A 53,426-nucleotide genomic window follows, 5' to 3' on the forward strand; every position below is an offset into this window, starting at 1 on the left:
GTGGCCGAGGAGCAGTTGGAGGCGCGGCGCCGGCAGTTCGTGCCGGGCCGGTCGCTCGGTGCCTTCGACGGCGACCGGTGCGTGGCGACCTTCCGGTCCTTCGACCAGGAGATCACCGCCGTCGGCGGCGCCGCCGTCCGGGCCGACGCGGTCTCCAACGTCACCGTCACCGCGACCCACCGCCGCCGGGGCCTGCTCACCCGGATGATGGCGCAGGACCTGGCCGCGGCGAAGGAACGCGGCGACGTGGTCGCGACGCTGATCGCGGCGGAGTACCGGATCTACGGCCGGTACGGCTTCGGGCCCGCCACCACCCTGACCGAGTGGACGGTCGACGTGCCGCGCGCCGGTCTCGACCCGCGCTGGGCGGCCGACGGTGGCCGGATCGACCTCGTGGACGGCGAGGACGTCCGCAAGCTCGGCCCCGAGCTGCACGAGCGGCTGCGCCGGGCCCAGCCGGGCGCGGTCAGCCGGACCGAGCTGTGGTGGCAGGCCCGCACCGGCGTCGTCGACATGAACGGCACGCCCTGGGTCGAGCCGTACTTCGTCCTGTACCGCTCGGCGGAGGGCGAGGTCGAGGGGCTGGCCGCCTACCGGACCGACGACCGCTGGGGCGACGCCAAGCAGCCGCTGAACACGGCGACCGTCGACTGGCTGCTGGCCGTGACCCCGGCCGCCGAGCGCGCGCTGTGGCACTACCTGTGCTCGATCGACTGGATCACCACGGTGAAGAGCGGCTGGCGGTCCCCCGACGACCTGCTCCCGCACCTCCTGCCGGACCCGCGCGCGGCCCGCATCACCACGCAGGCCGACTGGCTGTGGGTGCGGATCCTGGACGTCGCCCGGGCTCTCACGGCGCGGACGTACGAGGGGCGGGGGTCGGTGGTGCTCGACGTGGTGGACCGGGGAGGGCTGACCGGCGGACGGTGGCGGCTGGAGGCGGGGCCGGACGGGGCGTCCTGCGCGGCGACCACCGAGAGCGCCGATCTGGTGCTCGACGTCGGCGAGCTGGGTGCGCTGTGGCTGGGTGACGCGTCGGCGGTACGGCTGGCGGCGCTCGGCCGGGTGCGGGAAGAACGAGCGGGCGCCGCCCGTGTGGTCGACGCCCTGCTGCGTATGTCCAGGCGGCCTTGGTGCCCGGACATGTTCTGAGGTGACTCCTTCCGCCGGTGCCGGTGGGCCTGCGCATCCGTAGCGCGTGCTCTTCAGTTGTGGTTGTGGTTGTTGTGCGTGGTGCCTACCGACCGGCCGGGCTCCCGGCTCCCCTCCGGAACGGGGCCCGGCCGTCAGCACGTCGGTTCAGCCGGACTGGGCGAGCAGCATCACGAGGATCACCGCACCCACACCGCCGATCATGGTGTTCTTCGCCTTGATGCCGATGGACAGCGCGACGAACGCGATGATGCCCATAGGCCCGTACTTCCATTGCACGAGCTGCTCGAACCCGATGGCCAGAGCCGCGACGACGATGGCGATGAGCGGCATGGTGGACCCCCTGTCACCGTGGTGGCCAACCCCGGTAAGGCTCGACCACGTTGCTCAAGTTGGCTGCCAACTTCACTGTAGTTATCTCCGCTTGGAAGCGTCTCATAACCACCTTTCCGCGAACTGCCCAAAGATGGCGAGAAGTTGTAGGGTTTGGTCGTGGAGCCGGAACGCGCCCCCGTCAACGGGCGGAAGAGACCGCAGCGGCCACAGACAACACACCGAGAGGTGGCCGACGAGCTGCGCGCCCGGATCAGGTCCGGTCGGCTGCGGCCGGGCCAGCGCATGCCCACACAGGCCCAGTTGGCCGACGAGTTCGGCGTGGAGCGCGGCACCGTCCGCCAGGCCCTGCGCATCCTGCATTCGGAACGTCTGCTCACCAACGTGTCCAAGGGGAGCCCAGCGACCGTCGCGGACGACCCGCGCGGCCCCCAGGCCGGTCCGCAGGCGCAGCCGATGCCCACCACCGTGGCCCTCGCCTCCCGGATCGCGGCGGCCTTCACCGCCGAGCACGTCGAGATCGACGCGCTGTGCCTGACCTCCGTCTCCCTCACCCTCGCCCTCGGCGAACCGCTGAGCCAGATCCACGCGGGGCGACTGAAACCGGCCAAGGTCGACGTCCGGGTCCTGCTGCCGAGCAGCGACATCGACCTCGCCTTCCCGGCGGCGGTCTCGGGCGGCGCGGCGGGCGGCCCGGTGCACCGGCGGTGGCTGGCGATGCGCAACGCCCAGGGCCAGGTGCTGCGGCACAACCTGCTGAGCCTGCGCGCCACGCACGGCATCGACGTGCGCGTCTCCTTCCGCGCGCTGCCCTTCACGCCGCCGATGAAGCTGTACGTGCTCAACGGCGGCGAGGCCCTCTTCGCGTACTACACCCTCAGCCGGCGCGAGCAGGAGATCGACCACGAGCAACTGGAGATGTACGACGCGGAGGGCATCCGCTCGACGCTGTTCGCCTTCGAGCAGGGCGGTGGCCTGCGCGACGGCGTCTTCGTGAAGCAGTCCCGGCTGTGGTTCGACGCGCTGTGGGGGACGATCAGTTCGGAGCTGCGGCTCACGACCTGACCGCCCCCGTCACAGTGCGGGACCCGCGACCAGGAGGGCCAGCAGCACCGCTCCGGCGGAGCTGACGGAGGGGCTCTTGGCCTTGATGCCTATGGTGAGCAGGAGCAGCCCGACGATGCCGGTGGCACCGTACTTCCACTGGACGATCTGCTCGAAGGCGATGACGAAGACCGTGGAGACCAGGGCGAGGACGGGCATGGTCTTCCCCCCTTCGGGAAGTTCGGGAGGTTCGGGAGGTGCTGCGTCGGTGGAGGCGAACTTCCACCAACCTGGTGAAGTTGGCAACCAACTCTCTCTATGTTGTCCCCACTTGGCTACTACCTATAAACAAGTTTCAAACAACTCCCTATAGGTAGGTCGAAGTTGTAGCGTTTGGTCGTGACTCAGGAGAACGTGTCCGTGAACGGTGGCAGAAGGCTCTCGTCCCAGGAGATCGCCGAGGCCCTGCGGGAGCGGATCCGCGGGGGAGACCTCAAGGCGGGCGACCGCCTGCCCACCCAGGCCGAGCTGGCCGAGGAGTTCGGCGTGGAGCGCGGCACCGTCCGCCAGGCCCTGCGCGCGCTCCAGGAGGACGGCCTGCTCACCAACGTCAGCAAGGGCAGCCCGCCCCGCATCGCCGAGCCCGCCACACCGCGGGCCGAGCCGCAGCCGACGATGGTGGCCCTGGGGCCGCGCCTGGCGCAGGCGTTCGCGGCACCGCGGGTGCGGATCGACGTCGTGTGCCACACCTCGGAGACGCTGATGCTTGCCCTCAGCGAGCCGCTGCGCCTGATCCACGAGGGCCGCATCCGCCCGGAGTCGATCGACTTCCGCGTGCTGATGCCCTCCCGCGACATCGCACTCGCCTTCCCCGTCCTGGTCGAGGACGAGGAGGACGACCCGGTCCACCAGCGCTGGCTTCAGATGCGCAACGCCCAGGCCCGGGTCCTGAGGCACAACCTGCACGCCGTGCGCTCCACCCACCGCATCGACGTGCGCATCGCCTTCCGCGCCCTGCCGTTCACCCCGACGAGCAAGCTCTACCTGCTCAACGGCGAGGAAGCCCTCTTCGGCTACTACATGGTGACCCGGCGCGAGGAGGAGTACGAGAGCCGGACGCTGGAGATGTACGACGCGCTCGGCTCCCAGTCGCTGCTGTTCTCGTTCCTGAAGCGGAGCGGTCACCGGGAGTCGATGTTCGTGGAGGAATCACAGAAGTGGTTCGACGCCCTCTGGGAAACCATCACCACGGACATGACACTCTCCTAGTGACTTCCGATACGGATCAGACGGAACCGGTGAACGGGCGGGCCGGGTGGGCCGGGCAGTGGGAGGGTCTGCGGGACCTGGTCGTGGGTGCCCGCGTCGTCCTTTGGGACTTCGACGGCCCCATCTGCAGACTGTTCGCGGGCTACACGGCCGACCGGGTGGCGGGCGAACTGGTGGACTGGCTGGAGCGGCTGGGCCTCAAGGAGCTGCTCACCCAGGAGGAGCAGGTCCACCCGGACCCGCACGTCCTGCTGGCCGCGGTCAACCGCAGACACCGGCAGAGCGACCTGGTCGCCGAGTTCGAGGAACGGCTGACCCGGGAGGAGCTGCGCGCCGTGCCCACCGCGTGGCCGACCCCGTACGCGGACGCCCTGATCCGCACCTGGTCCGCCCTCGGCGTCGGGCTCGCGGTCACGACCAACAACTCGCCCCGCGCGGTGAGCGAGTACCTGGCGACCCGGGACCTGCTGGGCTGCTTCGCCCCGCACATCTACGGCCGCACCCGGGACCCGCAGCTGCTCAAACCCGACCCGTACTGCCTCAACCGCGCCCTCAGCGCGATGGGTGTCGCCCCCGCGCGGGCCCTGATGGTCGGCGACTCCGCCTCCGACGTGACCGCCGCCCGAGAGGCCGGCGTGCCCTTCCTGGGCTACGGCCACAACGAGCGCAAGACCAAGATCCTCAAGCAGGCGGGCGCGGACACGGTCGTGGACTCCCTGGAGCCGGTCCTCAGGCTGCTGTGGGAGGAGGGGACCCCCGCGCCCGCCTGAGCTCGGGAACACCTTCGTCACGCGGCCCTGGGTAACGGGCCGGAGGCGCTACTCTCCGGCCATGCACCGTCTGCCACACCGAGCGCGCAAGGCGCTCGTGCACCACCTCGTGGAGTCACGGAGACTCCGCGGGAGGGGTGAGGTGCTCACCGGGCACCACAACGTCAACTACGTCCGGCGCTCGGGCCTGGTGCTGGCGCTGCTGCTGGGCGCCGTGCCCTTCACCCGGTTCAAGTACCGGGTCCCGCTGCGGGCTGTGGAGGTGGTGCCCCGCATCTGGCCGAGGGAGGCGGAGGTGCTCGGTGTGGTCTGCCGCTATCTGCGCGAGGTGCCGCCCTGCCTGGCCGACCTCGGCGGCGGCTCCGTACACGGCTACCGGACCGGCCGGGTGCTCAGCGACAGCGGTCCCACGGGGCGGGTGGGCGAGGAACTCATGCGGTCGTTCGCGGCGTTCTTCGTCCGGACCGCGAGCGTGCCCGTGGCGGAACTGCCGGCCCGCCCCGAAGGGTGGCCGCGGGACGGGGACACCCAGGGCTTCCTGGACTGGCTGGTCCGCTTCACGGAGCAGCGGGTGCACCGGCCGAACCGGGACCGCTTCGGCACGCTCCTCGACGCCGTCGGCGTCCCGGAGGACGCGATGGCGCGGTTCGCCGCCCGGTACCGCTGCCGCACGGCGCGCCCCTTCCGGCTCCTGCACACGGACGTCCACCGGGCCAACGTCGTCGTGCGGGGCAAGCGCCTCGCGGTGATCGACTGGGAACTGGCCATATTCGGCGATCCGCTGCACGACCTCGCGACCCACCTCGTACGCATGGCGTACGGGAAGGAGGAACAGGGGCACATGGTGGAACTGTGGGCCGGGGCCATGGCGGACGCCGGGCTCGGCGACCTCACCGCCGGCCTGCACGAGGACCTTCCCGTCTACGTCGCCTACGAATACGCGCAGTCGGTGTTCCCCGACATCATGCGCGCGGCGATCGACCTGCCCGAGGACGCGCGCACCGAGCACTTCCAGGCCGCCGCGGACCGGGTGGAGCGGGCCGTACGGCGGGCGCGTGAGCCACTGCGGCTGGTCGACGTACCCGGCCGGGAGCAGGTCGTGGAGGCTCTGCGGGTCTGGCACGCCACGGCACGCTGAGCGGTCACCGCACTCTTCCTGGCCGCCCCGGAAGCGGTCACCATGATCTGGCGGCGCAGCGCGCCGTAACCCGTGGGCCAGCGGGGGGACTTGGCGGCTGAGTGCGGATCTTCGCCGAGCGGCAGAACGGCGGCACTGTGGGGCCGCGCCGAGACGACGCTGACCAAGGGACTGCGCCTGGCGGTCTTCTTCGCAGGACCTGAGGACCACGCGCGGCAGGATGCTGTACAAGGACCAGGGCACGCTGTCGGTCGAGTTCCGGGCGGTGCACATGTCGCCCTTCCTCAAGCTGGACGTCGTCGGCGACGAGGTGGTGTACGAGGGGAGCCACGACACGCTCGAGGTGCGGCCCGACGCGTACGGCACCTCCGCCCCCCCCTCCCGCAAGGGCCGGCACCCGACGAGGGGCAGTTGCTCGACCTCATCGGCCGCGGATCGCTGCTGACCCGCTGGAGCCGCTACGACGGTGAACCGGCAGGGGGCCTCGTCGACCGCCGGTGCGGCTTCTTCGGCACCCTCCGGGACGCGGCGCGGCGCCTGGAACCGGAGCCCGCCCCGGGTGGAGGCGGTGCGTAGGCTCGCCCCATGAACGCCCCCGGTCTGCGTGAGCGCAAGAAGCAGCGGATGTTCCGGACCCTGTCGGACGTCGCCGTCGGACTCTTTCTGGAGAAGGGCTTCGACGCGGTGTCCGTCGCGGAGGTGGCGGCGGCGGCCGAGGTCTCCAAGCCGACGCTCTTCCGGTACTTCCCGGCCAAGGAGGACCTGGTCCTGTACCGCATCGCCGACCACGAGGACGAGGCCGCCCGGGTGGCGGGGCAGGGACCCGCGCCGGTCGACGCGCTGCGGCGGCACTTCCTGGCGGGTCTTGAGCGGTGCGACCCGGTGACCGGGCTCAACGACCACCCCGCCGTACTCGCCTTCCACCGGCTGCTCTACGGCACCCCCGCCCTGGTGGCCCGGATGCACACGCAGCTGGAGCGGTCCGAGGCCGCGCTCGCCGGGGCGCTCGGCGGCGACCTGGAGGCCAGGCTGGCGGCGGGGCAGATCATCGCCGTACAGCGGATCCTCGCGCTGGACAACTGGCGGCGGATCTCCGTCGGGGAACGGGTGGAGGACGTGCGCGGCGACGCGGTGGCGGCGGCGGAACGCGCGTTCGCCGGGCTGGCGGCGGGGCTGCCGAGATTCGCAACGGAGTAAAAAATGTAACTTGGTAACGCCATTCCTCTATGCTTGCCGGAATGACGTCGACCGACACCGCCCTCCAGCGCGCCCTCGACCGCGAGCGCGCCCACCACGACCGCTGCCGCACCGTCCTCGCCGCGATGGTGGAAGGCGCCCAGGAACACGTCGTCACCGGAGAGGACGTCTCCGCCTCCGGTGCCGACGCCGAGGTCCTCGGGTACCGGCTGCGCAGCCGGGCCAAGGAGATGCGCGAACTGCCCGCGGGCCCGCTGTTCTTCGGGCGGCTCGACTTCGCGGAGGGGGAGGAGGGCGAGCGGGCGCTGCACATCGGGCGACTGCGCATCACCGAGCACCCGGCCGCCCCGCCCCTCGTCGTCGACTGGCGCGCCCCCGTCTCCCGCGCCTTCTACCAGGCCACCGCCGGCGACCCCCGCGGCGTGGCCGTCCGCCGCCGCTTCGGATGGGCGCCCGGCAGCCGCGGCGAGCGCGCCGACCTCACCGGTATGGAGGACGAGCACCTGGCCCGGGGAGAGTCCCGGGCCGGCGCCATCGTCGCGCGGGAGATCGAACGCCCCCGCGTCGGACCCATGCGGGACATCGCCGCCACCATCCAGCCCGAGCAGGACGACCTGGTCCGCGCCGGTCTCGGCACCACCGTCTGCGTCCAGGGCGCCCCGGGCACCGGCAAGACCGCCGTCGGCCTGCACCGGGCCGCCTACCTGCTCTACACCCACCCGCAGCGCGTCCAGCGGGGCGGGCTGCTGATCCTCGGCCCCAACCCGACCTTCCTCTCCTACATCGCCGAGGTGCTTCCCGCCCTCGGCGAGAGCGGCGTACGGCAGTCCACGCTGGCCCGGGAGATCGCCCGGCACCCGGTCACCCGCACCGACGACGCCCGCGCCGCCGCCCTCAAGCACGACGCCCGGGCGGCCGAGGTGCTGCGCCGCGCCCTCTACGCACGCGTGGACCCCGGCGCCGCGGGCGACCTCACCGTGCCGGACGGCTCCTACCGCTGGCGCGTCCCGGCCGAGGCGCTGGCCCGCATCGTCGCGGACGTACGCCGGGAGCAGCCGCCGTACACCGTCGGGCGCGAGCGGGTCCGGGCCCGGATCGTGCGGTACGTCCAGGAGCGGGCCGAGCGGCGCGCCGGGCCGCGGACCAGTGCCTGGCTGCGCCGCGTCGAACGGGCCCGGCCGGTCGGCGCGGCCCTGGACGCCGTATGGCCCCGGGTGTGCCCGGAGGAGGTGCTCGCGCCGCTGCTCGGCGACCCGGACGAGCTGGCGGGGGCGGCCGACGGCGTGCTGGACGACGACGAGCAGCGGGCCCTGCTGTGGACGGGGCGGGCCCCGCGGTCCTGGAAGTCGGCCCGCTGGTCCGCCGCCGACCTGGTCCTGCTCGACGAGCTCGCCGGCCTCCTCGAACACCCCGAGGGCTACGGCCACATCGTCGTCGACGAGGCCCAGGACCTCTCCCCGATGGAGTGCCGGGCCATCGCCCGCAGGTCCGCCTTCGGTTCGCTCACCGTCCTCGGCGACCTCGCCCAGGGGACCACGCCGTGGGCCGCGCGGTCCTGGCGGACCGTCCTCGCCCACCTGGGCCGCCCGGACGCGGCCGTGGTGCCGCTGACCACCGGGTTCCGGGTGCCGAAGAAGGTCGTGGGCCTCACCAACCGGCTGCTGGAGCGGCTCGACGTGGACGTGCCCGCGGCCCGTTCGCTGCGCGGCGACGGCGAGCTGACGCTGCGCGGGTGCGCGCCCGGCGCCGTGCCGGAGACGGTCGTGGACGCCGTACGGCACGCACTCGCCCGGGAGGGCTCGGTGGGCGTCGTCGCCGCCGACCCGGACGTGCCCGGGCTGCGGGCGGCCCTCGACGCGGCCGGCATCGCGGCGGCGGGGCCCGAGGCGCTGGGCGCCCGGGTGGCCGTCGTACCGGCGAGCGTGGTCAAGGGCCTGGAGTACGACCACGTCGTCGCCGTCGAACCGGCGGCGATCGCGGCGGCGGAGGGACCCGGCGGGCGGGGCCTCAACCGGCTGTACGTGGTGCTCACCCGCGCGGTGTCCCGGCTGGACGTGGTGCACGGGCGGCCGCTGCCGTTCTGAGGGCCGGTGGGCGCCCCGCACTCCGCCCGCGGGGGGACACGGCCGCGGTCAGTCCGCCAGGCGGGTGCCGCGGCGCCAGACGGCGCGCGTGTTGAGGGTGTCGCCGATGTCGGTCGTCGGGTCCCCGTCGACCAGCAGCAGGTCGGCGCGCAGTCCCTCGGCGACGCGGCCCCGGTCGCCGAGGCGGAAGCGCCGGGCCGTGGTCGCGGTGGCCGCGCGCAGGGCCCGCGAGGGCGTGAGGCCGGCGGCCACGAGGTACTGCAGCTCGTGGTGCAGGCTCGCCCCGTGGGCCAGGCCCCCGAAGAACGTCTCGGGCATGGAGGCGTCGGTCCCGGCCAGCACGTCGACGCCGGCGGCGTCCAGGGCGCGGACGGTGGCGTGGACGTCCTCCAGCCTGCCCTGCGGGTAGCGGTCGTAGCTGGACCGCAGGGTCCGGTCCCACCGTTCGTCGAGGCGGGCGGCGACCCGGGGGTCGTCGGCGAGTTCGCCGCCGGTGATGCCCATCATCGAGGCGTTGAGGGTGATGCAGGGGATGACGAACATGCCCGCGTCCCTGATGACGTCGATGATCTCGGCGGTGTGCGGCTGGTCCATGAACACGTGGGTGACGCCGTCGACGCCCGCCTCCGCGGCCATCCTGGTGGCCTCCAGGGTCAGCGCGTGGGCCACGGTGAGGGCGCCGTACTTCCTGGCCTCGGCCACGCCGGCGTTCAGGGTGGCCCGGTCGAGCGACGGCAGCCCGGGATGTCCCTCCACGGTGCCGTCGTCGATCATGAACTTGATGAAGTCCGAACCCCGGGCGAGGAGTTGCGGCACGAAGGCGGCGGCCTCCTCCGGGGTCGTGGAGAACGGCATCAGCGGCATCACCGGCGGGAGGTCCCACTTCGGCCGGAAGCCCTCGGGCATCAGCTCGCTGGGGTGGCCGCCGGGCGGGGTGATGGCGAAGCCGGAGGAGCGCACGTCGGCCAGGGTGTCGTCGTCGGTGACGGCCCCGCGGTTCTCCCGGGTGTTCATCCCCTGCATCTCCAGTTCGGTCGTCACCCCGAACCGCAGGGCGAGCGCCAGGGAGCCCGGGGCGGAGTGCACGTGTGCGTCGATGAGTCCCGGCAGCAGGGTGGCGCCGCTGCCGTCGACGACCTCGCTGCCCCGGGGGACCTCGCCGCCGACGCGGGCGATCCTCGTGCCGTCGATGACCACGGTCCGTACGCCTACGGACTTCTCTCCGTCGAATACCTGCGCGTCGGTGATCGCGGTGAGTGCCATGGCAGTCCGCCTCGTTTCCTGGCTCGGTCGCATTTGCATACCTGATGCTATGCAGTTGTCGAGAGGTATGCAAATGTGCGGAGGCGGCCTAGACTCGGGCACATGAGCAGTGCGTCTTCCTCCGAGCGGTCCGCCGACGACCTGGCGCTGGACCAGATCGGCCCGGCGTTGTCGCGCCTGCGGCGGCGTACACCCGCTTCGAGCAAGGACCTCTCCCGCAACCTGGTCCTCAACGTGATCGCCGACGCGCCGGACGAGACCACCGTCGGCGGCCTCGCGGCCGAGATGGGCGTCGCGCAGCCGGTGGCCAGCCGGACCGTCGCCGCCTGCATAGAGGACGGGTTGCTGCGCCGGGCGGCGTCCCAGTCCGACGGGCGCCGTACCGTCCTCGAACTCACCGAGCACGGCGAGGCCGAACGCCACCGGTTCGCCGCCGAACAGCGCGCGGCGTTCCAGGAGATCACCGCCGCCTGGTCACCGCAGGAGCGCGTCCAGTTCGCCCGCCTCCTGGTCAGGTACGGCGCCGACGCCGCCGCGTGGTCCAGGAGACGGGCCACGGGCGGCGGCTGAGCGGGCGGGGCCGGCGACGGCGAGTCCACCGGCCAAGGCGGTCGTTCCTGTCAGCGGCTCTTCGCGGACGCCCCGTCCGTGGCGGTGACCGCACCTGGATCAGTGGAAGGCCGCGGCACCGCGGAGCCGTCCGCGGGCTCGGACCCCGTCAGCCACAGGCCGGTGAACACGGCGGTGGCCGCGGTGACGGCGCCGGCCACGAGGAAGGCGCTGTCGAGACCGGTCTCGAAGGAGGCGCCGCCGGACTGCCGGGAGCGGACGACGGCGCCGAGCACCGCGACGCCCAGCACCGCGCCGATCTGCCGGGTGGTACTGCTGATGCCCGAGGCGAGGCCGCCTTCCCGCGGGCCGACCGCCTGGACGGCGGCGCCCGTCAGCGGGGACATGGCCAGGGCGAAGCCGACGCCGGCGAGCCCCAGCCGCCACCACACGTTCCCGTAGCCGGTGTCGGCGTGCACCGTGCCGAGCGCCAGCAGTCCGAGGCCGGCCAGGGCCAGGCCGGTGGTGACCACGACGCGGAAGCCGTACCGGGCGGCGAGCCGGCCCGCGTACGGGCTGACGATCACCATGGCGACGGACACCGGCAGGGTCTGCAGGCCGGCGCGCAGGACTGAGCTGCCCTGGACGTACACGAAGAACTGGGAGAAGAAGAACGACGAGCCCATGAGCGCGAACCCCACCACGACCATGGCGGTGTTGGACACGGTGAACAGCCGCTGCCGCAACAGCCGCAGCGGCAGCATCGGAGCGGAGCGACGGGCTTCGACGGCGACGAAGGCGGCGAGGAGGACCGCCGCGGCGGCGAAGCTGCCCAGGATCACCGGTGAGGTCCAGCCGCGGGCGCCTCCCTCGATCAGCCCGTAGGTCAGTACGCCCACGGCCAGGACGGACAGCGCCGTGCCCGGGACGTCGATCGCGGGGGCGGCGGGGTTGCGGGACTCGCCGAGGTGGCGCAGGCCGGCCAGCACCAGGGCCACGCCGATGGGCAGATTGACGAGGAAGATGGCGGGCCAGCCGAAGGCGTCCGTCAGCACGCCCCCGGCCACGGGTCCCGCGGCCAGACCGATTCCGCTGATGCCGGCCCACAGCCCGATCGCCCTGACCCGTTCCCGCGGCTCGGGACAAGCGGCGGCGAGCAGGGCCAGCGAGGCCGGGCTCAGCGCCGCGGCCCCGATGCCCTGCAGTACCCGGCCGGCGACCAGCCAGCCCAGCGAGGGCGCGAGGCTGCACACCAGCGATGCGGCGGTGAACACGGCCACCCCCGTCAGGTACACCCGCTTGCGGCCGAATCGGTCGGCGAAGACCCCGCCGGACAGGAGCAGCATGGCCACCAGCAGTACGTACGCGTCGACGATCCATTGCAGACCTGTCAGCTGAGTGTGCAGGCGGTGCTGCATGTCGGGCAGCGCGGCCCCGACGATCGTGTTGTCGAGCAGCACCATGAACTGCCCCAGGCAGGTCACCGTGAGCAGCACGGCCCGGTTCGGCCGACTGTCTGCGGTCGCATGCGATGCGGTGATGAGGATCCCCTCTCGATCGGCAGGTGCGCCCGGCCGCGGCCGGTGCGGGTGTCGACGCACCCGAGCGCACTAAACGCAGCCTGCGGCTGCGTTTGGAGACTATAAGGAGGGCCGCTCCGTAAACGCAAGTGGTGACTGCGTTAATGTGGGCGCATGGACGAAGGACAGCGAGCCCGGCGGCCCGGCGGGCGCAGTGCCCGCGTCGGCGCGCAGGTGCACCGGGCCGTCACCGATCTGATCGGCGAGCGCGGCTACGGCAAGTTCACCGTCGGCGACGTCGCGGTCCGCGCGGGCGTGGCCGACAGCAGCATCTATCGCCGGTGGGGCGACCTGGAAACCCTGCTCACCGACGTGGCGCTCACCCGCCTCGACGCCCGGTCGCCGATGCCCGACACCGGGAGCCTCGCCGGTGACCTGCGCACCTACGCGGCCCAGGTGGCCCGCGAGATCACCGGACCCGACGGCCTGTTGCTGGTGCGCCTGGCCGTGGCCCTGCCGAGCATCGGTGAGCAGGGTGTGCGGGCCCGTGACGACCTCCGCGACGAACGCACCAGGCAACTGCAGTCCATGCTCGATCGCGCCCGTGACCGCGGCGAGCCCGCACCCGACGCGCTCGACGTGCTGGACCACGTCCTGGCCCCGATGTACATCCGCGTCCTGTTCGGCATGGACACGCTCACCCCGGACTACATCGACGGGCTGGTCGACCGGTTGCTGTGACCCGGCCCGACCCGCTCACGCGCCCTCGGGTGCGGCAGTCCGGTGCGGAGCCGCGGGTGCACTCTTGCAAGCAGGGTGCTTGCAATAGTTAGCAAGCTGCTGCATGGTGGAGGCATGGCATCGCTCAACGTCGGCAATCTCGGTGAGTACCTGCGCGAGCAGCGGCGCAACGCGCAGCTGTCGTTGCGGCAGCTCGCCGATGCCGCGGGGGTGTCCAACCCGTACCTGAGCCAGATCGAGCGCGGGCTGCGCAAGCCGAGCGCGGAGGTGCTCCAGCAGGTCGCCAAGGCGCTGCGGATCTCCGCCGAGACGCTGTACGTCCGCGCGGGGATCCTCGACGCGGAGCGGGACCGGGACGACGTGGAGACGCGTGCGGTCATCCTTGCCGACCCCTCGCTGAACGAGCGGCAGAAGCAGGTGCTGCTCCAGGTCTACGAGTCCTTCCGCAAGGAGAACGGGTTCGGGGCCGACGCGGACGCCGCCGCGGACGCGGGTGTGCATGCCGACGCCGACGCCGGTGCCGCTGTCGACGGGGCTGAACCGACCAAAAACCCTCATTCATAGGCAATTCCGGAGGACCATCACCATGGCCATCACCGACGACCTGCGCAAGACCTTCAGCGACCCCACCCCGCTCTACTTCGCCGCGGGCACCGCCGACCTCGCCTTCCAGCAGGCCAAGAAGGTGCCGGTGCTGGTGGAGCAGCTGCGCGCGGAGGCCCCGGCGCGGATCGACGCCGTTCGCAACACCGACCCGAAGGCCGTCCAGGAGAAGGCGACGGCCCGCGTCAAGGAGACCCAGGGGAGCCTCCAGGCCAAGGCCAACGAGCTCTTCGGCTCCCTCGACGCCGACTTCAAGAAGCTCGGGGAGACCGCCCAGGACCTCGCGCTGCGCTCCGTCGGCGTCGCCGCCGAGTACGCCGTCAAGGCCCGGGAGACCTACGAGAAGGTCGCCGAGCGCGGCGAGCAGGCGGTCCGCACCTGGCGCGGCCAGGCCGCCGACGGCATCGAGGACCTCGCCGAGGACGTGGAGGACCTCGCCGTGGCCGTCGAGCCGGCCAAGCCCGCCCCGGCCAAGCCCGCGACGCCCAAGTCCGAGCCGGTCCGGGTCACCGAGGACAAGACCGCCGCGGCGAAGAAGACCCCCGCCCCGCGCAAGGCCCCCGCCAAGAAGAGCACCACCGCCAAGAAGACGACGCCGCCCGCCAAGTAGGGCAGGGCACTACGAGCGGGGAGCGGGCCGGGCACCCTTGGGGTGTCCGGCCCGTTCTGCGGGTACGGTGACCGCGTAATGACGATCCGATTCTGGTGGTGGACGTTGTGCTGATGCAGGGGTTCGCAGGCTTCATGTGGCTGCTGAGCATCGCCCTGATCCTTTTCAGCGGCTTCGCTTTGATCGACGCCGCCACGCGCCGCGAGGACGCCTACCGCGCGGCCGACAAGAAGACCAAGCCCTTCTGGCTGATCATCCTCGGGATCGCCTTCGTGGTGAACCTGATCTTCAACATCCTGTCGTTCCTGCCGATCATCGGTCTCATCGCGACGATCGTGTACATGGTCGACGTACGGCCCGCGCTGCGCGGCCTGTCCGGCGGCGGCCGCAGCAGCCGCCGCGGCTCCAGCAGCGACGGCCCCTACGGCCCGTACAACGGCGGACGCTGACGGGAGTCCCCACGCGGGGGCACCGGGACCGGGCGGCTCAGGCCGTCCGGTCCAGCAGCACCACGGCCAGGTCGTCCGCCAGCTCGCCGCCGTTGAGTTCGCGGACCTCGTTGACGGTCGCCCGCAGCAGATCCTCGCCGGCCAGGCCCTCGGCGAGCTGGCGGCGGACCATCTCCACCATGCCGTCCTGGCCGAGCCGCTCCCGGCCCCCGCCGACGTGGCCCTCGATCAGGCCGTCGGTGTACAGCATCAGGCTCCACTCGGCGCCCAGCTCCACCTGCATCCGCGGCCAGCGGGCGCCCGGCAGCAGCCCCAGCGCCGGGCCGTTGTTGTCGTAGGGCAGCAGACGTGCGGGCATGCCCGGGCGGCTGAGCAGCGGGGACGGGTGCCCGGCCAGGCACAGGCCCGCGCGGCGGCCGTCCGGGGAGATGTCCACGGCACACAGGGTCGCGAAGATCTCGTCGTCCGAACGCTCGTGCTCCAGCACCTGCTGGAGCGTGCCCAGCAGCTCGTCGCCGCAGAGCCCGGCCAGGGTCAGCGCCCGCCAGGCGATCCGCAGCTCCACACCGAGCGCCGCCTCGTCCGGGCCGTGCCCGCAGACGTCGCCGATCATGGCGTGCACGGTGCCGTCCGGGGTGCGGACGACGTCGTAGAAGTCGCCGCCCAGCAGCGCGCGCGAGCGGCCCGGACGGTAGCGGGCGGCGAAGCGCAGCGGGGAGCCGGCCAGCAGCGGGGTCGGCAGCAGGCCGCGCTCCAGGCGGCGGTTCTCCTGCGCGCGCAGCTTGCCCTCGGCCAGCCGCCGCTCCGCCGAGTCGGACCGCTTGCGCTCGACGGCGTAGCGGATCGCGCGGCTCAGCAGGCGGCCGTCCAGCTCGTCGCGGAACAGGTAGTCCTGCGCGCCGACCGCCACCGCCTCGGCGCCGCGCTCGGCGTCGCTGGAGGAGGTGAGGGCGAGCACGGCGTGCCGGGGCGCCAGCTCCAGGACGTGCCGGAGCACCGCCAGCTCGTCGTCGCCCGCCGCGGCGCCCGTGCCGCTGCCACCGCCGTCCGCGCCGGTGCGGGCCGGGGCGGGGGCGGACAGGGCGAGGTCCAGCAGGATGCAGTGGACGTCGTCGGTCAGCAGCCGCCCGGCCTCGGTGAGGTTGCGGGCAGTGCGGACGCGGATCGGCTTGCCGGCCTGGTCGAGCAGGTCGGGCACGATCGGCGAACCGGCCGGATCGTCCTCGATCAGCAGCACGGTCAGGTTCGTGGGAGCCGCGGTCTCCGCCCGGGCGGTCTCGGCCCGGCCGCTGTGCGTGCGGTCGGTGCCTGCGTCCGTGCCGGTGCCGGCGCCGGGGCCGGTGCTGGTTTCGGGGCTGGTGTCCGTGGGCTTCTCGCGCTTCTCCGTGGGGTTCTCCCGCCGGTCGGCGGGGTTCTCGGCCGGACGTGTCCCGGGCGGGGCCTGTTCCGTGGAAGGGCCGCTGTCCGGGGACGCGGCGGGCGCCTGACCACACTCCACGGCCGGGATCGCCCTCTGCCGCGGTACGGGTACGGGCATCGTCTTGGTTTCCTTCCCTCCCCCCGAGGGCATGGCGGGGCGAGGGACCTCGACCCACCGACGGGGACCATAGCGGGTGACAGCGCCGCTGCGGAATGGTCCAGAACACGTCGGGCGGCCATCGGCCACCGTCATATGCCGCGTTTTCCCCCGCAGTTGGACACCCCGCCCGGGGACCTGGGATGACGAACGTCACGCGGGGCGGGCGCCGGGCGTGGACTGGGTCACGTGGCCCGCCTCACGTGCCCGGCGCGGGGCGCGTGGCCCGCGTCACCCCTTGGGGGAGGGTGCCTGCGCCGGGGCCGTGTCCGGCCGGACCACGCCGAGGATCGGCATCGAGCCCGCGCCGGCGAGGGTGATCGAGCGCCCCGGGCGCGGGGCGTGCACGACGGAGCCGTCACCCACGTACATGCCGACGTGGCTGGCGTCGTCGAAGTAGATGATCAGGTCGCCGGGGCGCATGTCCTCGACGGCGACGTGCCTGAGCTGCTTCCACTGCTGCTGCGAGGTGCGGGGGATCGCCTTCCCGGCCGCCACCCATGCCTGTGAGGTCAGGCCGGAGCAGTCGTAGGACTTCGGGCCCTCGGCACCCCACTGGTACGGCTTGCCGATCTGGGCGGTGGCGTACTCGACCGCCTTGCGGCCCCGCCCGGTCGCCTCGGCGTCGAGGTCCTTCACGATGCCGGAGTCGAGCCAGGCGGTCTGGGCCTTGGCCTGCGCCTCCCGCTCCAGCCGGGCGAGGCGCTCCTTCTCCTCCTGCTCCAGCTCGGACTCCAGCTTCTCGGCCGCCGCGATCTGCTTCTCGATCTTCTTCTGGGCGGTGGCCTTGGCCTTGCGGTTCGCCTCCAGTTCCTTGAAGCGGGCGGAGGCGTCCGCCGCGTAGGTCTTCAGGTCCTCCTGGGCGCGGGTCAGCTCGCCGAGCAGGCCCTTGGTGGCCCGCTGGCCCTGGATCACCCGGCCGGTGCCGTCGAGGAAGTCCTCGGGGTCGTCGCTCAGGACGAGCTTCGCCCCGTCGGGCAGGCCGCCGGTGCGGTACTGGGCGCGGGCCGCGGCCGCCGCGCGGTCCTTCAGCCCGTCCAGCTTCTCCTGGCCCTTCACGATCTTCTTGGCCAGCTCGACGATCTCGGCGTTCTGCTTGTCGGCCTTCTCCTCGGCGGCGTTGTACTCCTCCGTGGCCGAGGCCGCCGCGCGGTAGAGCCTGTCGAGCTTCTTGCGCACGGCTTCGAGGTCCTTGCCGGGCGTGGCGCCCGGGGCGGCGGAGGCACCGGGGCCGCCCGGTGACGTCGACGGTGACGGTGAGGCCGAGGGACCCGGGTCCGCGAACGCCGTGCCCGGTGCCGCCAGCACGGTGATCGCGCAGACCACGGTCACGGCAGCGGTCGTCAAGCCACGCTTCCCCGTACGCATACCTCGCCCCCAAAAACTGATTAACCGTCAGTAACATAGGTCGCTCGGGGGATCGTGCCACGCCGGCGCGGAAAGCGACAGAGGCCGTGCTGTCCTCCTGCTTCCCCTCGATTGCGTCCCTCGGTGTGTGACGAACGCCGCACGGAGATCGTTCCCGGCCAGCGGCCAGCGGCCAGCGGCCAGCGGCCAGCGGCCAGCGGCCAGCGGCCAGCGGCCGGGGGCGTGCCGTCGCCGCCGGTTCACGTGCGGGGCGCCAACGCCTCCCACCGCACCGTCACTTCGCCCTGCCGCCACCGCACCGGCCCGTCCGTCACCGGCCAGTCGGCCGTCAGGTCCCGCACGGCCCGCATCCAGCGCTGCCGGGCGCCGTAGGAGGCGTAGGGCGCGGCGGCGGCCCAGGCGCGGTCGAAGTCGCGCAGGAAGGCGTGCACGGGCTCGCCGGGGACATTGCGGTGGATGAGCGCCTTCGGCAGCCGTTCGGCCAGGTCGGAGGGGTGGTCCAGGGAGCCGAGCCGGGTCGCGAAGGTGACCGTGCGCGGCCCCTCGGGCCCGAGCGCCACCCACACGTGCCGGCGCCCGATCTCGTCGCACGTCCCCTCGACCAGGAGCCCCCCGTGCGAGTGCTCCGACACGGGCGCGAGCCGCGCGCACAGCCGCCGCCAGACGGCGGCCACCTCGTCCTCGTCGTACTGGCGCAGCACGTTCGCCGCGCGGATCAGCAGCGGCGGCCGGGAGACGGGGACCTCGAAGCCGCCGTGCCGGAAATCCAGCCCCGCGCGCGCGTACGGCCGGGCCGCCGCCACCCGGGCCGGGTCGATCTCGACGCCCACCACGCGCGCGTGCGGCGCGACCGTGCGCAGGCGGTGCAGCAGTTCCACGGCGGTCCAGGGGGCGGCGCCGTAGCCGAGGTCGACGGCGACGGGCTCGGCGGCGCGGCGCAGTTCGGCACCGTGCACGGCCGCGATCCAGCGGTCCATGCGGCGCAGCCGGTTGGGATTGGTCGTCCCGCGCGTGACCGTGCCCACGGGGCGGGGGGCGGTGGCGCGGGGTGGCATGACTACGAGGGTATGCGGCCGGCCGTCCGGCATTCGTCCACGGGATGGTGGTACCCGCACACCAGGGCAGGGGTCCCGGCGCCACCGACCCGAGTGGGGGACCCGAAGGCCCCTCGAACGGTTGAGCGATCGGCGGTAATGATTCGGCAAAGGTCGGAAAACCGGAATGGAGCACCGCCCGTCCGGTGTTCCCACCCCTTGGAGGGCATCCCAGGCCCTCCGACCGGCATGCCCGCAGCGAGGAGGAACGGCTCGTGAGCCAGTACGTCAGCAGGCTCGGGCGTCGCTCACCGACGGTCTCCCCGCGGCTCCGGCTGCCGCGCAGGCCCCGCCGCGTCGCCATGCTCTCCGTGCACACCTCACCGCTCCACCAGCCCGGCACCGGCGACGCCGGAGGCATGAACGTCTACATAGTGGAGCTGGCCCAGCGCCTCGCCGCGATCAACATCGAGGTCGAGATCTTCACGCGGGCCACCACCGCCGCCCTTCCGCCCGCCGTCGAACTGGCCCCCGGCGTCCTCGTCCGGCACGTCGACGCGGGCCCGTACGAGGGCCTGGCCAAGGAGGACCTGCCCGCCCAGCTCTGCGCCTTCACCCACGGCGTGATGCAGGCCTGGGCCGGTCACCGCCCCGGCCACTACGACCTCGTGCACTCCCACTACTGGCTCTCCGGCCACGTCGGCTGGCTCGCCGCCCAGCGCTGGGGCGCGCCCCTGGTGCACGCCATGCACACCATGGCCAAGGTCAAGAACGCCAACCTGGCCGAGGGCGACACCCCCGAACCGGCCGCCCGCGTCATCGGCGAGACCCAGATCGTCGCCGCCTCCGACCGGCTGATCGCCAACACGGCCGAGGAGGCCGACGAACTCGTCCGCCACTACGCCGCCGACCGCGGCAAGGTCGCCGTCGTCCACCCCGGCGTGAACCTCGAACGGTTCCGCCCCTTTCCCAAGGGCTCCGTACCCGGCCCGGGACAGCACGGCAACGCCCGCGCCGCCGCCCGGGCCCGCCTCGGCCTGCCCCAGGACGCGCTGATCCCGCTCTTCGCGGGCCGCATACAGCCCCTGAAGGCGCCGGACGTCCTGCTGCGCGCCGTCGCCGTACTCCTCGACGAACGCCCGGATCTGCGCTCCCGCATCGTCGTCCCCGTCGTCGGCGGCCCCAGCGGCAGCGGCCTCGCCAAGCCGGAGGGCCTGCAGAAACTCGCCGCGCGGCTCGGCATCGCCGACGTCGTGCGCTTCCGCCCGCCCGTCGGCCAGGAACAGCTCGCCGACTGGTTCCGGGCCGCGTCCGTGCTGGTCATGCCGTCCTACAGCGAGTCCTTCGGCCTGGTCGCCATAGAGGCCCAGGCGGCCGGTACGCCGGTGCTCGCCGCCGCGGTGGGCGGGCTGCCGGTCGCGGTGCGCGACGGACACACCGGCCGCCTCGTCCACGGCCACGATCCCGCCGCCTACGCGCGCGTACTGCGCGATTTCGCCGACAACCCCGAGCTGACACCCCGCATGGGCGACGCCGCGGCCCGGCACGCCCAGTCCTTCGGCTGGGACAGCGCCGCCGCCGCCACCGCCGACGTCTACACGGCCGCGATCCAGTCGCACCGCCGTCGCGTACGCTCGCACCATGGCTGAGGCACCGGACAAGGCAGCACAGGTCGTCGAGGGGGCGCTGAAGGACGCCGACCTGGAATGGGAGAGCCCCGAGCCCGGCAACTACGTCGTCAAGCTCCCCGGCACCCGCAAGCTGTCGACGACCGTCTCCCTCCTGCTCGGCCGGCACTCCCTCTCCCTCAACGCCTTCGTCATCCGCCACCCCGACGAGAACGAACCGGCCGTCCACCGCTGGCTGCTGGAACGCAACCTCAAGCTCTACGGCATCGGCTACGCCGTCGACCGCCTCGGCGACATCTACGTCACCGCGAAACTCCCCCTGGCCGCCGTCACCCCCGACGAGATCGACCGCCTCCTCGGCCAGGTCCTGGAGGCAGCCGACGGCGCCTTCAACACCCTGCTGGAGCTGGGCTTTGCCTCCGCCATCCGCAAGGAGTACGAGTGGCGGACCTCGCGCGGCGAGTCGACGCGGAACCTGGAGGCGTTCCAGCACCTGATCGAGCGCCCCCGCTCCGGCGACTGATCCCGCCCCGGGCCGGCTCAGCCGCGGGCGCCGCTCGTCCGGTACCGCCCCGGCGTGACCCCCACCAACCGCTTGAAGTGCCGGGTCAGATGGGCCTGGTCGTAGAAGCCGGTGGCTCCGGCCACGTCCGCCGGGGACCGTCCGGCGAGCAGCAGCCGCCGGGCCCGGTCGACCCGGCGGGACATCAGGTACTGGTGCGGCGCGATGCCGTACGCGCCGCTGAACGCCCGTACCAGATGCGCCGGGTGGGCGGGCAGGAGTGCGGCCGCCTCCTCCAGACCGATCCCCGCGACGACCCGCTCGTCGAGCAGCTCCCGCAGCCGCCGGGCGAGTACGGGGTCCCGGCGCGCGGGGTCCCTGTCGCCCCTGGGGCGCAGATGGGTGTGCAGCCGCTCGCCGATCAGCGTCAGCCGGCTCTCCGCCTCCAGCTCGTCACCGGGCAGCGCGAGCGCGGCGTGCAGCTGCCCGACCCGCCGCCGCAGCACCGGGTCACGCAGGTCGGGCGCGTCCACCGCCGGTCCGATCAGCTCGTCGCCCAGCCGGGAGGCGTCCAGGTACAGGACGCGCTTGCGGAAGCCGTCCGGGGTCGCCGGGGAGCCGTTGTGCGGCACGTGCGGCGGCAGCAGGGACACCGTGTCGTGCGGGGTGCCGTGCTCGTGCCGGTCCAGGTCGTACCGTACGGCGCCGTCGTCGACGATGAGCAGCGTCCAGGCGTCGTGGACGTGCATCGGATAGGCGTACTCGGTGTAGTGGGCGTGGAAGACCTCGACGACGCCCGGGACACGGGGGCGCCAGGCGGAGACGTTCCGCCGGTCCTTCCGGTCCCCGTTGCCCTGGTCGTTGTGCTGGCGGGCCATGCAAAAAACGTACAAGACCGGGCGGGGTGCGGGTCGGCAGTCTCACGGTATGAGCACGCACGACGCAGAGCCCGACGCCCCCGTCCGCTTCGACACCAAGATCGCCGTACTGCTGCGCGAGGACCTGGAGACCTGGCAGCGCCTCAACGTCACGGCGTTCCTGGTCAGCGGCCTGGGCAGCCAGTTCCCCGAGGTGATCGGGGAGCCCTACGAGGACGCGGACGCGGTCGGCTACCTGCCGATGCTCCGCCAGCCGGTGCTGGTCTTCGAGGGCACGAAGGAGATCCTTACCACCGCCCACGCGCGTGCGCTGTCGCGCGCCCTGCCCCGCGCCCTCTTCACGTCCGACCTCTTCACCACGGGCAACGACCGCGACAACCGGGCGGCGGTACGGGCCGTGGCGACGACCGACCTGGACCTGGTGGGCCTCGCGGTGTACGGCCCGAAGAACGCGGTGGACAAGGTGCTGAAGGGGGCGAGGATGCATCCGTGAGCGCGGAGGGGGATCAGACGGCGCTGGTGTCGACCCGGGGCGCGGGGGCGGCGGACGCCTCCTGGGCCACCGGTGTCTCGTCGCGGTCGTCCGGCAGGCTCCGCATGAGCCACCAGTACCCGGCCGCCGCCACCGTGCCGACGACGGCGCAGATGCCCCACAGCCACTCGGCGCCCCAGCGGTCGATGACGAACCCGGACATCAGCGGGGCGACGAGGGCGGCGACCGACCAGGACATGGTGTACATGCCCTGGTAGCGCCCGCGTCCGTGCACCGGGGAGAGGCGGACGACGAGCCCGGTCTGGGTCGGCGCGTTGACGATCTCGGCCAGCGTCCACACGCACACGGTGAGGGCGAAGACGCCGACCGACCCGGCGAAGGCGGTGAGCCCGAAGCCGTACCCGGCCAGCAGCGACGATGCCACCAGCAGCAGCCGCGGGTCCCGGTGCTCGATGAACCGCGTGACGGGAATCTGAAGGACGACGATCAGGACGCCGTTGACGGCGATGGCAAGCCCGAAGTCCGCGGGCGTGAACCCGGCCTCGCCCATCGCGACGGGCAGTCCCAGATACCCCTGCTGGAAGATCACGGCGACGAGGAAGGACAGCCCCACGACGCTCATGTACCGCCCGTCGCGCAGCACGGTGAACAGGGAGACGGCCGGTTCCTTGCCGCCCGGGACGTCGGCGGTCTTCTCCTCCTGGGGCCGCGACTCGGGCAGCTTCACGAAGACCAGGACGGCGCAGACGAGCGTCATCCCGGCCTCGATCAGGAACCCGGCGAGATAGCTGACCTCGGCGATGAACCCGGCCGCCATGGAGGAGATCGCGAAGCCGAGGTTGATCGCCCAGTAGTTGAGCGAGAACGCCCGGATACGGTCCTCGGGCCGCACGATGTCCGCCATCATCGCCTGCACCGCCGGCCGGGAGGCGTTGCTCGCCATGCCGACCAGGAAGGCGACGGCGGCGATGGCCACCGGGTCCCGCATGAAGCCGAGCAGCGCGACGGACACGGCCGTGGAGGCCTGCGCGACGAGCAGTGTCGGCCGCCGCCCGAGCCGGTCGGTCATCACCCCGGCGCCCAGCGAGGAGATGACCCCGCCGAGCCCGTGCAGGGCGGCGACCAGACCGGCGTAGGAGGCGGAGTAGCCGCGGTCGATGGTGAGGTACAGCGCCATGAAGGTGGCGACGAAGGCACCGAGCCGGTTGACCAGGGTGCTGGTCCACAGCCACCAGAACTCGCGGGGGAGCCCGGAGACGGTTTCGCGTGCGGCACGTCTGAGTCCGGTGAGTCCGGCGACTGACATGGGTCCCCCGAGATGGCTGAGACGGCTGTAAGCGGCTGATGCGGTAAGCACAACTTACGAACGGCCCCTCCCGGAAGCCATTCAATTAACACTTCCCGTCAACCGTCCGCCCACCGGGCGCGACGAGCACGGCGTCCGGGGGTTCGATTACGCTCGGACCCATGGCCGACGCACCGTACAAGCTGATCCTCCTCCGCCACGGCGAGAGCGAGTGGAACGAGAAGAACCTGTTCACCGGCTGGGTGGACGTCAACCTCACCCCGAAGGGCGAGAAGGAGGCGACGCGCGGCGGCGAGCTGCTCAAGGACGCCGGCCTGCTGCCCGACGTGGTCCACACGTCCGTCCAGAAGCGCGCGATCCGCACGGCCCAGCTCGCGCTGGAGGCCGCCGACCGCCACTGGATCCCGGTCCACCGCCACTGGCGCCTGAACGAGCGCCACTACGGCGCCCTCCAGGGCAAGGACAAGGCGCAGACCCTCGCGGAGTTCGGCGAGGAGCAGTTCATGCTGTGGCGCCGCTCCTACGACACCCCGCCGCCGCCGCTGGACCGCGACGCCGAGTACTCCCAGTTCTCCGACGCCCGCTACGCGATGCTCCCGCCGGAGCTGCGCCCGCAGACGGAGTGCCTGAAGGACGTCGTCGGCCGCATGCTGCCGTACTGGTTCGACGCGATCGTCCCCGACCTCCTCACCGGCCGCACGGTCCTGGTCGCCGCCCACGGCAACTCGCTGCGCGCCCTGGTCAAGCACCTCGACGGCATCTCCGACGCCGACATCGCGGGCCTGAACATCCCGACGGGCATCCCGCTGTCCTACGAACTGGACGCCGAGTTCAAGCCCCTGAACCCGGGCGGCACGTACCTGGACCCGGACGCGGCTGCGGCGGCGATCGAGGCGGTCAAGAACCAGGGCAAGAAGAAGTAGGTCCACGTCAGTAGGCCCTCATCCCTGCGGCTGCATCGCGGGGGCGAGGGCTTTCTGGTGCGCCCGTCCGTCGTATCAGGAAGACGGCGGCCAGGCCTCGGCCATCGTGAAGGCGACCACCGTTCCGCCCAAGCGGCTGGGACCGGAGTGCCACGAGTCGGCGACGGAGTCGACCAGCAGCAACCCGCGCCCGTGAGCGTCGTCGGCGTCCGGACACCTCAGCCGCACACTCTCCGGGAGCCCCGGATTGTGCACCTCGACTCGGAGTGAGGTTCCCAGGCGGAACCACTCCACCCGGACGAGCCAGGGCGCGTCCGACTTGCCGTGGACGACGGCGTTGGTCACCAGTTCCGATAGCAGCAGGACACAGTCGTCGACCGAACAGATCGGCTGGTAGGGAGTGAGGAACTTCCGGAACCAGCGCCGGGCCCGGGGCACGGACTCGACGACGGGGTGCAGCGTCATCGCGCCGAGGCGCGGCGACTCCTCACACGGATAACGGTCGATCGCGTATGACACCCGTACTCACTCCCCGCTGCTGCTGAGCCCGCAAGGAGGGTGACAGCGCTTCCCTCTGTCCGTGCTGATGGGCTTTCGAAGTGGCGCCTTCTCCTTCTCCGCTGACTCCACGGCAGCCGAAGGCCTGATCCCGTACGACGGCATACAGCACCCCTCATTCAGGCAGTCATCGTGACATATCTAGACAGGTACTGTGGCCAACATCTCTAGAGACGTCAAGTCTCGGTTGCCACGCTGCCCTTGGAGTCCCGTGCACTACTCGCATCGAGCGATGCCCCAACCTGTGGCCTAAGGTGTCTAGAGAAGGAGAGGAGGCTCACGGGATGGCCAACGCCGGAGACGACCGACGGCCCAAGTACCAGCGGATCGCGGACACGCTGCGCGAAGCGATCCGGTCGGGCGAATACGGTCCCGGTGATCGACTCCCGGGGGAGAACGACCTGATGGCCGCGCATGGCGTGGCCCGCATGACGGCCCGCCAGGCCTTGAGCGTCCTCAGGGACGAAGGCGTCGCCGAGGCGCGCAAGGGCGCCGGCGTGTTCGTCCGGGAGTTCCGCCCGCTCCGTCGTCGGGGCATTCAACGTCTGGCCCAGCAGCAGTGGGGCAACGGCCGGTCCATCTGGTCGACCGACATCGAGAACCGCTCACTCGACGTGGACCAGGTCGCGGTGTCCGAGGAAGCCGCGCCCGACAACGTCGCCGCGGTCCTGGACCTGGCCGAGGAGGAGATGGTGTGCGTGCGGCGCCGACGCTTCGTCCTGGACGGCAAGCCGGTCCTGCTCGCGACGAGTTACCTGCCCACGTCACTGGTCGCCGGTTCCGCGATCACTCAGGAGGACACCGGACCGGGCGGTACGTACGCCCGACTCGCCGAACTCGGCTACGAGCCGGTGCACTTCCGCGAGGAGATCCGCTCTCGCATGCCGTCGCAGGACGAGGCGACTCAGCTGGCCATGTCCGCGGGCACCCCGGTCATCCTCGTCTGCCGCACCGCGTTCACGGACGAAGGCCGCCCGCTCGAGATCAACGAAATGACGCTGGACGCCGCCTCCTACATCCTGGAGTACGACTTCGACGCGTGAGGGTGCTGGTGGAGCAGCAATGGCCGGAAGGGCCGCATGCCGATCCTGATCTGGCGAGAGATCGCTACAACGCGGACGTGCGGGCCTCGCAGGGTGCGATGCGGAATCTATTTCATGTGGGATTGCCCGTTGCTCACATGGGCTTGGCGATTGTGATCACCGTTAGTGTGTTTGTGGGAGCCGTTGGGGCACCCCGTACTGGCGGGATCATCGGGGGATCCTTTGCCGCGCTGTTCGTTGTGGCTCTGTGCGTGGCGGTTCTGGCGGGTAGCCGTGGGCGTGACGCAGTGCGCGCCGCTTACAAGTTCACGTTTGGTTGGGCCGACTGGATCACTCCCTAGTGGTCACTGTGAAGCTGTCAGGGCATCTCAAGTGCCTGGCATCGAAGGCTGGCACCCAACAGCGAGACCGGGCTTGAGTCTCCCGTAGGGGGAGGCGCGAAGGTGCAGGCATGGACGGCGACACGCTCTTCACGATCGGGGACCTGGCCCGGCGGACCGGGCTGACGGTCAAGACCATTCGGTTCTACTCCGACACCGGAATCGTGCCGCCGACGGACCGCAGCCCGGCTGGCTACCGTCTCTATGACATCGGCGCTCTGGCGCGTCTGGATCTGGTACGGACCCTGCGTGACCTGGGCCTCGACCTTGCTGTCATCCGGCAGGTGCTGGACCGGGAGGTTTCGGTGCCTGAGGTCGCGGCCGCACACGCCGACGCCCTGGAGGTGCAGATCCGCACTCTGCGACTGCGGCGCGCGGTGCTGCGAGCGGTGGCCAAACGGGGCTCCACGCCCGAGGAAATGGACCTCATGCACAAGCTTGCCAAGCTCTCCGACGACGAACGCCGACGCCTCATCACCGACTTCATCGACGACACCTTCGGCGGGTTCGACGCCAACGCCGACTTCGTCGACATGATGCGCTCGGCCATGCCCGAACTGCCGGACGACCCCGAACCCCACCAGGTCGACGCCTGGGTGGAACTCGCCGAACTCACCCGGGATCCCGATTTCCGCGCCGCTGTCCGGCGTATGGCGGAGTATCAGGCAGCCGAGCGCGCCCAAGGCGACGTCACCGGCTTGCACCACGACCTCACCGAGACTGTCCGCGACCGCGTCGGCCGCGCGCTCGATGCCGGTATCGCTCCGGCTTCGGCCGAGGCCGCACGCATCATCGACGGCCTCACCGACCGCTACGCGCAAACCTTCAGCCGCGCCAACGATTCCGACTTGCGCCACTGGCTGCTGACCCGCCTGGAAATCGCCGGCGACCCCCGCGCGGAACGCTACTGGCACCTGCTGGCCGTCATCAACGGATGGCCCGTTCCGCCCAGTCTGGCACCGGTGTTCACGTGGTTCACGGAAGCCCTGCGTACTCACACCCCACAGCCCCGCGTGCAGTAGTCCCACGCCTGCCCGTCGCTCCGATCCTCGCGGTTCCGATCACGCCGTGAGGATCTCGGAGCGTTCGACGGTGTGACGGCCCTCGAAGCGACATCCGGCAGTCGCTGTCAGAACAAGACAGTGAACGGCACGGCAGCGTGGTGAGTGTCTGACTGCGTGACATCGCCCACGAAGGGGCAGACGAGGCCGAACGTATGCCGACCATCACCATGGGTGAGAACCGCAGTAGCCCAAGGCGGCACCCGCGTCCCAGTTGCTGTGTGGGGCTGGCAGGTGGAATCCGTACAACTCGATGGCATCCGCGTCCACGTCGTCGGGCTCGGGACGGCCCGCCTGGATGAAGCCGCAGAGCGCCCGCAGCGCGTCCTCGCCCAGCTCCAAGGGGTGGAAGGGCAGAGCGTACGGCTCTTGCTCCTCGCCGGGCCAGGGGATGATGTCCGCTGGACGGTCGCCGGACCAGTAGGGCAGTTCGAAGGGGAGCGGTTCGCCGATGTTCTCGATGATGCCGCTGTCCGGTGACAGGCTCAGGGAACGGACGAGGCGACCGTCCTCCCACACGGCGAACGCCAGCCAGTCGACGACGCTGTGCATGGCGTGCAGGACGAGCCGTCGGCCGGCACTCGCCGCCACGAGGTGTTCCGGAAGTTCGGAGGGGGTGTCGATCATTAGCTCCTGATCACCGACGACCTCCACGCCCGGCCAGCTCGCCGCGCACACTGTCCCCTTCGGGGGGTACACGCCGTCCCAGAGGTTCGTGCCCTCGCACTGCTCGATCTCCCGGCCCGGGTAGAGCCGCCGCATCATGGTGACCGTCCGGTCGAGGTCCGCGGTCCCCACGCGCCGCAGCAACCCCGGCACGTCGCCGTCCGCGTACACCAACAGCCCCGTCTTGGCTCCCAAAGCCCCTCCCCAGAGCGTCATGCGAAACAGTGGGCGCACCCTAGCCACACGCACTGACAAGCCAGCTCGACCTGTCTGTCCGGCTGGGCCGTCTCCGGGCCGTCCGAGGCCGCTCAGTGGGCCTTTTCCGTGCTTCAGCCCTGAATCCTGCCGCAGGTGCTGGCTTTCCGATCTCGCAGACGTAGACCATGACGTCGGCCACGTTGTATCCGTAGCAGTGCGGCGGGCGCTCAGCCTACGGGGGCGTCCGGCGCCGTCGAGTGAACTCTCAGTTCCCAGCGTCCTGGGCGCCGGGATCGGCCCCGTCGGCGACCGCGTACCCCGGCACCGACGGCCACCGCACCGTCAGGACCACGGACTCCTCCTCCGCGTACCATGAGTGGTCCACGCCCCTGCCCCACACGACGTAGTCGCCCTGCTCGGCGAGGACGACACTGCGGCCGGGGAACTCCACCCGGAAGCGTCCGCTGATCAGGACCTGCAAGGCGGTGCGGTCCTCGCCGGTGACCCAGTGGGCTCGCTCGTCGCCCTTCGGGTGGACGCCCCACTTGATCTCCACGTCCTCGCTGTGCCGGGGGTCGGAGGCTTCCTTGAAGTGCCCCAGCAGCCAGCCCCGGTCCAGTGCGGCGTCCTTGCCCGCGTTGCCCACGTACACGCTGTCCGTCATGGTTCCGGAAGCTAGCAGTGGAAAACCCTTCGCCCCCGTCCGCCCCTCCAGGTACGGTCACCAGCGCGTTCGTACCGGTGATTCCGAGACTGAGAGCAGGTTTCGTCCATGGCATGTCGGATCAGTGAGCTTGTGCTCGGTTGTCGCGACCCCGAGGTGCTGGCGCGGTTCTGGTGCGAGGTGCTGGACTTCGTCGTGCTGGACCGTGACGGGAACGAGTTCTTCGAGATCGGGCCGCGTGAGGGGTTCGGCGGGCCGCAGCCGACGATCATCCTCAGTCGCCGGGACGAGCCGGAGCCCGGCAAGTCCCGGCTGCACATCGACGTGAACGCCACCGACCGGGATCAGGACGCCGAGCTGGAACGCCTCCTGAAGCTCGGGGCGCGGCCGGCCGACATCGGGCAGACCGGCGAGGAGTCGTGGCACGTCCTCGCCGATCCCGAGGGCAATGAGTTCTGTCTGCTCAAGGCCCGGCTCGGGCCCCTCTGAAGTCCCCTCTGAGCATGCAGAAACTCAGGCCCTCCACCGGGAGCCACAGCTCCGTCGTCGCCGTCGTGAAGTCGGCCGCCCGGTCCAGGATGGAGACGATCGACGGGCCGGGGCGCAGGCGCCACGGGTTGGAGGGGAACCACTCGGACGCGGTGGCCGCCCAGGTGGTCTGGAGGGCGTCCGGGTAGGGGCCCGAGCTGCGGAAGACCGCCCACGTGCCGGCCGGAACCTCGATGGCGTCGAGGTCGTCGGGGGCCGGGGTGTCCCCGGAGACCGCGACGCCGTGCAGGTAGGTCAGCTCCGTGCCCTCCGCACTGTCCTGGGCCACGTCGTCGCAGACCTGGAGCAGGCCGGCCGGGTCCGTGTCGCCGAGGGACTTCAGGCGGGCGTGGGCCTCCTGGGGGAGTGCGGCGATGTGCTGCTGGATGTGCGGGTTGACGCCCTCGTGGATCAGCGGGACGCGGGTCGCGTGTCCGATCAGGCGGAAGGCGGGGCGGTCGGCGAAACGGGTGTCCATGGAGGTGCTCCCCTCGACGGTCAGGCGGAACCTGAGCTGCGGCTGTGTCCGAAGGGGGCCTCCGTCACGGCGTACGTCGCGCGGGGCGGCGCCGTGGACCGACCGGAACGCGCGCCCGAACGCCTCCGTGGAGCCGTATCCGTACCGGACGGCGATGCCCAGCAGGTCGTCCCCGCCCCGTACGACGTCGGCGGCGGCGACGGTCATGCGGCGCCGGCGGACGTACTCCGACAGCGGCATGCCCGCCAGCGACGAGAACATCCGACGCAGGTGGTACTCGGTCGTGCCGAGCGTCGCGGCCAGCGCGGGGACGTCCGGCTCCTCGCCGAGGCGGTCCTCGACCAGGTCGACCAGGTGGTTCAGTGCCGAGATCATGAGGCCTCCCTTCGGCATCCACCGTGGCAGGGGGCGCCGCCACGGCGCCCGATCGCTGCGGTTCGGTTCGGTCGGCGCCCGCCGCCCCCGCCGGTCAGGGGCCGGGCAGCTGCGCCTGGCCCGGGTAGCTGCGGAGTCCGTCGAGGACGATCACCAGACAGCGGCGCCACAGCTGTGACGGCTGCTCGGCGGGCAGCGCCATCACCGCGTCGATCATCGCCGCGATCGGCGCGAGGTCGGCCTCGGTGACCCCGTCGCGCAGCGCGCCCTCGGCGCGCGCCCGGGCCAGGAGGTGCTCGCAGTGCGCGGTGATCGCCTGCCGTGCCCGCGTGAGAGCGGCCCCCTCCACGGTGCCCCGGCGCATCAGTTCGCGCAGCCCGCGGTTGTGCGCCGCCCGTGCCAGTGCCTTCTCCAGGAAGCCGGCCAGGGCGCCGAAGGCGTCGTCCGCGTCCCGGGCCTCCCGTGCCATCGCCGCGATCTCTTCGAGTTCCTCGCCGAAGACGGCCTCGGCCAGTGCCTGCTTGTCGGGGAACTTGCGGTAGACGGTGCCGACTCCGAGCCCGGCGTGGTGCGCGACGTCGTTGAGCGTGGCCTGCAGCCCGCGTACGGCGAAGACCTCCCGCCCTGCCTGAAGGATGCGGCGGCGGTTCAGCTCCGCGTCGCGCCGGAGCGGGCGCGCCGGTGCCGCCGTCGGTGCTGGTGCCGGTGCCGCGTCCGTTTCCCCGGCCTCTCGCTCGCTGCTCATGCCCGCCCCTCTGCCGGCCGCCCTGACCGCACAATCGGATAGATCGTATCCGCTTCGAGTGGGATCCGTGGTACCGTCCCGATGCCAGTAAGCGGATATGGCATATCCACATATGGCTGAGGAGCTGGGGATGCGGACCGTGGTCATCACCGGAGGTACCGACGGGCTCGGCAAGGGGCTCGCGCTGCACTACCTGCGCCAGGGGGAGCGGGTGATCGCCGTGGGCAGTACGCCCGCCAAGGGCGAAGCCCTGCTCGCCGAGGCGGCGGCGCTCTCCGCAGGCGGCCGTGCCGTCTTCCTGCCCTGCGACCTCACCTCCGTCCGGACCGCCCGCGAACTCGTCACCGCGATCGAGAGCACCTGCCCCTCGGTCGACAAGCTCGTCCTCTGCGCCCAGCGGTACCGGCTCTTCGGGCCCCGTACCGTCACCGCCGAGGGGTTCGAGCACAGCTTCGCGCTCGCCTACCTGAGCCGGTACGTCCTCAGCCACGGACTGCGCCACGCGCTGGAGTCCGCCCCGCGGCCCGTCATCATGAACGTCGGCACCCCCGGCACTCCGCTGGGCCGGATCCACTGGGACGACCTGCAGCTGGAGAACGGGTACAGCGGGACCAGGGCCACCCTGCAGTCCTTCCGCGCCAACGACCTGCTCGGCGTCGCCTTCGGCGCTGTCCACCCCGAAACGCCGGTCCGCTACGTCGGGTACAACCCCGGAGTCGTGGCGACCGGGATGCCCGAGCACCTGCCCCAGCCCCTGCGCACCGTCACCAAGGCGGCCTTCGCCCTGTTCGCCACCCCCGTGACCAAGGCGGTGGCCCCCATGGTCCGTCTCCTGGACGGACCCCCGGGCGAACCCTTCACCGCCTACCGCACCTCACGCCGACTCGCCCTGAAGGGAGCGGCCTTCGACCGGGACGCCGCCCTGCGCCTGCACCGTCTCACCGCGCGGGCGGTCGACCCGGCGCGGTGGCCACCGGCGGCTGGTCCGGCCACGTGAAGGCGTACCCCGGATCGCCGCCACGGGCCAGGCGTACGTAGCGGAGCAGCTCGCGGACGATTCCCGCGTTGCCCATCGCCCAGCCGGTCTGCGGTTCGAGCTCACCCGGCGTGGACCGGAAGTCGACGTTGGACCAGCGGGCGCCCTCGCCGTCCCGGATCGCGCGGGCGGTCAGGTCGGTGACCAGGACGTCGGCGAAGTCGGACGCGTCCCGCTGCTCGGCGATCCGGTCGCAGGCCAGGGCCAGGACGCCCGCGGTGCCGCAGCAGCGGCCGTTGTTGTCCCAGAAGCCGGGGCGCAGCCGCCGGGGGAGGCCGGAGTGGGTGACGGTGTGCCAGCAGCGGTCGGCCAGGGCGGTCCAGGCGGGGTCGGACGTGACGTCCCGCAGGGTGCGGAAGAGCTGGGCGTCGCCGGACGGGCCGTGGCACCAGCCGTAGCTGACCGGGTCGATCAGGTCGGGGAGGAACTGCGGGGTGGAGTGCGGGGCCAGGAAGCCGTCGGGGCCCTCGGAGTCCCGCGCCACGACGTCGGCGGTGGCGGACAGCGCCAGGTCGAGCAGGTCCCCGCGGCCGGTGGCGCCGCCGACGCGGGCGAGGGCCAGGGCGATGCCGAGGGTGCCGTGCGAGACGTGGTGCAGGCGGGAGTCGGTACCGGGGCGGTGGGGCCAGTGGACGCCGTTCGAGGTCTGCTCCGCCGTCCGCAGGTACGGTTCCACCGCCAGGACGGCCAGGTCGGGGTCGCCGCACAGGAGGGCGCCCAGGCCGATGCCCGCGTTGCCGCCCATCAGCTCGAACAGCTCGCCCCAGCGGGTGCCGTCGAAACGGGAGCGGACGAGGCGCAGGGCGCGGTCGGCGGCGTCGCCCGCGGCCGTGTCGCCCAGTGAGTCGTGGACGGACCGCAGGACCAGGGCCAGCCCCGTGCGGCCGAAGTACAGGGAGTCGTCGTCCAGGTCGTCGACGCGGGCGGCGAGGTCGCGGGCCGCGTGCAGGGCGGTGTCGGCGTACGCGTCGTCACCGAAGTGCCGCCACGCCTCCAGGAGTACGGGGACGGTGCTGGCCGTGCCGTTGTAGAGCATCGGCTCCACGGCGTCCTCCGACGGTCTGACCGGCCAGGCGAGGCCGCCGTCGGGGGTCTTGCGTGCCGTCGCCGTCAGCCAGCGCAGCCCGTCCACCGCGATGTCCTCGGCCTCGTCGACCGCCACGACCGTGGTTCCTGGTGCCGTCATGGGGTCACTCTCGCACCCGGGGGCCCGTCCCCATGGGGCGGCGGGGTCAGTTCACCGTCGTCAGTTCGCCGTAGTCAGGTGATGCGCGCGGCCTCCCCGGCGCCCCCGCAGGGCCCGCCACACCGCCCCGAGGGCCAGCGACTGGACCAGCGCGGAGAGCACGATGCCGCCGATGAAGAACCACGTCGGGGCGTCGCCGCCCCAGCCCGCCTCGCCGAGCCAGGCCACGAAGCCGAAGGCCGGGAAGGTGAACAGGGCCGGCCAGACCCAGATGAGGGACGCGTCGGGGCCGGTCGCGAAGAGGGGCTGCGCCGCGGCGACGGCCATCGCGCCGCCGACCAGGCCGAGATAGACCGCCGAGACCCGGTTGGTGACGCTCAGGCGGGTCAGGGCGCGTATCCGGGTGGTGAGGGTGGTCGTCTTCGTCTTCGTCATCGGGTCTCGGGCTCCCCGTGCTCGTCGTCTACGTCCGGCTTCCAGGCTTCCGGCTTCCTGTCTCCAGGGTCGGACGGGAGCGGGGCCCGGACCTGAGTACCCGTACTCAAGTCGCGGGACGCGGTACCTGGCCGGAAGCCCGGCACGCCTTCTGAGGGAGCCCTGCCCGGCTCATGCCGACAGGGGGACTTCGTGGATCTCGTCCGCCTTGTGGCCCGCCCGTTCGTGCACGCGCTGGACCGCCTCGGCCGACGGCCCCTCGGAGAGGCAGTAGATCGTGCCGGACGCCGGGTCCGCCCACGCCTGTTCGAAGTGGACGCCCTCGTCCTTCTCCAGGGAGAGGTCGGCCTGGTGGGCCTGGTGCAGCTGGTCCGAGGTGATGCCGTGCATCCCACGGTGTACGTCCATGAAGTGAGCCATGGTGCCTCGCACCCCCTTCAGGGTCTTTCTTCCAGGGTGCGCCCGTGTGACGGCCGGGGCGAACCCGGCCGTCACACCACTGTCCGCCGCCTGCCGCTACCGCGTCAGCCGCACTGGCAGGGGCTGCCCGACTGGCAGCCGCAGCCGCAGCCCGAACCGCAGCCGCAGGCGGCGATCAGCGGGAGGCTGCGGATCTCGGTGGGCTGCTCGGTGGGGCGTTCCTGCGCGGGGTCGGGCTTCGTGCTGGGGGAATCGGCCATGGTTCCTCCTGGAAGCGGGTGCCTGGGACCCGGGTGTATGAGTCCATTGCACGCACCGATCGGCCGTCGCATCAACGGCGCACGGAAGCGAACGCGCGCCCCAGTGCGCCGTTGACGCGCGCGGGACCCAGGCGCTCGGGCCCCAGGCGCTCAGGCCCCCTCGACCTGTGTCGCCGGCTGGATGTCCGCCTGGAGGTCGTCCGCGTGCTCGCCGGTGACCAGGTAGACCACCCGCTTGGCGACCGCGACCGCGTGGTCGGCGTAGCGCTCGTAGTAGCGGCCCAGCAGGGTGACGTCGACCGCCGTCTCGATGCCGTGCTTCCAACGGTCGTCCATCAGGTGCTGGAAGAGGGTGCGGTGCAGGAGGTCCATCGCGTCGTCGTCCTGCTCCAGCTGGAGGGCCAGGTCGACGTCCTTGGTGATGATCACCTCGGCGGCCTTCGCCATCAGGCGCTGGGCGAGCTGGCCCATCTCCAGGATGGTGGCGTGCAGGTCGTGCGGCACCGCACGCTCCGGGTAGCGCAGCCGGGCCAGCTTGGCCACGTGCTGGGCCAGGTCGCCCGAGCGCTCCAGGTCGGCCGACATCCGCAGCGAGGTGACGACGATGCGCAGGTCCGTCGCCACCGGCTGCTGCCGGGCCAGCAGGGTTATCGCCCGGGCCTCCAGCTCGTGCTGGAGGGCGTCGACCTTCTGATCGGCCTCGATGACGGCCTCCGCCAGCTTCAGGTCGGAGTCGAGGATCGCGGTCGTGGCGCGTCCGATGGCCGACCCGACCAGCCGGGCCATCTCCACCAGACCGTCACCGATCGAATCAAGTTCCTCGTGGTACGCGTCCCGCATCAGGTTTCCCTCTCGTACGTCCGTTTCGGGGGCTCGCAGACGGCCTCGCGCCCCTCGCCGTGCCCCCACGCTTACACGTTCCGGCCTGTACGCGTCCGTTTCCGGCACCCCAAATGAACCGTCCCTGGCTCCAAGGTGAACTCTGGGCGACGAGTGTTCGAGGTCGCACCCCGATGGCTGGGGTGGGACGGTTCGCCGTGCCTAACCTGGAGACATGGACGTGAACGCGGCGGTCGCCGCAGCGGCAGCGATCGCCGGAGTGCTCACCGGTGTCATCGCCGTGCTGGCGTTCCGCTGGAGCGAGCGGGAGCAGAAGCGCCCCACCCGCACCTCGCTGCACACGGACCCCGTGCTGCCGCCCGGTGTCGACACCGTCCTCTCGGTACTGCGCTCCTCCGCGGTCGTCCTGGACGAGGCCGACGCGGTGGTGAAGGCCAGCTCGGCGGCGTACGCCCTCGGCCTGGTCCGGGGCGGCAAGCTCGCCGTCGAGCCCATGCTCCAGATGGCCAGGGACACCCGGCGGGACGGCGAGATACGGCAGGTCGAGCTGGACCTGCCCCGGCGCGGGAACGGGCGGGGGGAGGCCCTCGCCGTCTCCGCGCGGGTCGCGCCCCTCGGTTCGCGGCTGGTGCTGCTGCTGGTCGAGGACCTCACCGAGGCCCGCCGCATCGAGGCCGTACGGCGCGACTTCGTCGCCAATGTGAGCCACGAGCTGAAGACACCCGTGGGGGCGCTCTCGCTGCTGTCCGAGGCCGTGATGGACGCGGCCGACGACCCGGAGGCCGTGGAGCGGTTCGCCGGCCGGATGCAGATCGAGGCGACCCGGCTCACCAACCTCGTCCAGGAGCTGATCGACCTCTCCCGCGTCCAGAACGACGACCCCCTCGACGACGCCGAGCCCGTCCGGGTGGACGAGCTGGTCGCCGAGGCCATCGACCGCTGCCGGCACGCGGCCGGCACCAAGCAGATCACCATGGCCGCCGGAGGAACGGCGGATCTGCACGTACGCGGCAACCGCGGCCAGCTCGCCGCCGCCCTCGGCAACCTCGTCGAGAACGCCGTCAACTACTCGCCGGCCCGCACCCGCGTCGGCATAGCCGCCCGCCGTGTCGCCGCCCCCGGCGGCGACCTGATCGAGATCGCCGTGACCGACCAGGGCATCGGCATCTCGGAGAAGGACAAGGAGCGCGTCTTCGAGCGCTTCTACCGCGTCGACCCGGCCCGTTCCCGGGCCACCGGAGGCACCGGTCTGGGTCTCGCGATCGTCAAACACGTGGTCGCCTCGCACGGCGGGGAGGTCACGGTGTGGAGCGCCGAAGGCCAGGGCTCCACCTTCACCCTGCGACTGCCGGAGGCGGGCCTAGCCCGCGACCGCGCGCAGCAGCGGTCCGACCGCCCCGGGCTCAGCGACGAGACCGAGCGGTCGTCCTCATCCCCCCATACATCCGCGTACGAAACGTTTCCCGCCCCGGAGGTCCTTCCGTGACCCGTGTGCTCGTCGTCGAGGACGAGGAGTCCTTCTCCGACGCCCTGTCGTACATGCTCCGCAAGGAGGGCTTCGAGGTCGCCATCGCGACCACGGGCCCCGACGGACTCGACGAGTTCGAGCGCAACGGCGCCGACCTCGTGCTCCTCGACCTGATGCTGCCCGGCCTGCCGGGCACCGAGGTCTGCCGCCAGCTGCGCGGCCGCTCGAACGTTCCCGTGATCATGGTGACCGCCAAGGACAGCGAGATCGACAAGGTCGTGGGGCTGGAGATAGGGGCCGACGACTACGTCACCAAGCCCTTCTCCTCCCGCGAGCTGGTCGCCCGCATCCGTGCCGTACTGCGGCGGCGCGGCGAGCCGGAGGAGGTCGCCCCGGCCGCCCTGGAGGCCGGGCCGGTCCGCATGGACGTGGACCGGCACGTGGTGACCGTCGGCGGCACCAAGATCGACCTGCCGCTGAAGGAGTTCGACCTGCTGGAGATGCTGCTGCGCAACGCCGGCCGCGTGCTGACCCGCATGCAGCTGATCGACCGGGTCTGGGGCGCCGACTACGTCGGTGACACCAAGACCCTCGACGTCCACGTCAAGCGGCTGCGCGCCAAGATCGAGCCCGACCCCGGCGCGCCGCGGTACCTGGTGACGGTGCGGGGACTGGGCTACAAGTTCGAGCCGTAGGCCGGCCCACCGGCCCCGCGGCCGGGCCGTCCGCCGCCGGACACGGCGAAGGGCGGGACCTCACGGAGAGGTCCCGCCCTTCGCTCGTACGCCGGTGCGTCCGTACGGTGCGTCCGTACGGTGCTCAGTGGCCGGCTTCGGTGCCCGTGCCCGTGCCCGTGCCGGTCTGGTCGGTGTCGCCGGTGGCCTCACCGGAGGGCCGGCCGGTGGACCCGCCCGCACCGGCGGTCTCGCCGTCCGCCGGAGCGCCCGAGGACTCCCCGTCGGCAGGCTCGCCCGAGGTCTGCGCGGAGGCCTCACCGGAGGGCTGCGCGGAGGCGCCCGGGGCCGCCGGGGTCTCGCTCGGGCCCCACTCGGAGAAGTAGCTCTCGGCGGGGACCACGAACGCGCGCAGGCTCACGGCGCCGGTCTCGCTGAAGTTGAAGGTGATCTTCTGCGCGTTGCCGTCCCGGATCGCCTCGCGGCTGCTGGGCAGGACCGCGGCGGCGTTGTCCTTGCCGCCGAGGACCAGGGAGCCGCCCGCCGGAACGGTCAGGCCGCCCTTCTCGCCCTTGGCGGGCTTCAGCTCGGCGGACTTGTCGGTGCCGGACACGGTGACCGACTCCAGGGTCTGGTCCTTGTCGCCGCCGTTGAACAGGGTGGCGGAGACCACGGCCGGGCCGGTCGATTTCAGGTCGGGCTGGGTGATGACGACCGCGTTCTGGACCTTGATGTCGCCCACGGAGGTCGCAGCGTTGTCCGGCTTGATCTCCAGCGTCTGGGCGTTGTGACCGGCGCCGCACGCGGCGAGCGAGGCGATCGAGAACGCGATGGCGGCGGCGGCGAGGGCACCGCGTCGAAGGCTGCTGCTCACGGCGGCGGCAACTCCTTGGACTCGAGCGGGGTGGCGGCAACGGATAAAGCCGCCCTAAGTGGCTGTCAGCGGCCTTAGGCTACCGAGCCGTTCTCGGGCCGCCGCACCCGACCCTCCCCGAAGACACCCGGCTTCGCTCGGCAGGCGGTAGCGCCCGGGCGCGGTGGCGACGCGGTACGGGTGGGGTGCGAGTGCCCTCCCGATGGGGTCCGGGCGCCGGTCCTTGTTGTTCCGGCGGGTCGTTTAGCGGGTCGTACTCGTCCGACATTCAGCTATGAAGCCCTCCGCCATACAGGTAGCGGATCGGTGCGCGAAATTTCCGTGAAGGAATGCGCGGGCGGCCGGAAATTGATCACCGGCGGGCCGGCCGGGGTGCTCCGTGATCAATTCCGGATTCGTCCGGAAGCCCGCCACGGCCACCGAACGGAGTAGCGGAAGTCGCACGCATGGAACCGGACATATCGGGACATTCGGGCGGGTGGCGGGGGCTCCGGATGTGTGTGACGTGCGTGTTTCACCCGGCCCGGAGAGCCGCTCCGACCTGCGAATACTTTCTTCCGCCGGCCCGGCGCAGCACGTTCCTGTCGCTGTTGTCAAGCCCCGAGATATGCCCTGACCTGCGAAAACGCCATTCAGAAGACGCCGTTTCCGTGTTACCCTGGATAGCCACGGAAGGGGTACCTGTCACATGACGTTCAAGGTTGGCGACACCGTGGTCTATCCCCATCACGGGGCCGCGCTGATCGAGGCTATCGAAACTCGCCAGATCAAAGGCGTGGACAAGACCTACTTGGTGCTGAAGGTCGCCCAGGGCGACCTGACGGTACGTGTGCCAGCGGACAATGCGGAGTTCGTCGGCGTGCGTGATGTGGTCGGTCAGGACGGGCTGGACCGGGTCTTCGAAGTACTGCGCGCGCCGTACGCCGAGGAGCCCACGAACTGGTCGCGTCGTTACAAGGCAAACCTGGAGAAGCTCGCCTCCGGCGACGTCATCAAGGTCGCGGAAGTCGTGCGCGACCTGTGGCGCCGGGAGCGCGAGCGCGGACTCTCCGCAGGTGAGAAGCGCATGCTCGCCAAGGCCCGCCAGATCCTGGTGAGCGAGCTGGCTCTCGCGGAGAACACCAACGAGGACAAGGCGGAGGCCCTGCTCGACGAGGTGCTCGCCTCCTGACCTGAGGCGAGGCGCAGACCGTCAGCCACTCGGTTCAGCGCACTGAAATGCCGCGGTGCCCGATGACATCCTTGCTGTCGCCGGGCGCTGCGGCATGTTCGTACCCGGACACGGGTTCCGGCATCCGGACGTCCGGGTGCCCTTGGTCCTCGTACGCTCATCCCGGGAGGTTTCCCCGGGTCCTGGCGTGCCGGGCCCGGGCTGCTGGCTCGACCAGGGTCACGGAAGGGTCCGGTCAAGGCGTCGCGCCCGGCACGGTGAGGCCATACCCAACTAGGTCGAGCACACAAACCTGACAGGAACCGATGTCTGACGAATCGCGTCCCTCACCCATCGAGACGTCTGCCGAGACGTCCGCCGCGGACCGTCCGCGTCCCAGGACCGCCGTCGTGATCCCGGCCGCGGGCCGGGGCGTACGGCTCGGTCCGGGCGCCCCCAAGGCCCTGCGCGCGCTGGGCGGCACGCCCATGCTCATCCACGCGGTCCGGGCGATGGCCGCCTCCCGCGGGGTCTCCCTCGTCGTGGTCGTCGCCCCGCCCGACGGCGCGGGCGAGGTCAAGAGCCTCCTGGACGCGCACGCCCTGCCCGAGAGGACGGACTTCCTCGTGGTGCCCGGCGGCGAGACGCGGCAGGAGTCCGTACGGCTCGGCCTGGACGCGCTGCCGCCCGAGTACGACATCGTCCTGGTGCACGACGCCGCCCGGCCTCTGGTGCCGGTGGACACGGTGGACGCGGTCATCGACGCCGTACGGGAGGGTGCGCCCGCCGTGGTGCCGGCGGTGCCGCTCGCCGACACGGTGAAGCAGGTCGAGCCCGCCGCGGTGCCGGGCGACCCCGAGCCGGTGGTGGCGACGCCGGAGCGGGCGCGGCTGCGTGCCGTGCAGACCCCGCAGGGCTTCGACCGCGCGACGCTGGTGCGGGCCCACGGGGCGGTGACCGACGACGTCACCGACGACGCGAGCATGGTCGAGCAGCTCGGGCTCGCGGTGGTGGTGGTGCCGGGGCACGAGGAGGCGTTCAAGGTGACGCGCCCGCTCGACCTGGTGCTCGCGGAGGCGGTGCTGGCGCGCAGGAGGCTGAACGATGGGTTCTGAGGGCTTTGCGGGGTCTGAGGGCTCCGGGGCGGGAGAGCGGCTGCCCCTGCTGCCGCAGGTCGGGATCGGTACGGACATCCACGCCTTCGAGGACGGGCGTGAGCTGTGGTGCGCCGGGCTGAAGTGGGAGGGCGAGGGGACCGGGCTCGCCGGGCACTCCGACGCGGACGTCGTCGCGCACGCGGCGTGCAACGCGCTGTTCTCCGCGGCGGGGGTCGGGGACCTGGGGCAGCACTTCGGCACCGGGCGGCCGGAGTGGTCCGGGGCGTCGGGGGTGACGCTGCTGACGGAGGCGGCGCGGATCGTGCGGGCGGCGGGGTTCCGGATCGGGAACGTCGCGGTGCAGGTGGTCGGGGCGCGGCCGAAGATCGGTAAGCGGCGGGGGGAGGCGGAGGCCGTGCTCTCCGGGGCGGTGGGGGCGCCGGTGTCCGTGTCGGGGGCGACGACGGACGGGCTGGGGTTCCCCGGGCGGGGGGAGGGGCTGATGGCGGTGGCCACGGCGTTGGTCGTGCGGGTGTCTTAGGGCGGGGGTGGGGCACCCCGCGTGGCCTGCCGTGCGGGTTCCGCCCCGCGCCCCGCCAGGGGCTCCGCCCCTGGACCCCGTCCTGCGCCCACCCACCACCCGACTCGCGGGGACAAGGGGCTGGCGCACGGGGTTCGGCTCGCTGGGGACAAGGGGTCGGCCCGCGGAGGGCCGGCGCCCGGGGGGCAAAGGGGTCGGCTCGGCTCACTGGGGCGGGAGGGCGTGGGCTTCGCGCTTCGTGGGGGTCCCGGTGTCTTGCGACTCGGTCCGGCAACAACGCGGGACGTGTGCCCTTGGCACTGCTCGGCGCCTACTACCCTGGACGCGTGACTATTCGCCTGTACGACACCAGCGCCCGGCAGATCCGTGACTTCGCCCCCCTCACGCCGGGCTGCGTCTCGATCTACCTCTGTGGCGCCACCGTGCAGGCCGCCCCGCACATCGGGCACATCCGGTCGGGGCTGAACTTCGACATCATGCGCCGCTGGTTCGCCCACCGCGGCTACGACGTCACGTTCATCCGCAACGTCACCGACATCGACGACAAGATCATCAGGAAGGCGGCCGAGCAGGGCCGCCCCTGGTGGGCCATCGGGTACGAGAACGAGCGGGCGTTCAACGACGCCTACGCCGCCCTCGGCTGCCTGCCGCCCACCTACGAGCCGCGCGCCACCGGGCACATCACCGAGATGGTCGAGATGATGCGCGGGCTCATCGAGCGCGGACACGCCTACGAGGCCGACGGCAACGTCTACTTCGACGTGCGCTCCCTGCCGGGCTACCTGTCGCTGTCCAACCAGGACCTCGACGACCTGCGCCAGCCCTCCGAGGACGGCGAGACCGGCAAGCGCGACCCGCGGGACTTCGCCATGTGGAAGGCGGCCAAGCCCGGGGAGCCGAGCTGGGAGACGCCGTGGGGGCGGGGGCGGCCGGGCTGGCACCTGGAGTGCTCCGCGATGGCGCACAAGTACCTGGGCGAGGAGTTCGACATCCACGGCGGCGGGATCGACCTGATCTTCCCGCACCACGAGAACGAGATCGCCCAGGCCCGCGGCTTCGGCGACGACTTCGCCCGGTACTGGGTGCACAACGCCTGGGTCACCATGAGCGGCGAGAAGATGTCGAAGTCGCTCGGCAACAGCGTGCTCGTGAGCGAGATGGTGAAGAAGTGGCGGCCGGTCGTGCTGCGCTACTACCTGGGCACCCCGCACTACCGCTCCACCATCGAGTACAGCGAGGAGTCCCTGCGCGAGGCCGAGTCGGCGTACGCGCGCATCGAGGGCTTCGTGCAGCGCGTGACCGAGCTGGCCGGCCACACCGTGGAGCCGGCCGCCGAGGTGCCGCCGGCCTTCGCCGAGGCGATGGACGACGACCTGGGCGTCCCCCAGGCGCTGGCGATCGTGCACACCACCGTCCGGCAGGGCAACAGCGCGCTGGCCGCCGACGACAAGGACGCCGCCGTGGCCCGGCTCGCCGAGGTGCGGGCCATGCTCGGCGTCCTCGGCCTGGACCCGCTGGACGCGCGGTGGGCCGGGGAGCAGGAAGAGGGCGAGGACCTGCGGCACGTCGTCGACGGCCTCGTACGCCTCGTCCTCGACCAGCGCGAGGCCGCGCGGGCGCGGAAGGACTGGGCCACCGCCGACGCCATCCGCGACCAGCTCGGACAGTCCGGACTGGTCATCGAGGACAGCCCGCAGGGTCCCCGCTGGAGCCTCGGTTCCCGCTGACCCGGCGGCGCGGCGGGACCCGCTCCCGTAGATCGATTGTGCCGCCCGGCCCTCCGGGCGGCACACTGCACAAGACGCACGTACGACGCACACTCCCGTAGAGAGCGGAGACAGGTAACTCATGGCCGCGAACAACCGCCGCATGTCCGGCAAGAAGGGCGCGCAGGTCGGCAGCGGCGGCAAGCGACGCCGGGGCCTGGAAGGCAAGGGGCCGACGCCCCCCGCCGAGATGCGCAAGGGGCACGCCAAGCAGCGCGCCGCCAACGCGAAGGCGCGCCGCACCACGGGGCGCCCGCAGCCCCGGCGCGGCGGCGGCCGGTCGACGTCCGAGCTGGTCGTCGGCCGCAACCCGGTCTACGAGGCGCTGCGCGAGGGTGTGCCCGCCTCCACGCTCTACGTCCAGCAGTTCATCGACAACGACGAGCGGGTGCGCGAGGCGCTGCAGCTCGCCGCCGAACGCGGTGGCATCAACCTCATGGAGGCGCCGCGCCCCGAGCTGGACCGGATGACCAACGGGCTCAACCACCAGGGGCTCGTGCTCCAGGTGCCGCCGTACGAGTACGCGCACCCCGAGGACCTGGTCGCCGCCGCGCACGACGAGGGCGCGGACCCGCTGATCGTCGCCCTCGACGGTGTGACCGACCCGCGCAACCTGGGCGCCGTCGTCCGCTCGGTCTCCGCCTTCGGCGGCCACGGCGTCGTGGTGCCCGAGCGGCGCGCGGCCGGCATGACGGCGGGCGCCTGGAAGACGTCCGCCGGGACGGCCGCCCGCACGCCGGTGGCCCGCGCCACCAACCTCACGCGGGCGCTGGAGTCGTACCAGAAGGCCGGCATCACGGTCGTCGGTCTCGCCGCCGACGGCGAGGCCGAACTCGGCGACCTGGCGGCCCTCGACGGTCCCGTGGTCATCGTCGTCGGCAGCGAGGGCAAGGGCCTGTCCCGCCTCGTCGGCGAAACCTGCGACTTCCGGGTGCGGATCCCGATGCCGGGCGGGGCGGAGTCCCTGAACGCCGGTGTGGCGGCGGGGATCGTGCTGTACGAGGCGGCGCGTCGCCGCTCCTGAACGAGTGTTCGCGGCGTAGCTCGAACGGGGTGTTCGAGGCTGTCCGGACATGCTTGACGCTGTCCGGACAGATCGGGGCGGTCAAGGCAGTGTCCTAACGACACATCACTCGGTTAGATGAGTGTGGACACCAGAACACCCCGCACTCCCACGGGGGACCGCTCGTCGGGATACGACGACGCTCCCGCGCTGAGCATGGTGAAGGTGCCGAGCGATCCGGCCCAGGTCATCGTCAACCACGCGAGCTTCCGCGTGCAGTTCGGTGCCTCCGCGCGGCGGACCCAGTCCCCGCGGATCGCGCGGCACCTGAGCGCCACCCAGAACGCCCGCGTGCCCGCCGCCCCGGCCGCGGGCCGCCGCCGCGCCGTCGTGTGGAGCGGGCGGTCCGACCCGGACGACACCGGCGCGCACCGGCTGCTCCAGGCGGTGCGGGCGGGAGCCGGTCACCACACCGACGACCCGGCCGCCGAGCACTCCGGCGACGCCGGGGCCACGCAGGTCATCCCGCGGGTCGACCTCGACGGCGGCCCCCTGGACTACGACGACGGCCCCGCCACCCAGACGCTGGAGACGCCCCTCGTCGGCGCCCAGCGCGGCCCCGTCCCCGACGGCACCCGGCTGCTGCCCGCGATGCGCACCGTGGGCAGCGCCTACGACGAGCCGGGCTACGACGAATCCGCCTACGACCCGCAGGACTTCGGCACCGGAAGCGACGGCTACGACGACGGTTACGGCCCCGACGGCTACGCCGGCGACCCGGACCGGGGCGAGCCGCGCCGCAGGCGCCGCGGCGACGACCCGGCACGCCACGCCTACTTCCCCGGCCGCCGGATGAACCTCGGCGTCGTCCTGCTGCCGCTGCGCGTCTTCCTCGGCTTCATCTCCATCTACGCCGGCATGGGCAAGCTCTGCGACCCCGTCTACTTCGACGGCGGCGAACGCGGCTCCATGGTCAAGTGGCTCAACACCCTGCATCCCTGGGACGTCGCCGAGCCGCTGCGCCAGTTCGCCCTCGCCCACCCCGTGGGCGCCGGGCTGGTCATCGCCTTCCTCCAGGTGCTGGTGGGCGTCCTGACCGTCCTCGGCTGCTGGCAGCGCGTGGCCGCCGTCATCGGCGCGGGCCTGTCCGCCGCGCTCCTGGTCACCGTCAGCTGGAAGAGCGTCCCGGCCTACGACGCGCCCGACATCATCTACCTCGCCGCCTGGTCCCCGCTGATCATCGCCGGGGCCCCCGTCTACTCCGTGGACGGCAGGCTCGCGGGCAGCGCCTGGCGCCGGCTCGGTCCCCGCTCCGACATCTGGGACCTGCGCCGGTACGTCCTGCGCCGCGGCGCCGTCATCACCTTCCTGGTCGCCGGCGTCACCCTCCTGGTCGGCTCCGTCCTAGGCGGTGCCGTCCGGGACGCCGACCGGGTGGTCGTCCCGGGGCCCGGCGAGGCCCCGCGCAACGAGCTGCCCGGCTCCCCGCTCCCGCAGGACCCCGGCACCCGCGAGCCGAAGACCTCCTCCCCGGAGGCCTCCGCATCCCCCACCCAGGGCGCCACCAGCGGCGCGTCCGCTCCCGCGCAGGACGGCGCGACCACGCCGGGCGCGACCCGCGACAGCAGCGGTACCGCCACCGGTGGCGGCACGCCCAGTCAGACGCAGGGCACGACGGGCGGCCAGGCCCCGCCGCGGCAGTCCGCTCCGGGCGGCGGCCAGGCGCCGAGCACCACCGCGGGACCGACCTCGGGCGGCGGCACCTCGACCGGGGGCACCGGCGGTTCCACCGGCTCCACCGGGAGCGGTGACGGCGGCGGCTCGTCGTCCACGGGAGAGCCCGGCAGCCGCCTCGTCGGCGGCCTCCTGGGCTAGCGGCAGCACGACCGGCCGACGCGCAGATACGGCAGCAGGGCCCCGCGGATCATGAGCGGGGCCCTGCTGCCGTATCTGCGCGGGCCGTAACGCCGTAGCGCGTGGCTGTGGCTGTGGGGCCTCAGCGGCCGGACAGGGCCGCCAGTTCCCGGGCCGCCTCCGTCAGGTCCTTCGCGGTGTCGATCGCCCGCCAGTAGGAGCCCTGCGGGATCGGGAAGCCGGCCAGCCGGTGCTCACGGGCCAGCCGGGGGAAGGTGGTGCGCTCGTGGTCGCCGCGCTCCGGGAGCATCCCGGCGAACTCCGGCGAGAAGACGTACACGCCCGCGTTGATCTCGAAGGTCGACGGCGGCGCCTCGATGAAGTCGGTGATGTGGCCGAAGCCGTCCGTCTGGACCGCGCCCCACGGCAGGCGCGGGCGGGCCAGGGCGAGGGTCGCGACGGCGTCCCGCTCGGCGTGGAAGTCGGCCATGTCGCGCAGCGAGAAACGGGTCCAGATGTCGCCGTTGGTGGCGTACCAGGGCCGGTCCGGGTGCGGGAGGCGGGCGGCGGCGTACCTGAGGCCGCCGCCGCGGCCCAGCGGCTCGGTCTCCACGACGGTGGTGACGGAGAGCGGCAGGTCGGCGCCGGCCAGCCACTTCTGCAGCACCTCGGCCAGATGACCGCAGGAGACCACGACGTCGGTGACGCCCTCCTCGGCGAGCCAGGCGAGCTGATGGCCGATGATCGGAGTCCCGGTGCCCGGGATCTCGACCATCGGCTTGGGCCGGTCGTCGGTGTAGGGGCGCAGCCGGGAACCCTGCCCGCCGGCCAGGACGACGGCTTGAACGGGGCGGCGGGACGCGGCGTTCGGATCGGTCATGCTCGAACTGTACGCGGCGCCCCACCGGCCTCCGAAGGGCGCCGGGGTGTCCCCTAGCCGTGCGCGGCCAGGACGCCCGAGGCGAAGGCGGTGTCGCAGACGGGGCGGGCGTACGACTGGGCGCGCGTCGGGCCGTAGGCCTTCACCGCGGCGCGGCCGAGGGCGCGGGCGATCGTCGCGCAGTGGTCGGCCAGCGACGGGCGCTCGTTCACCGCCTGCTGGAGGTGGGTGAGGGCGACGCCCGGGTCCTCCTCCTGCAGTTCGGTCAGCAGCCGGTCGCGCAGCACCTCGTGCGGGGCGCGGGCGGCGCGGGCGGTGGAGGCCTTGGCGGAGGACGCCTCGGACGCGGCGAGCACCGAGTCCGAGGGATCCCCGGACCAGTTGACGCGGGTGACCGCGAGAGTCCCGGAGAGCACCAGGACGACGGGCAGGACGAAGGCGAGAGAGCGGCCGATCCGGTGGGCGGGGCCCCGGCCGCGTCGCGTCTGTCGGGTGGTGGAGTGCTTCACGGAGTGCTTCACGCGAGTGAGGGTAGCGCCCGGTAATGATTTGGCGACATTTAGTCACCCCTTCGGGGGATGAAGAGCCGCTGCCGGAGGGGTAGGAGGTTGACGAACATGGGTCGAAACGTCCGTTGCGCCGGGGTATTTGTCGACAACGAAAAGAGCCCCGCAGCAGGCTGCGGGGCTTTTCTCGGCAACGCGGGTGAAATCACCCGGTCGCGTGGTTTCTCAGCGGGAGGTTTCCCCGCGCGAGGGCGCTCAGTCGGTGAGGCGCTCGCCCGTGGAGGACGAGAACACGTGGATCTCGCCCGGCCGCGGCACGACGTGGACGGTCGCGCCCTTCTCCGGCACCGCGCGGCTGCTGACGCGCACCACGAGGTCCTTGGTCTCGCCGCCGACGTCGACCGTGCCGTAGATGTAGCCGTCGGCGCCGGTCTCCTCCACGACGTTCACCGAGACCGCGAGACCGGCCGGGGCGTCGGCCGAGTCCTTCGACAGCGTCTTGGCGGCGCCGCCGTTCAGCTCCTCCACGTCGAAGTGCTCCGGGCGGACACCGACGGTGACCGTGCGGTCGCCCTTGTCGGAGGCGGCCTTCAGGGCGTCGCGGTTGACCGGGACGACGCTGTTGCCGAACTTCACGCCGCCGTCGGTGATCGGGACCTCGACCAGGTTCATGGCCGGGGAGCCGATGAAGCCGGCGACGAAGAGGTTCGCGGGCTTGTCGTACATGTTCCGCGGGGTGTCGACCTGCTGGAGCAGACCGTCCTTGAGGACCGCCACGCGGTCGCCCATCGTCATGGCCTCGACCTGGTCGTGGGTGACGTAGACGGTGGTGATGCCCAGGCGGCGCTGGAGCGAGGCGATCTGCGTACGGGTGGAGACGCGGAGCTTGGCGTCCAGGTTGGACAGCGGCTCGTCCATGAGGAACACCTGCGGCTCACGCACGATCGCGCGGCCCATCGCCACACGCTGGCGCTGACCGCCGGAGAGCGCCTTCGGCTTGCGGTCCAGGTACTCGGTGAGGTCGAGGATCTTCGCGGCCTCCTCGACCTTCTGCCGGATCTCCGCCTTGTTGACGCCGGCGATCTTCAGGGCGAAGCCCATGTTGTCGGCGACCGACATGTGCGGGTAGAGCGCGTAGTTCTGGAACACCATGGCGATGTCCCGGTCCTTCGGCGGCAGGTGCGTCACGTCGCGGTCACCGATGCGGATGGCGCCGCCGTTCACGTCCTCGAGCCCCGCGAGCATCCGGAGCGAGGTGGACTTGCCGCAACCGGACGGGCCGACCAGGACGAGGAACTCGCCGTCCGCGATGTCGATGTCGAGACCGTCGACGGCGGGCTTCGTGGAACCCGGGTACACGCGGGTCGCCTTGTCGAACGTAACAGTGGCCATGGTGAATGGGCCCCCTTCTACCGGCAGGAACGTGCCGGACGATCCGTTGTAGGAAGGTGGTGGTGTAGTCCACACGGGTGAAGCTGAGCAGGACGGTACCCGGCGTTCACCTGATCTGTCAGTAGCTGGGAGTCCGTGAATTTCGCCGAAACTTTCGAATCACATCGTTCACCGGCTCTGTGTACAGTGGAGCAGCCTGCGCGCGCCCGCCGCGCGCGTGCCTCCTTAGCTCAGCTGGTCAGAGCGCCGCTCTTGTAAAGCGAAGGTCGTCGGTTCGAATCCGACAGGGGGCTCCGCACGGGGAGGACGACGCCCCCGCGATCATTGATCGCGGGGGCGTCGCCGGTTTTCGGGGGTGCTACTTGCCCTCCGGCAGTGATTCCGCCTCGCAGACCGTGCCGGGCTTCGGGAGCGTGCCGTTCAGCAGGTAGGCGTTGACGGTGTCCTGGACGCAGGCGTTGCCGCTGTCGTAGGCGCCGTGGCCCTCGCCCTCGTACGTCAGCTCGACGCCCACCTTCTCGCCGAGGCGCTCGGCCATGCGGGCGGCGCCCTCGTAGGGGGTGGCGGGGTCGCCGGTGTTGCCGACGAGCAGGACGGGGGGTGCGCCCGGGGCGCTGACCTCGGGGTGGGGGGCGGCTCCGGGGACCGGCCAGCCGTCGCAGGACAGGGCGCTCCAGGCGAGGCCGGGGCCGAAGAGCGGGGAGGCCTCCAGGAAGTCCTCCAGGCGTGACCGGACGTCCGCGACGGTGTAGCGGGCGCTGGAGTCGTCGCAGGTGATGGCCCTGAAGGCGTCGTCCTCGTTGCTCTTCGCGTCGTCCGCGTCGTCGCTGCCGCCGTCGTCCGGGTCGCCGCCCCTGCCGTGCTGGCCCAGGGCCTCGGCGAGGTCGTGGAGTACCTCGCCGTTGTGGTCGGCCGCGGCCTCCAGGCCGACGCGGAGCGCGGGCCAGTAGTCCTGCCGGTAGAGCGCGCCGCTGATGGCGTCGACGAGGGCGTCGCCGTCGAGTTCGCCGCCGTCGGGGGTGGTGAGCGGGGTGTCGTCGAGGGCCGCTTCGAGGCCGACGGTGAGGTCCAGGATGCCCTCGGCGTCGTTGCCGAGCGCGCAGCCCTGCCGTGCGCACCAGGTGGCGAAGTGATCGAAGGCGAGCTGGAAGCCGCCGGCCTGGGCGAGGGCTTCCTCCATCAGGTCGTGGGTGGGGTCGACGACCCCGTCGAGTACCGCGCGGCCGACGCGCCCCGGGAACAAGTGGGCGTAGACGCCGCCGAGTTCGGTGCCGTAGGAGATGCCGAAGTAGTGGAGCCTGTCGTCGCCGAGCACCTCGCGCACGAGGTCCATGTCCTGGGCGGCCTGGGTGGTGCCGACGTAGGGGAGGACGTCGCCGGAGTGCTTCTCGCAGGCGGCCGCCGTCTCCCGGTTGAACCGGACCAGGGCGTCGGTCTCGTCGTCGCCGTCGTCGGGGGTGTTGTCGATGTCGTCCTCGTCGGGGAGGCCGGCGTCCAGGCAGCGCACGCCGCGGCTGTTGCCGACGCCGCGCGGGTCGAAGCTGACGAGGTCGTAGCGGGTGCGGAGCTTCTCGTAGTCGGGGGCGAGACCGGGGAGGGTGGCGACGCCGGAGCCGCCGGGGCCGCCGAAGTTGAAGAGCAGGGAGCCGATCCGCTCGTCCGGGCCGCCGCTGCTGCGGGCGCGGATCAGCGCGAGGTCCATGGACTCGTCGGAGGGGTTCTTCCAGTCCAACGGCGTGCGCAGGGTGGCGCATTGCCACCGGGTGCCGTCGGGGAGCGCGCCGGGGGCCTCGCCGCCGCCCTGGACGGGCGCGGGGGCGGGGCAGTCCCGCCAGGTCGGGGACTGCTCGCGGAGGTTGCTCAGGGCCTGTGCGTCGGTCGTGGCGCCGCCGGTGTCGCCGTGCCGGTCGCCGTCCCGGGCCGTGGGCGCGCAGGCCGTCAGGGAGGAGGCGAGCAGGGTGGCCGTGGACAGCAGGACGGCGGTGGATATCGCTCGTGCTGTGGGCATGGCCTCAGCCTCCGGTGGCCCGGAGGGCGGCGCATGGTGTGGCGTCCGTTCGGGTGGGGGCCCCGCCGGTTCGGGACATGTGCGGCGGCGGGGCCCCGGGCCGGCGTACGGCGCCGGAGCCCCGGGCCGGTCAGGAGGGGTTGGCGCTGGACGGGCCGAAGAACTCGATCTCGGAGATGGCCACCTGCTTCTTGGCGGACGCCGCGTGGGCGGATTCGATGGTGAAGCGGACCTTGGTGACCTCGCCGACGCGGAACGGGCGTCGCTGGCCGCCGGCGCCCTGGTCCAGGGTGAGGTCACGGGTCTTCACCGACCCGTCCTTCATGGTGATCGTCGCCTTGACCCGGTGCGGCAGGGCCGACTCCCGCAGCTTGTCGGCGCGGGTGGAGACACCCGGGGTGATGATCACGTCGAGCAGCCGGGTCGGCTCGGTGAAGCTGACCTCGACCCACTCGCCCTGGCCGGACTGCGAGATGCCCGGCCCCCACCAGGTGTTGCTGAGCTTGTCGATGAGGAGCTCCGGCTTGTGACCGGGGAAGGAGTGCGAGGCCTTGATGGCGTCCGGGGAGACCGGGGCGCGCTTGGCGAAGTGGTCGCGGGTGTTCTGGACGCCGTCGGGGATGTACATGAAGCCGAGGACGACCAGGGTGGCCACGACGACGACGGTGATCCAGGTGCCGATGCGGTCGAAGACGCGGCGCAGACGGGGGCGGTCGCCGGCCCAGGGGGTCTCCTGGCGCCGTCCGCCGAAGAGCCGGCGCCACCAGGGGGCCCGGACGGAGGCCTGGTCGCCGCTCGCCACCAGGGGCATGGCGCAGCGGGCGCAGTAGTGGCGGTCGGGGCGGTTGGGTGTGGAGCACCACGGGCAGGGCGGGCCGTTGGCGATGTCCGGCTGGTGGCCGGGGGCGCGGACCTGCGGCCGGTCCGCGTCGGGGCGGCCGGGCAGGACGGGGGCGACGGCGGGGGGCGCCGCCGGGGCGGGCGCCTCGGGGTCGGCGACGGGGACGAGGAGGGAGCGGGCCCGGTCGGACATGGTGTCGGCGAGCGGGTTCGGGGCGGGGGCGGACGCTGAGGGCACCGGGGCGGTCGGGGCGGTCTCGTCGGTGCCGGGCGCGGGCGCGGCGGCTCCCGGTGCGTCGTCCGGGGCGGCGGTACCCCCGGCGCGGTCCGCGGTGTCCGGTGCGCTCCCGGTGCCGGGGGCGTCCCCGCCGGCGGCCGGGGTGTCCGCGGCGGCAGCGGGGCGGCGCGGCTGGGGCAGCGTCGGGTTGTCCCCGATCGCGCCGGCCGGCTCGGCGGAGCCCTGGGCGGGTGCCGCGGCCGGGCGGCCGGTGCGGGCCGGCGGCACGCCGGCGCCGCCGAAGGCGTCGAAGCCGGGGCGCTGGTCGGACGCGGCGGCTGCGGGCCGCGCGGTGCGGGCGGCGGCGCCGGCCTGGTCCCAGCTCAGCACGGCGCCGCACGCGTCGCAGAAGGACTGGCCCGGTTCCGCGCGGGTTCCGCACTCGGCGCAGTTCTGCGTGGTCATCTCTCCGGGGTCCTTTCGGAGGCGGTCACTTCGACCGTGTAGGGCATGTGGGCGGGGCGGGCGGCGGCGACGAGGGCGTCCAGCCGGTGTACGTCGACGGGCCTGGGGTCGGGCAGCCGGAGGGCGACGTGCAGCTGCGGGCGGGGCCGGCCGGGGAACGGGCCGAGCGGCCGGGCGTTCCAGACGGCGCCGCCGCTCTCGGTGATCTCCGGCGCGACACCGAAGGCGAGCCGGACGGTCTCGGACAGGCCCTGCAGGGTGCCCCGTACGCGGTGCAGCCGGGCGGCGGCGGCGACGGCGGCGCGCAGCATGGGTTCGGCCTCGGTGCCGTCGGTCTCCGCGCCGACCCAGGTACCGAGCCACCGGGCGAAGTCCGCCGGGGTGAGGGCGGGGTCGAAGTAGGTGTCCAGGCAGTCCAGGACGTTCAGGATGGGTGCGAGGACGTCGTCGAGCCCGCCGACGAAACGCAGGGCGAGGTCGTCGTCGGCGAAGACGGCCGGCAGCATCGACGCGATGGGCAGCGACGAGCCGAGCCCGTCGACGGAGCCCCGTTGCGAGGCGGACTTCACGCGCTGTCCCCGATCACGCGGACCCGGTGGTCGTAGGAGAAGACCAGGGAGGGCGCGTCGAGGTCGATGCGGTTGGTGGGGTCGCCGCGCTTGCCGGTGAGGGGGTCGGCCGGGTGCAGGACGACCTCGTCGACGAGTTCGACGCCGGGGACGCGCTGGAGGACGGCGAACAGCTCACCGGTCTGCACGGGGCGTCCGAAGGGCCAGCCCTTGCCGTCGGCGCCGCCGGTGAGCGGGTCGAGGTGGCGGTACAGGGCGTCGTGGGTCTGCCGGCGCACGCGGTCGGCGTCGACGTCGCGGAAGGCGTGGACGGTGGCGACGACGGTGACGCCCTGGTAGTACGGCGGGCCGACGGCGAGACGGGTGCCGATCAGACGCCGTTCGTCGAGGTGCCGCGTGATGCGGCTCAAGAGGGCGTCGCCGGGGACGAGTTGCTCGAAGCGGAGGCGTCCGCCGGGGTCCGGGACGGCCTGGGGCACGACGAGGACACGGACGGCGTGGGCGCCGTACTCGTTCTCCGCGCCCTCCAGGCAGGTGATGCGGGCGGTCTCGGGGGCGGCGCGGCGGGCGAGTTCCTCGTAGTCGCGCAGCGTGACGGCGCGTTCCTGGGCGCGCAGGGTGATGGGGGCCCGGAGCTTGGCCTCCTCGATGGTCTCGCCGTCGACGCCGCCGAGGGCGGCCTCGCGGTTGACGACCTCGGAGACGTACGGGATGGAGGTGCGCAGCACCTGTACGGCGCCGCGGGCCACGTTGCCCGCCCTGCCTCCGCCGGTGCGGTAGCGGCGGGCGCGGATGACGGCGCCCTTGGGCGGGACGGCA

General features: G+C 72.3%; 57 protein-coding genes and 1 tRNA gene (2 of these 58 running past the window's edge). 31 read left to right on the plus strand and 27 right to left on the minus strand.

The genetic code is table 11. From position 1 onward, the window contains the following. Positions 1-1,152: the 3' portion of a GNAT family N-acetyltransferase gene (locus ACZ6IM_RS33775; RefSeq protein ID WP_469561903.1), read on the plus strand. Its footprint begins 99 nt before the window's first position; only the last 1,152 of its 1,251 coding nucleotides appear in the window; its start codon lies off the left edge, out of view; its stop codon occupies positions 1,150-1,152. 147 nt (positions 1,153-1,299) lie between these two features. Here the strand turns inward: ACZ6IM_RS33775 and ACZ6IM_RS33780 are convergent, their stop codons facing one another. Next, complete coding sequence (locus ACZ6IM_RS33780; RefSeq protein WP_003974784.1) at positions 1,300-1,485, minus strand: hypothetical protein; 186 nt, start codon at positions 1,483-1,485, stop codon at positions 1,300-1,302. A gap of 153 nt (positions 1,486-1,638) precedes the next feature. On the opposite strand from ACZ6IM_RS33780, the gene ACZ6IM_RS33785 reads away from it, so the two are divergent. Next, positions 1,639-2,550 carry a GntR family transcriptional regulator gene (locus ACZ6IM_RS33785; protein ID WP_469561906.1) on the plus strand — a complete coding sequence of 304 codons (912 nt, stop codon included), beginning with the start codon at positions 1,639-1,641 and terminating at the stop codon, positions 2,548-2,550. A gap of 9 nt (positions 2,551-2,559) precedes the next feature. On the opposite strand, the gene ACZ6IM_RS33790 is transcribed toward ACZ6IM_RS33785, so the two are convergent. After that, a complete protein-coding gene (locus ACZ6IM_RS33790) occupies positions 2,560-2,748 on the minus strand; it encodes a hypothetical protein (RefSeq protein WP_052842940.1) in 189 nt (62 codons plus the stop codon). 174 nt (positions 2,749-2,922) lie between these two features. Here ACZ6IM_RS33790 and ACZ6IM_RS33795 point away from each other — a divergent pair, with 174 nt between their 5' ends. From ACZ6IM_RS33795 to ACZ6IM_RS33820, 6 genes are all read left to right on the plus strand, one after another. Beyond that, positions 2,923-3,798, plus strand: coding sequence for a winged helix-turn-helix domain-containing protein (locus ACZ6IM_RS33795; RefSeq protein ID WP_469561910.1), 876 nt, complete (start codon positions 2,923-2,925; stop codon positions 3,796-3,798). After that, positions 3,798-4,568 carry an HAD family hydrolase gene (locus ACZ6IM_RS33800; RefSeq protein WP_469561913.1) on the plus strand — a complete coding sequence of 257 codons (771 nt, stop codon included), beginning with the start codon at positions 3,798-3,800 and terminating at the stop codon, positions 4,566-4,568. The genes ACZ6IM_RS33795 and ACZ6IM_RS33800 overlap by 1 nt, the downstream gene beginning before the upstream one ends. A 61-nt stretch (positions 4,569-4,629) precedes the next feature. Then, the gene (locus ACZ6IM_RS33805; protein WP_052842938.1) at positions 4,630-5,706 is read left to right on the plus strand and encodes a phosphotransferase; all 1,077 of its coding nucleotides are present in this window, start codon (positions 4,630-4,632) and stop codon (positions 5,704-5,706) included. 220 nt (positions 5,707-5,926) lie between these two features. After that, on the plus strand, positions 5,927-6,151 hold the full coding sequence (locus ACZ6IM_RS33810; protein WP_469561916.1) for a hypothetical protein: 225 nt from the start codon (positions 5,927-5,929) through the stop codon (positions 6,149-6,151). A 140-nt stretch (positions 6,152-6,291) separates the two neighbouring features. Beyond that, positions 6,292-6,903 carry a TetR family transcriptional regulator gene (locus ACZ6IM_RS33815; protein ID WP_052842937.1) on the plus strand — a complete coding sequence of 204 codons (612 nt, stop codon included), beginning with the start codon at positions 6,292-6,294 and terminating at the stop codon, positions 6,901-6,903. Between the two features lie 41 nt (positions 6,904-6,944). Continuing rightward, positions 6,945-8,987 carry a HelD family protein gene (locus ACZ6IM_RS33820; RefSeq protein WP_469561920.1) on the plus strand — a complete coding sequence of 681 codons (2,043 nt, stop codon included), beginning with the start codon at positions 6,945-6,947 and terminating at the stop codon, positions 8,985-8,987. 48 nt (positions 8,988-9,035) lie between these two features. Here ACZ6IM_RS33820 and ACZ6IM_RS33825 read toward each other — a convergent pair whose 3' ends face one another. Then, the gene (locus ACZ6IM_RS33825; RefSeq protein ID WP_052842935.1) at positions 9,036-10,250 is read right to left on the minus strand and encodes an amidohydrolase family protein; all 1,215 of its coding nucleotides are present in this window, start codon (positions 10,248-10,250) and stop codon (positions 9,036-9,038) included. A 102-nt stretch (positions 10,251-10,352) separates the two neighbouring features. Between ACZ6IM_RS33825 and ACZ6IM_RS33830 the strand changes: the two genes are divergently transcribed. Then, positions 10,353-10,820 (plus strand): MarR family winged helix-turn-helix transcriptional regulator, encoded by a 468-nt coding sequence (locus ACZ6IM_RS33830; protein ID WP_052842934.1) that lies wholly within the window; start codon positions 10,353-10,355, stop codon positions 10,818-10,820. Between the two features lie 50 nt (positions 10,821-10,870). On the opposite strand, the gene ACZ6IM_RS33835 is transcribed toward ACZ6IM_RS33830, so the two are convergent. Then, positions 10,871-12,340, minus strand: coding sequence for an MFS transporter (locus tag ACZ6IM_RS33835; protein ID WP_469562023.1), 1,470 nt, complete (start codon positions 12,338-12,340; stop codon positions 10,871-10,873). A 153-nt stretch (positions 12,341-12,493) separates the two neighbouring features. Here ACZ6IM_RS33835 and ACZ6IM_RS33840 point away from each other — a divergent pair, with 153 nt between their 5' ends. From ACZ6IM_RS33840 to ACZ6IM_RS33855, 4 genes are all read left to right on the plus strand, one after another. Continuing rightward, complete coding sequence (locus tag ACZ6IM_RS33840) at positions 12,494-13,060, plus strand: TetR/AcrR family transcriptional regulator (RefSeq protein ID WP_052842933.1); 567 nt, start codon at positions 12,494-12,496, stop codon at positions 13,058-13,060. 114 nt (positions 13,061-13,174) lie between these two features. Continuing rightward, a complete protein-coding gene (locus ACZ6IM_RS33845) occupies positions 13,175-13,624 on the plus strand; it encodes a helix-turn-helix domain-containing protein (protein WP_052842932.1) in 450 nt (149 codons plus the stop codon). 22 nt (positions 13,625-13,646) lie between these two features. Further along, positions 13,647-14,273 (plus strand): hypothetical protein, encoded by a 627-nt coding sequence (locus ACZ6IM_RS33850; protein WP_052842931.1) that lies wholly within the window; start codon positions 13,647-13,649, stop codon positions 14,271-14,273. 113 nt (positions 14,274-14,386) lie between these two features. Then, positions 14,387-14,722: a DUF2516 family protein gene (locus ACZ6IM_RS33855; protein ID WP_333748165.1), complete on the plus strand. Its 336-nt coding sequence runs from the start codon at positions 14,387-14,389 to the stop codon at positions 14,720-14,722. Positions 14,723-14,759: 37 nt separating this feature from the next. On the opposite strand, the gene ACZ6IM_RS33860 is transcribed toward ACZ6IM_RS33855, so the two are convergent. The 3 genes from ACZ6IM_RS33860 to ACZ6IM_RS33870 all read right to left on the minus strand — a co-directional run bounded on the left by ACZ6IM_RS33860 (position 14,760) and on the right by ACZ6IM_RS33870 (position 18,721). Beyond that, the gene (locus tag ACZ6IM_RS33860; RefSeq protein ID WP_052842930.1) at positions 14,760-16,259 is read right to left on the minus strand and encodes a PP2C family protein-serine/threonine phosphatase; all 1,500 of its coding nucleotides are present in this window, start codon (positions 16,257-16,259) and stop codon (positions 14,760-14,762) included. A 270-nt stretch (positions 16,260-16,529) separates the two neighbouring features. After that, positions 16,530-17,666 (minus strand): C40 family peptidase, encoded by a 1,137-nt coding sequence (locus tag ACZ6IM_RS33865; protein ID WP_469561929.1) that lies wholly within the window; start codon positions 17,664-17,666, stop codon positions 16,530-16,532. A gap of 239 nt (positions 17,667-17,905) precedes the next feature. Continuing rightward, complete coding sequence (locus ACZ6IM_RS33870) at positions 17,906-18,721, minus strand: class I SAM-dependent methyltransferase (RefSeq protein ID WP_469561932.1); 816 nt, start codon at positions 18,719-18,721, stop codon at positions 17,906-17,908. 254 nt (positions 18,722-18,975) lie between these two features. Here ACZ6IM_RS33870 and mshA point away from each other — a divergent pair, with 254 nt between their 5' ends. Together mshA and ACZ6IM_RS33880 are read left to right on the plus strand one after the other, a co-directional pair. Continuing rightward, a complete protein-coding gene (gene mshA, locus ACZ6IM_RS33875) occupies positions 18,976-20,349 on the plus strand; it encodes a D-inositol-3-phosphate glycosyltransferase (RefSeq protein ID WP_469561935.1) in 1,374 nt (457 codons plus the stop codon). Further along, positions 20,342-20,851 (plus strand): type III secretion system chaperone family protein, encoded by a 510-nt coding sequence (locus tag ACZ6IM_RS33880; RefSeq protein WP_469561938.1) that lies wholly within the window; start codon positions 20,342-20,344, stop codon positions 20,849-20,851. Before mshA ends, ACZ6IM_RS33880 begins: the two co-directional genes overlap by 8 nt. 17 nt (positions 20,852-20,868) lie before the next feature. On the opposite strand, the gene ACZ6IM_RS33885 is transcribed toward ACZ6IM_RS33880, so the two are convergent. Next, positions 20,869-21,708 (minus strand): AraC family transcriptional regulator, encoded by an 840-nt coding sequence (locus ACZ6IM_RS33885; protein ID WP_469561941.1) that lies wholly within the window; start codon positions 21,706-21,708, stop codon positions 20,869-20,871. A gap of 49 nt (positions 21,709-21,757) precedes the next feature. Between ACZ6IM_RS33885 and ACZ6IM_RS33890 the strand changes: the two genes are divergently transcribed. Further along, positions 21,758-22,201, plus strand: coding sequence for a DUF2000 family protein (locus tag ACZ6IM_RS33890; RefSeq protein WP_469561944.1), 444 nt, complete (start codon positions 21,758-21,760; stop codon positions 22,199-22,201). Positions 22,202-22,214: 13 nt separating this feature from the next. Here the strand turns inward: ACZ6IM_RS33890 and ACZ6IM_RS33895 are convergent, their stop codons facing one another. Then, positions 22,215-23,507 (minus strand): MDR family MFS transporter, encoded by a 1,293-nt coding sequence (locus ACZ6IM_RS33895; protein ID WP_052842924.1) that lies wholly within the window; start codon positions 23,505-23,507, stop codon positions 22,215-22,217. A 161-nt stretch (positions 23,508-23,668) separates the two neighbouring features. Between ACZ6IM_RS33895 and ACZ6IM_RS33900 the strand changes: the two genes are divergently transcribed. Continuing rightward, positions 23,669-24,430: a phosphoglyceromutase gene (locus tag ACZ6IM_RS33900; RefSeq protein ID WP_052842923.1), complete on the plus strand. Its 762-nt coding sequence runs from the start codon at positions 23,669-23,671 to the stop codon at positions 24,428-24,430. Positions 24,431-24,505: 75 nt separating this feature from the next. Here the strand turns inward: ACZ6IM_RS33900 and ACZ6IM_RS33905 are convergent, their stop codons facing one another. Further along, entirely contained in the window at positions 24,506-24,949 is a 444-nt protein-coding gene (locus ACZ6IM_RS33905; RefSeq protein ID WP_052842922.1) for an ATP-binding protein, read from the minus strand. Between the two features lie 323 nt (positions 24,950-25,272). Here ACZ6IM_RS33905 and ACZ6IM_RS33910 point away from each other — a divergent pair, with 323 nt between their 5' ends. From ACZ6IM_RS33910 to ACZ6IM_RS33920, 3 genes are all read left to right on the plus strand, one after another. After that, the gene (locus ACZ6IM_RS33910) at positions 25,273-26,031 is read left to right on the plus strand and encodes a GntR family transcriptional regulator (RefSeq protein ID WP_469561948.1); all 759 of its coding nucleotides are present in this window, start codon (positions 25,273-25,275) and stop codon (positions 26,029-26,031) included. Further along, complete coding sequence (locus ACZ6IM_RS33915; RefSeq protein ID WP_469561951.1) at positions 26,028-26,372, plus strand: hypothetical protein; 345 nt, start codon at positions 26,028-26,030, stop codon at positions 26,370-26,372. Before ACZ6IM_RS33910 ends, ACZ6IM_RS33915 begins: the two co-directional genes overlap by 4 nt. A 110-nt stretch (positions 26,373-26,482) precedes the next feature. Beyond that, the gene (locus ACZ6IM_RS33920; protein WP_469561954.1) at positions 26,483-27,433 is read left to right on the plus strand and encodes a MerR family transcriptional regulator; all 951 of its coding nucleotides are present in this window, start codon (positions 26,483-26,485) and stop codon (positions 27,431-27,433) included. A gap of 204 nt (positions 27,434-27,637) precedes the next feature. On the opposite strand, the gene ACZ6IM_RS33925 is transcribed toward ACZ6IM_RS33920, so the two are convergent. After that, complete coding sequence (locus ACZ6IM_RS33925) at positions 27,638-28,354, minus strand: DUF6928 family protein (RefSeq protein ID WP_469561957.1); 717 nt, start codon at positions 28,352-28,354, stop codon at positions 27,638-27,640. A 247-nt stretch (positions 28,355-28,601) separates the two neighbouring features. After that, entirely contained in the window at positions 28,602-29,000 is a 399-nt protein-coding gene (locus tag ACZ6IM_RS33930; RefSeq protein WP_052842919.1) for a cupin domain-containing protein, read from the minus strand. Between the two features lie 108 nt (positions 29,001-29,108). Here ACZ6IM_RS33930 and ACZ6IM_RS33935 point away from each other — a divergent pair, with 108 nt between their 5' ends. Then, on the plus strand, positions 29,109-29,489 hold the full coding sequence (locus ACZ6IM_RS33935; protein WP_052842918.1) for a VOC family protein: 381 nt from the start codon (positions 29,109-29,111) through the stop codon (positions 29,487-29,489). Here the strand turns inward: ACZ6IM_RS33935 and ACZ6IM_RS33940 are convergent. Next, complete coding sequence (locus ACZ6IM_RS33940; RefSeq protein ID WP_469561962.1) at positions 29,464-30,381, minus strand: AraC family transcriptional regulator; 918 nt, start codon at positions 30,379-30,381, stop codon at positions 29,464-29,466. The genes ACZ6IM_RS33935 and ACZ6IM_RS33940 overlap by 26 nt on opposite strands. Positions 30,382-30,475: 94 nt before the next feature. Next, entirely contained in the window at positions 30,476-31,126 is a 651-nt protein-coding gene (locus tag ACZ6IM_RS33945; protein ID WP_052842916.1) for a TetR/AcrR family transcriptional regulator, read from the minus strand. 130 nt (positions 31,127-31,256) lie between these two features. Between ACZ6IM_RS33945 and ACZ6IM_RS33950 the strand changes: the two genes are divergently transcribed. After that, positions 31,257-32,123 (plus strand): SDR family NAD(P)-dependent oxidoreductase, encoded by an 867-nt coding sequence (locus ACZ6IM_RS33950; protein WP_052842915.1) that lies wholly within the window; start codon positions 31,257-31,259, stop codon positions 32,121-32,123. On the opposite strand, the gene ACZ6IM_RS33955 is transcribed toward ACZ6IM_RS33950, so the two are convergent. The 5 genes from ACZ6IM_RS33955 to phoU all read right to left on the minus strand — a co-directional run bounded on the left by ACZ6IM_RS33955 (position 32,065) and on the right by phoU (position 35,303). After that, complete coding sequence (locus tag ACZ6IM_RS33955; RefSeq protein ID WP_469561966.1) at positions 32,065-33,348, minus strand: lanthionine synthetase LanC family protein; 1,284 nt, start codon at positions 33,346-33,348, stop codon at positions 32,065-32,067. The two genes, ACZ6IM_RS33950 and ACZ6IM_RS33955, sit on opposite strands and share 59 nt — an antisense overlap. A 60-nt stretch (positions 33,349-33,408) precedes the next feature. Next, entirely contained in the window at positions 33,409-33,783 is a 375-nt protein-coding gene (locus ACZ6IM_RS33960; RefSeq protein ID WP_469561969.1) for an SCO4225 family membrane protein, read from the minus strand. Between the two features lie 171 nt (positions 33,784-33,954). Then, positions 33,955-34,203: an SCO4226 family nickel-binding protein gene (locus ACZ6IM_RS33965; protein WP_052842912.1), complete on the minus strand. Its 249-nt coding sequence runs from the start codon at positions 34,201-34,203 to the stop codon at positions 33,955-33,957. Between the two features lie 104 nt (positions 34,204-34,307). Continuing rightward, positions 34,308-34,463, minus strand: coding sequence for a hypothetical protein (locus ACZ6IM_RS33970; protein ID WP_164883312.1), 156 nt, complete (start codon positions 34,461-34,463; stop codon positions 34,308-34,310). A 150-nt stretch (positions 34,464-34,613) separates the two neighbouring features. Beyond that, entirely contained in the window at positions 34,614-35,303 is a 690-nt protein-coding gene (phoU, locus tag ACZ6IM_RS33975; protein WP_052842911.1) for a phosphate signaling complex protein PhoU, read from the minus strand. 214 nt (positions 35,304-35,517) lie between these two features. On the opposite strand from phoU, the gene phoR reads away from it, so the two are divergent. Both phoR and phoP read left to right on the plus strand, forming a co-directional pair. After that, positions 35,518-36,789 carry a two-component system sensor histidine kinase PhoR gene (gene phoR, locus ACZ6IM_RS33980; RefSeq protein ID WP_052842910.1) on the plus strand — a complete coding sequence of 424 codons (1,272 nt, stop codon included), beginning with the start codon at positions 35,518-35,520 and terminating at the stop codon, positions 36,787-36,789. A 5-nt stretch (positions 36,790-36,794) separates the two neighbouring features. Then, on the plus strand, positions 36,795-37,466 hold the full coding sequence (phoP, locus tag ACZ6IM_RS33985; protein WP_465269107.1) for a two-component system response regulator PhoP: 672 nt from the start codon (positions 36,795-36,797) through the stop codon (positions 37,464-37,466). 124 nt (positions 37,467-37,590) lie between these two features. On the opposite strand, the gene ACZ6IM_RS33990 is transcribed toward phoP, so the two are convergent. Continuing rightward, positions 37,591-38,319: a copper chaperone PCu(A)C domain-containing protein gene (locus ACZ6IM_RS33990; protein ID WP_469561976.1), complete on the minus strand. Its 729-nt coding sequence runs from the start codon at positions 38,317-38,319 to the stop codon at positions 37,591-37,593. Between the two features lie 688 nt (positions 38,320-39,007). Between ACZ6IM_RS33990 and ACZ6IM_RS33995 the strand changes: the two genes are divergently transcribed. The 6 genes from ACZ6IM_RS33995 (at position 39,008) to ACZ6IM_RS34020 (ending at position 45,751) form a co-directional block, all read left to right on the plus strand. After that, positions 39,008-39,490, plus strand: a complete 483-nt coding sequence (locus tag ACZ6IM_RS33995) for a CarD family transcriptional regulator (RefSeq protein WP_003953493.1) — start codon at positions 39,008-39,010, stop codon at positions 39,488-39,490. Positions 39,491-39,795: 305 nt separating this feature from the next. After that, positions 39,796-40,584 (plus strand): 2-C-methyl-D-erythritol 4-phosphate cytidylyltransferase, encoded by a 789-nt coding sequence (ispD, locus tag ACZ6IM_RS34000; RefSeq protein WP_469561979.1) that lies wholly within the window; start codon positions 39,796-39,798, stop codon positions 40,582-40,584. Further along, positions 40,574-41,107: a 2-C-methyl-D-erythritol 2,4-cyclodiphosphate synthase gene (gene ispF, locus ACZ6IM_RS34005; RefSeq protein WP_052842906.1), complete on the plus strand. Its 534-nt coding sequence runs from the start codon at positions 40,574-40,576 to the stop codon at positions 41,105-41,107. The genes ispD and ispF overlap by 11 nt, the downstream gene beginning before the upstream one ends. Before the next feature lie 326 nt (positions 41,108-41,433). Further along, positions 41,434-42,834 carry a cysteine--tRNA ligase gene (gene cysS, locus ACZ6IM_RS34010; RefSeq protein ID WP_052842992.1) on the plus strand — a complete coding sequence of 467 codons (1,401 nt, stop codon included), beginning with the start codon at positions 41,434-41,436 and terminating at the stop codon, positions 42,832-42,834. 121 nt (positions 42,835-42,955) lie between these two features. Continuing rightward, positions 42,956-43,897 (plus strand): 23S rRNA (guanosine(2251)-2'-O)-methyltransferase RlmB, encoded by a 942-nt coding sequence (gene rlmB, locus ACZ6IM_RS34015; protein ID WP_052842905.1) that lies wholly within the window; start codon positions 42,956-42,958, stop codon positions 43,895-43,897. A 117-nt stretch (positions 43,898-44,014) separates the two neighbouring features. Beyond that, a complete protein-coding gene (locus ACZ6IM_RS34020; RefSeq protein ID WP_469561985.1) occupies positions 44,015-45,751 on the plus strand; it encodes a DoxX family protein in 1,737 nt (578 codons plus the stop codon). Between the two features lie 121 nt (positions 45,752-45,872). Here the strand turns inward: ACZ6IM_RS34020 and ACZ6IM_RS34025 are convergent, their stop codons facing one another. The 3 genes from ACZ6IM_RS34025 to msiK all read right to left on the minus strand — a co-directional run bounded on the left by ACZ6IM_RS34025 (position 45,873) and on the right by msiK (position 48,508). Then, positions 45,873-46,610 (minus strand): nucleotidyltransferase family protein, encoded by a 738-nt coding sequence (locus ACZ6IM_RS34025; protein WP_052842903.1) that lies wholly within the window; start codon positions 46,608-46,610, stop codon positions 45,873-45,875. Positions 46,611-46,663: 53 nt separating this feature from the next. Further along, positions 46,664-47,119 (minus strand): hypothetical protein, encoded by a 456-nt coding sequence (locus ACZ6IM_RS34030; RefSeq protein ID WP_052842991.1) that lies wholly within the window; start codon positions 47,117-47,119, stop codon positions 46,664-46,666. Between the two features lie 252 nt (positions 47,120-47,371). Beyond that, positions 47,372-48,508 (minus strand): diacetylchitobiose ABC transporter ATP-binding protein MsiK, encoded by a 1,137-nt coding sequence (gene msiK / locus ACZ6IM_RS34035; protein WP_469561988.1) that lies wholly within the window; start codon positions 48,506-48,508, stop codon positions 47,372-47,374. 219 nt (positions 48,509-48,727) lie between these two features. Between msiK and ACZ6IM_RS34040 the strand changes: the two genes are divergently transcribed. After that, positions 48,728-48,801, plus strand: a tRNA-Thr gene (locus ACZ6IM_RS34040). Positions 48,802-48,866: 65 nt separating this feature from the next. Here ACZ6IM_RS34040 and ACZ6IM_RS34045 read toward each other — a convergent pair. The 4 genes from ACZ6IM_RS34045 to ACZ6IM_RS34060 form a co-directional block, all read right to left on the minus strand. Further along, positions 48,867-50,516 carry an alpha/beta hydrolase gene (locus ACZ6IM_RS34045; RefSeq protein ID WP_469561991.1) on the minus strand — a complete coding sequence of 550 codons (1,650 nt, stop codon included), beginning with the start codon at positions 50,514-50,516 and terminating at the stop codon, positions 48,867-48,869. A 130-nt stretch (positions 50,517-50,646) separates the two neighbouring features. Next, complete coding sequence (locus ACZ6IM_RS34050) at positions 50,647-52,038, minus strand: NADase-type glycan-binding domain-containing protein (protein ID WP_469561994.1); 1,392 nt, start codon at positions 52,036-52,038, stop codon at positions 50,647-50,649. After that, positions 52,035-52,544 carry a phage tail protein gene (locus ACZ6IM_RS34055; protein ID WP_469562026.1) on the minus strand — a complete coding sequence of 170 codons (510 nt, stop codon included), beginning with the start codon at positions 52,542-52,544 and terminating at the stop codon, positions 52,035-52,037. Before ACZ6IM_RS34055 ends, ACZ6IM_RS34050 begins: the two co-directional genes overlap by 4 nt. 59 nt (positions 52,545-52,603) lie before the next feature. Beyond that, positions 52,604-53,426, minus strand: the 3' portion of a protein-coding gene (locus ACZ6IM_RS34060; RefSeq protein WP_052842898.1) for a putative baseplate assembly protein. It continues 1,136 nt past the right edge of the window; 823 of the gene's 1,959 nt are visible here — the last part of the coding sequence; the start codon falls outside the window, past its right edge; the stop codon is at positions 52,604-52,606.

This window comes from Streptomyces sp. NPDC042336, assembly GCF_055581985.1.

What these genes read in the sequence shown, in the direction of transcription:
- ACZ6IM_RS33925 (WP_469561957.1), bottom strand. Translation starts at nt 28,354, where the DNA reads ATGACGCTCTGGGGAGGGGCTTTGGGAGCCAAGACGGGGCTGTTGGTG.
- ACZ6IM_RS33890 (WP_469561944.1), top strand. Translation starts at nt 21,758, where the DNA reads ATGAGCACGCACGACGCAGAGCCCGACGCCCCCGTCCGCTTCGACACC.
- ACZ6IM_RS34020 (WP_469561985.1), top strand. Translation starts at nt 44,015, where the DNA reads ATGAGTGTGGACACCAGAACACCCCGCACTCCCACGGGGGACCGCTCG.
- ACZ6IM_RS33950 (WP_052842915.1), top strand. Translation starts at nt 31,257, where the DNA reads ATGCGGACCGTGGTCATCACCGGAGGTACCGACGGGCTCGGCAAGGGG.
- ACZ6IM_RS33930 (WP_052842919.1), bottom strand. Translation starts at nt 29,000, where the DNA reads ATGACGGACAGCGTGTACGTGGGCAACGCGGGCAAGGACGCCGCACTG.
- ACZ6IM_RS33790 (WP_052842940.1), bottom strand. Translation starts at nt 2,748, where the DNA reads ATGCCCGTCCTCGCCCTGGTCTCCACGGTCTTCGTCATCGCCTTCGAG.
- ACZ6IM_RS33940 (WP_469561962.1), bottom strand. Translation starts at nt 30,381, where the DNA reads ATGATCTCGGCACTGAACCACCTGGTCGACCTGGTCGAGGACCGCCTC.
- ACZ6IM_RS33955 (WP_469561966.1), bottom strand. Translation starts at nt 33,348, where the DNA reads ATGACGGCACCAGGAACCACGGTCGTGGCGGTCGACGAGGCCGAGGAC.
- ACZ6IM_RS34050 (WP_469561994.1), bottom strand. Translation starts at nt 52,038, where the DNA reads ATGACCACGCAGAACTGCGCCGAGTGCGGAACCCGCGCGGAACCGGGC.
- ACZ6IM_RS33965 (WP_052842912.1), bottom strand. Translation starts at nt 34,203, where the DNA reads ATGGCTCACTTCATGGACGTACACCGTGGGATGCACGGCATCACCTCG.
- rlmB (WP_052842905.1), top strand. Translation starts at nt 42,956, where the DNA reads ATGGCCGCGAACAACCGCCGCATGTCCGGCAAGAAGGGCGCGCAGGTC.
- ACZ6IM_RS33900 (WP_052842923.1), top strand. Translation starts at nt 23,669, where the DNA reads ATGGCCGACGCACCGTACAAGCTGATCCTCCTCCGCCACGGCGAGAGC.
- ACZ6IM_RS33895 (WP_052842924.1), bottom strand. Translation starts at nt 23,507, where the DNA reads ATGTCAGTCGCCGGACTCACCGGACTCAGACGTGCCGCACGCGAAACC.
- ACZ6IM_RS33865 (WP_469561929.1), bottom strand. Translation starts at nt 17,666, where the DNA reads ATGCGTACGGGGAAGCGTGGCTTGACGACCGCTGCCGTGACCGTGGTC.
- ACZ6IM_RS33825 (WP_052842935.1), bottom strand. Translation starts at nt 10,250, where the DNA reads ATGGCACTCACCGCGATCACCGACGCGCAGGTATTCGACGGAGAGAAG.
- msiK (WP_469561988.1), bottom strand. Translation starts at nt 48,508, where the DNA reads ATGGCCACTGTTACGTTCGACAAGGCGACCCGCGTGTACCCGGGTTCC.
- ACZ6IM_RS33880 (WP_469561938.1), top strand. Translation starts at nt 20,342, where the DNA reads ATGGCTGAGGCACCGGACAAGGCAGCACAGGTCGTCGAGGGGGCGCTG.
- ispD (WP_469561979.1), top strand. Translation starts at nt 39,796, where the DNA reads ATGTCTGACGAATCGCGTCCCTCACCCATCGAGACGTCTGCCGAGACG.
- ACZ6IM_RS33885 (WP_469561941.1), bottom strand. Translation starts at nt 21,708, where the DNA reads ATGGCCCGCCAGCACAACGACCAGGGCAACGGGGACCGGAAGGACCGG.
- ACZ6IM_RS33845 (WP_052842932.1), top strand. Translation starts at nt 13,175, where the DNA reads ATGGCATCGCTCAACGTCGGCAATCTCGGTGAGTACCTGCGCGAGCAG.
- ACZ6IM_RS34025 (WP_052842903.1), bottom strand. Translation starts at nt 46,610, where the DNA reads ATGACCGATCCGAACGCCGCGTCCCGCCGCCCCGTTCAAGCCGTCGTC.
- ACZ6IM_RS34045 (WP_469561991.1), bottom strand. Translation starts at nt 50,516, where the DNA reads ATGCCCACAGCACGAGCGATATCCACCGCCGTCCTGCTGTCCACGGCC.
- ACZ6IM_RS33840 (WP_052842933.1), top strand. Translation starts at nt 12,494, where the DNA reads ATGGACGAAGGACAGCGAGCCCGGCGGCCCGGCGGGCGCAGTGCCCGC.
- ACZ6IM_RS33780 (WP_003974784.1), bottom strand. Translation starts at nt 1,485, where the DNA reads ATGCCGCTCATCGCCATCGTCGTCGCGGCTCTGGCCATCGGGTTCGAG.
- ACZ6IM_RS33960 (WP_469561969.1), bottom strand. Translation starts at nt 33,783, where the DNA reads ATGACGAAGACGAAGACGACCACCCTCACCACCCGGATACGCGCCCTG.
- ACZ6IM_RS34055 (WP_469562026.1), bottom strand. Translation starts at nt 52,544, where the DNA reads ATGCTGCCGGCCGTCTTCGCCGACGACGACCTCGCCCTGCGTTTCGTC.
- ACZ6IM_RS33945 (WP_052842916.1), bottom strand. Translation starts at nt 31,126, where the DNA reads ATGAGCAGCGAGCGAGAGGCCGGGGAAACGGACGCGGCACCGGCACCA.
- ACZ6IM_RS33820 (WP_469561920.1), top strand. Translation starts at nt 6,945, where the DNA reads ATGACGTCGACCGACACCGCCCTCCAGCGCGCCCTCGACCGCGAGCGC.
- ACZ6IM_RS33995 (WP_003953493.1), top strand. Translation starts at nt 39,008, where the DNA reads ATGACGTTCAAGGTTGGCGACACCGTGGTCTATCCCCATCACGGGGCC.
- ACZ6IM_RS33830 (WP_052842934.1), top strand. Translation starts at nt 10,353, where the DNA reads ATGAGCAGTGCGTCTTCCTCCGAGCGGTCCGCCGACGACCTGGCGCTG.
- ACZ6IM_RS33855 (WP_333748165.1), top strand. Translation starts at nt 14,387, where the DNA reads ATGCAGGGGTTCGCAGGCTTCATGTGGCTGCTGAGCATCGCCCTGATC.
- ACZ6IM_RS33970 (WP_164883312.1), bottom strand. Translation starts at nt 34,463, where the DNA reads ATGGCCGATTCCCCCAGCACGAAGCCCGACCCCGCGCAGGAACGCCCC.
- ACZ6IM_RS33815 (WP_052842937.1), top strand. Translation starts at nt 6,292, where the DNA reads ATGAACGCCCCCGGTCTGCGTGAGCGCAAGAAGCAGCGGATGTTCCGG.
- ACZ6IM_RS33805 (WP_052842938.1), top strand. Translation starts at nt 4,630, where the DNA reads ATGCACCGTCTGCCACACCGAGCGCGCAAGGCGCTCGTGCACCACCTC.
- ispF (WP_052842906.1), top strand. Translation starts at nt 40,574, where the DNA reads ATGGGTTCTGAGGGCTTTGCGGGGTCTGAGGGCTCCGGGGCGGGAGAG.
- phoR (WP_052842910.1), top strand. Translation starts at nt 35,518, where the DNA reads ATGGACGTGAACGCGGCGGTCGCCGCAGCGGCAGCGATCGCCGGAGTG.
- phoU (WP_052842911.1), bottom strand. Translation starts at nt 35,303, where the DNA reads ATGCGGGACGCGTACCACGAGGAACTTGATTCGATCGGTGACGGTCTG.
- ACZ6IM_RS33935 (WP_052842918.1), top strand. Translation starts at nt 29,109, where the DNA reads ATGGCATGTCGGATCAGTGAGCTTGTGCTCGGTTGTCGCGACCCCGAG.
- ACZ6IM_RS33860 (WP_052842930.1), bottom strand. Translation starts at nt 16,259, where the DNA reads ATGCCCGTACCCGTACCGCGGCAGAGGGCGATCCCGGCCGTGGAGTGT.
- ACZ6IM_RS33870 (WP_469561932.1), bottom strand. Translation starts at nt 18,721, where the DNA reads ATGCCACCCCGCGCCACCGCCCCCCGCCCCGTGGGCACGGTCACGCGC.
- ACZ6IM_RS33920 (WP_469561954.1), top strand. Translation starts at nt 26,483, where the DNA reads ATGGACGGCGACACGCTCTTCACGATCGGGGACCTGGCCCGGCGGACC.
- ACZ6IM_RS33810 (WP_469561916.1), top strand. Translation starts at nt 5,927, where the DNA reads ATGCTGTACAAGGACCAGGGCACGCTGTCGGTCGAGTTCCGGGCGGTG.
- ACZ6IM_RS33910 (WP_469561948.1), top strand. Translation starts at nt 25,273, where the DNA reads ATGGCCAACGCCGGAGACGACCGACGGCCCAAGTACCAGCGGATCGCG.
- ACZ6IM_RS33850 (WP_052842931.1), top strand. Translation starts at nt 13,647, where the DNA reads ATGGCCATCACCGACGACCTGCGCAAGACCTTCAGCGACCCCACCCCG.